A 57,671-nucleotide genomic window follows, 5' to 3' on the forward strand; every position below is an offset into this window, starting at 1 on the left:
TAGCACCATAAAGGCACATTTTCAAAACGCTTCAACGCTACTATCTCTAATAACGCTGGTCTTATAGCTACTAGGCTTCTTGGCAACTACCTAGACTGGACTTTCACCAGTAAGCAAATTACAGCTTTGCTGGGCACGCTCCTATATATAAAAAAAGGAAACCTTTTTAGGTTTCCTTTTTTTATATTATTTTGCATATTCTATAGCTCTAGTTTCTCTTATTACATTAACCTTAATCTGTCCTGGATATTCTAATTCACTTTCGATTTTTTTAGTAATTTCTCTGGCTAAGTAAACTATTCCTTCATCATTCATTTCATCTGGCTTAACCATAATTCTAATTTCTCTACCAGCTTGTATGGCAAATGATTTTTCAACACCACTACACTCATTAGCTATCTCTTCTAATCTTTGTAATCTCTTAATATAAGTTTCCAATGTTTCTCTTCTTGCTCCAGGTCTTGCTGCTGATATGGCGTCTGCTGCAGTTACTAAAACTGCTTCTATAGTTTGAGGTTCATAATCTCCATGATGTGTAGACATGGCGTGAATAACCTCTTTAGACTCTTTGTATTTTTTAAGTAAATCCATTCCTATTTCAACATGAGTTCCTTCCACTTCATGATCTATAGACTTTCCTATATCATGAAGTAGGCCAGCTCTTTTTGCTAGTTTCACATCAACACCTAACTCAGCAGCCATTACACCTGCCAAATGAGATACTTCTATAGAATGTTTTAATACATTTTGTCCATAACTAGTTCTGTATTTCAATCTACCTAATAATTTAACTAACTCTGGATGCAAGCTATGTATTCCAGTTTCGAAGGTAGCTTGCTCTCCTTCTTCTTTAATTATTTCATTTACTTCTCTCTTAGCTTTTTCAACCATTTCCTCAATTCTAGCTGGATGTATTCTACCATCTACAATTAATTTTTCAAGGGCTATTCTAGCTATTTCACGTCGTATTGGGTCAAATCCTGAAAGGATAACTGCTTCTGGAGTATCATCAATAATCAAATCAATACCAGTTAAAGTTTCAAGGGTTCTAATATTTCTACCCTCTCTACCAATTATTCTACCCTTCATTTCATCGTTAGGTAAATTTACTACTGATACTGTAGTTTCTGCCACATGATCAGCTGCACATTTTTGTATAGAATAAGCAATAATTTCCTTAGCCTTCTTTTGGGCCTCATCCTTTGCCTTTTGTTCTATATCCTTAATCATTATAGCAGCTTCATGCTTAACTTCTTTTTCTATTTCATTTAACAATAGATCTTTAGCTTCATTTGAAGTTAATCCTGAAACCCTTTCAAGTTCTTCCAATTGCTTTTGTAGGATTTTGCCAACTTCATCCCTCTTAGAATCTATATCCCTAATCTTTCTGTTTAAGATATCATCTTTCTTTTCTAAGTTGTCAGACTTTCTATCTAAGGCTTCTTCCTTTTGAATCAATCTTCTCTCTGATCTCTGAAGTTCGTTTCTGCGTTCTCTACTTTCTCTTTCCAGTTCATTTCTTAGTTTATGAACTTCCTCTTTTGCTTCAAGAAGCATTTCTTTTTTAGAAGTTTCTGCTTTCTTTCTTCCTTCTAATACTATTTCTTCAGATTTTTTCTCTGCATTATTAATTTTTCCCTCAGCAATATTTTTCCTTACTAAATACCCTATGCCTACGCCTATGCCAGCAGTTAATGCTGATATTGCTATAATGTAAAATTGACTAATATCTCACACCTCCCTTTTGATAAAGAGTCAGATAAAGAATAAAACCGAGAATCCTCGGTTTTTAAATCTTCCACTATTTTATTATTATAGTAAAAATTTAAAATACTAACTAGGTTTCTTCCTTAATTATAAACTCCACACACCAATATCTGTTATAATTGTATATCTTTTTTTATATACTGTCAAGCTGAACTTAAGGGCACATAACCTCTTGCCCCACTTAGAATTACTTATTTACCACGCTACCTATTGCCCATCTAGATATCCTTAATTTAACCTTATCAGAACCAACTTCTATAGTAATATCATCTTCCTTAATTTTAAATATTTTCCCTTGGATTCCACCAATTGTAACTACATAATCTCCCACTTTTAAATTAGACCTCATATCCTTTACTTGTTTTTCTCTCTTCTTTTGGGGTCTTATTATAAAGAAGTAAAATATGGTTATAAACACCACTGTCATTATAATAGGTTGCATAAATTGTTGTTGCATTTAATCCTTCCTCCTTTAGATATAGTCTTTAATTTATTTCTACATCCATGTGAAAAAAACCTCTATTAATTATAAAGTATATCCATATTTTTGAAAAAATTCTCTTCTATAATCTAATAGTCTATCTTCCCTAATAGCTTGCCTTATCTCTTTCATTAAGTTTAGTAAGAAATGTAAGTTGTGGTATGTAACTAACCTTGATGCTAGAATTTCACCTGCTTTAAATAAATGTCTTATATATGCCCTCGAATAGTTTTTACATGTATAACAATCACAATTTGGATCAAGGGGCATGAAATCTTCTGCATACTTGGCATTTTTAATTACTACTCTACCAATAGAAGTCATGGCTGTTCCATTTCTCCCTATTCTAGTAGGATGGACACAGTCAAACATATCTATACCTCTTATAACACCTTCAATTAAACAATCTGGACTTCCAACACCCATCAAATACCTTGGTTTGTCCTTTGGCATAAGTGGAGTAGTATATTCTAGTACTTCATACATTAAATCCTTTGGTTCTCCTACACTAAGTCCTCCCACTGCATATCCTGGTAGATCAAAAGAAAGAATCTCATTTAAACTTTGATGTCTTAAATCTTTATACATACCACCTTGGATTATTCCAAACAAAGCTTGACGGTCTGGATATTTATGAGCATCTATACATCTTTTTAACCATCTTGTAGTTCTTTCTAATGAATTTTTCACATACTGTCTATCTGCAGGATATGGAGCACATTCATCAAAGGCCATAATAATATCTGCTCCCAATGAATTTTCTATCTCAATGGCCTTCTCAGGGCTTAAAAAATGTTTTGAACCATCTATATGGGATCTGAATTCAACACCTTCTTCAGATATTTTTCTTAAATCTCCTAAACTAAATACTTGAAATCCACCACTATCTGTTAAAATTGGCCTATCCCAATTCATGAATTTATGAAGACCCCCAGCCTTTTCTACTAACTTATGTCCTGGTCTTAAATATAGATGATATGTATTACTTAATATTATCTGTGCTTCAATCTTTTTTAATTCCTCTGGCGTCATGGCCTTTACAGTAGCTTGTGTTCCTACTGGCATAAAAATAGGAGTTTCTATAACTCCATGGGGTGTATGTATTTTCCCAAGCCTTGCTCCACTTTGTTTACAAACCTTTATTAATTCATATTTAATTGCCATTAATCTTTCCTCCTAAATCTACTATGACTATATTATAAACATTGCATCTCCAAAACTAAAAAATCTATACTTATTTCTAATAGCTTCTTCATATGCATTTAATGTTCTTTCTCTTCCCATAAAAGCACTTACTAACATTATAAGTGTGGACTCTGGTAAATGAAAATTTGTTATTATACCATCTACTGCTTTAAATTCATATCCTGGATACATGAAAATGTTAGTCCATTTACTTTCAGCTTTTACTCTTCCAAATTCATCTGCTGCACTTTCTAAAGTTCTTGTGGATGTGGTTCCTACAGTTATGATTCTACCACCTTCTTCTTTAGTTTTATTAATTACATGGGCAGCTTCCCTTTCTATGATGTATAATTCTTCATGCATTTTATGATCATATATACTTTCTGCCTTTACGGGTCTAAAAGTCCCAAGTCCCACGTGAAGGGTTACATAAGCAATTTTGACCCCTTTATTTTTCACTTCTTCAATTAATTCTTTAGTAAAGTGAAGACCCGCAGTAGGTGCTGCTGCTGACCCCTGTTCCTTAGCGTATACAGTTTGATATCTTTCCTTTTCATTTAGAGTTTCTTTAATATATGGTGGTAAAGGCATAGTTCCTAACTCATCTAATATTTCTTCAAATATTCCTTTATACACAAACTCTACTATCCTAGCCCCTTCTTGCCCAACTTTTAATACATTTGCCTTTAATATTCCATCCCCAAAGACTATTACATCTCCTGGTTTAGCCTTTTTTCCAGGTTTTACTAAGGTTTCCCACTTATCTCCTTCTATTCTCTTTAGTAATAGAAATTCCACTTTTCCACCAGTATGTTCCTTAGCTCCAAATAATCTTGCAGGTAATACCTTTGTATTATTTAATACTAAGCAATCTCCTTCTTTTAAGTATTTCACAATATCCTTAAATTGTTTGTGGTCAATATCACCAGTTTCTCTGTCTACCACCATCAATTTTGATGTATCCCTTTCCTTTATGGGAGTTTGAGCTATTAATTCTTCTGGTAAATCAAAATAAAAATCACTTTTGTTCATTCTCATGCCCCTTATCTTTCTAATAGTATATTTTTATAATAAAACTTTAATATTTCCTCATAGGAGAATCCTTCTTCTGCCATCTTTTTAGCACCCCATTGACTCATACCTAATCCATGACCCCATCCTCTTCCTACGAATAAATAGTCATCTGAAACATTTTCAAAATTTATTTCACTTGTGGTCTCACCATTGTGTATGTATAATTGTTCCTCTACTTTCATAGTTTTTTTATCACTTATAACATATACATTCTCCATAGTCACACGTCTAGATTCTTCATAGGGTTCTTGTAGGACTATTTTATTCCTGTCCCCATCATGCTTTATATTAAACCAGGTACTCTTTATATTATTATAACCAAATACCTTTCGTATCTTATCCTTTTGTAGAATTATTTTATCTCTATCTCCAATAATCTCTAGTTCAGTAACTCTTCCACTATCTGCCCTATTCTTAATTTTAATGCTTTTTAGTTTTCCTATGTGATTTTCTCCATTATTTAGTATATTTTCAATTTCATATTTTGAATAGCTTTTTTCCCAAGAGTCATTAGGTGCACCAATAGAGTAAGGATCTTCCACACTCTTTATATATTCTACTGCTTTAGACCATACGTTTTCCATATTTTCAGTTTTGCCACCACTATTTGAGTGGTAATATGTAGAAATTGCTTGTCCATTGTAAGTCAATACTTGTCCACTTGTTTCATCTACAGCTCTATTTGATTGGCTATTTTCCACAGAAAACCCACCATATACTTGACAATGGGTACTATTGCATAAATCAAATCCTAAGTCCTTGTGTAAACCTAATTTTACTAAAGCAAAATTCCTAGCTGCTACAGCTTGAGCTTTTTGTGCTTCTAATGGCCAAGACTTGGATATTATTTCCTTTGGCAAGACCCCATATAGATATTCATCCATCTTAAGTTCATTTATTATGGTAAGATCACTATTATAATACCTATCTACCATTATGCTCCCTCTATAGGTTTTACCATTTACTTTTATTATCTTATCTCCCTTAAAATAAACTTTATCCTTTTTTACATCATACTGAAGTATGTCATCACCATTTTTACCTATTACTTTCAAAGTATTTCCATCATCTTTTTTCAATATGAAGGTGGAACCTTCATTAATTACATCTCCATCTTTTACAATAATTATTTTCGAATCTCCCTCTAGCCTAATATTATCAATTTCCTTATTGCCAAATATGATGCCCACTTTTATTGTTTCTGGAATATTTACTTGTCCACTTACACAAAAGGTATTCATCACAATTAAAATTACAATTACACATAGACCCATAAACTTTTTCATGTTATACACTCCTATTCCCACTTAATTCCTAAGTGTTCGTATCCAAGTTTAGTAACTTTTCTTCCTTTTGGAGTTCTTTCTATAAACCCTAATTGTAGTAAAAAGGGTTCATAAACATCTTCTATTGTAGTTCTTTCTTCTCCTGTGGATGCGGCAAGGGTATCTAAGCCTACAGGTCCACCACTAAATTTGCCTATTATGGTTTTTAATATGCTTCTATCCGTATTGTCTAATCCATACTCATCAACTTCTAATAACTTTAAACCATCATTAGATATTTCATGGGTTATCATTCCATTCCCTTTCACTTGGGCAAAGTCTCTTATTCTCTTTAAAATCCTATTTGCAATCCTCGGTGTCCCTCGAGATCTTTTGGCAATTTCAAGTGCTGCACTCTTTTCTATTAGTATACCTAGTATATTAGCTGATCTAATTATTATCTCACTTAGTTCTTCTGGCTTGTACAATTCTAATTTGCATATAACACCAAACCTATCCCTAAGGGGTGATGTTAAAAGGCCCGCCCTAGTAGTAGCTCCAATTAAAGTAAATTTACTTAAATCCAGCCTTATAGATCTGGCACTTGGACCTTTTCCTATAATAATATCTAGTGCATAATCCTCCATGGCAGGATATAATACTTCTTCTACACTTCTACTCAATCTATGTATTTCATCTATAAACAAAACATCATTCTCACTTAGATTAGTTAATATGGCTGCTAGATCTCCTGGCCTTTCTATGGCAGGACCCGATGTGATTTTTAAGTTTACACCCATTTCATGGGATATAATACTAGAAAGGGTTGTTTTTCCCAATCCTGGTGGTCCGTATAATAGGACATGGTCTAAGGCTTCATTTCTCATTTTTGCTGCTTGTATAAATATATTTAATTTCTCTTTTACCTTTTCTTGACCTACATACTCGCCTATACTCTTAGGTCTTAAATTATTTTCTATTTCACAGTCTTCATTCTTTAAAGAACTAGTTATAACTCTGTCATCTTCCATATTATACAATTATATACGCCTCCTTTCCTATAGTGAAAGAATTTTTAGGACCTCTTTTATTATATCTTCAACCCTTAAATTATCAACCTTTATTTTCCCTATAGCATTTTCCACTTCTGACTTTTTATATCCTAAGCTCATTAGGGCTTGGGTTGCCTCATCCACATGATTTTCACTTGGTGTTATGAAATCATGGAAACTTGGTTGAATTAAAGCTAAATTTTTATCCACCTTATCCTTTAATTCTAGTACTATTCTTTGAGCTGTTTTCTTTCCTACCCCTTGGGCCTTTGTAAGTTCCTTTGTATCATTTGCCACAATAGCTCCAACTAGCTGACCTAATGATATGGATGATAGTATCCCAAGTGCCATTTTACTTCCTACACCAGATACACTTACTAATTTATTAAACATATCCATCTCTTCATTTGATGAAAATCCATATATATTCATTTCATCGTCCCTATTTACAACTTTCGTATATACACATATATTTCCTTCCCTTTTAAGAAATTCACCTATGGAAAAACTTGTTGTAAATACCTTGTATCCAATTTCATTGTTCTCCACTATTATGTGGTCTCCACCATTATACTCTAAAGAGCCTTTTATATAAGCAAACATAAGTACGTCCTCCACTCTATTTTAAACTGAATAAATTTCCAAACTTTCCTGAATGGGCATGACAAATGGCCACAGCCAGTGCATCTGCCACATCATCCGGTTTAGGCACACTCTTTAAATTTAAAAGGGTCTTTGTCATAATTTGAACTTGCTTTTTCTCAGCCCTACCATATCCAACTATACCTTGTTTCACTTGTAACGGTGTATATTCAAATATGTCTAGGTTAAAGTTTTCTCCTGCCAATATACATACTCCCCTTGCGTGACCTACTATGAGAGCTGTTTTAACATTCTTATTAAAAAACAATTCCTCTATGGCAATAACATCTGGTTTATGTACTTTTATGAGTTCTTCTAGTGAATCATATATTACTTTTAACCTCTTTGATGTTTTCATTTTAGAATCTGTAGTTATGGCTCCATAGTCTACTGTTTTAAACTTATTTCCCACATAATCAATTATTCCATATCCTACTATAGCTATTCCTGGGTCTATCCCTAAGATTCTCATCATATTTCTCCCCTTTGTATATACAGTCATACACTTCATTGTAACATAATTACATATAAGATTAAATATGGGTAACTAGTTCTTAATTCCCTTCTCATGTAAAAAAGCGCCTATTGGCGCTTGAAATTTTATATGCATATTAAATTAACTACAATAAATCTGTATAACTATATATTCTAACTACTATAATCCTCTAATACACTATATATTTCTTCTAAGGTCTTCTTTTTTATACCTGCTTTAATATATCCTATATCTGTTTCTCCTAAAACATTTAGTGGAATATCTGTCTTTTCTACTAAGGTTAATTTTCCATTCTCATCAGTTTTATATACTGCTAAATACTCATCTAATTCCTTTATAAGATAATAATTAGGTGGAATTTCATCACTATTTTTATACAACTCTACCTCATTTTTATCTATCTTTCTTATTTTCCAATTTTCGTAGCTATTTTGTACATATTCCCTAAAGGTATCCATGTCAGATCCAATTACATCCTTAGGCACCTTTTTCTTTTCCACCTTTATATCATTATATTTTTCATAATGGGTTTTAAATACCATTTGAGTTTTTTCTGTAACTAACTCTTCATTTATTTTTTCTTCATCCCCATTAGTTTCCACATTTTTCTTAGTTTCTTCAATTTTTTTATTAGTATCCTTTTTTGATATTTCTACCTTTTCCTTTTTAGTTGGATTTTTTTCTTCTACTTTTTTCCCACCTAAAGTGATTTTCTCTTCCTCATTATTATCCTTTGTATAATATCCATATATAAAACTAGCTGCTAGTAAAAAGACACAAATAAAAATTATTCTACCCTTTGGTTTCCTTCTTCTCATAATATACCTCCCATCTAACAGTATATTATTACCACTTTTTCTTATTCTATTCCAACAAATAGAAAAAAGAGTCTGCTTTTGCAAACTCTTTAAAATAATTGGCGGGAATATGTGGGAATCGAACCCACCTAAGAAGCTACTAACCCCTCATACTGGTTTTGAAGACCAGAGGCAACACCAGCCACCATCTACTCCCATGTACTTGTACTTACTATTGCTATTTGATTATAGCACAATATATTTTTTATTGTCAATGGGTATTTTTACATTTTTCGACGTGTTGCGGGACATAAAGGTAAAATGACCATATTCATAACTTTCTCAATCCTCTTTATTATTTACATAATAAATTACTATTATACATAAAAGTTCATAGAACTTCATTATTTCATCTCTACCACAATAATCTTACCACATGGGGTAAACATAAAATAGAGTAGAGCAGAACTAAGGTCTACTCTATTTTACAAATAAAAGTCATGTTCTTCTATTGTTGTATAATATTTTCTATTTTTAACTACCCAAAAGTTAGTTATTTTTCTAGGATTTAAGAAATATAGACAATCACCTATATTATTATTACCCCCTAATGCCATGATGGCTGCTCTTATACTATCCTCAGAAGGATTGTTATATATAGTTCCATTCACAACGGGAGTATATTGATATCCCCATTTATTGTCAAATATAACATCCTTTATTGTACCTGGGAATTGAGGATGTTTTCTTCTATTTATTATCACATTGGCTACCCCTAGCTTTCCCTCAAAGGGTTCTCCCTTGGCTTCTGCTTCTACTATCCTAGATAACCAATACAAATCTTCTTCTCCATAGTTTTTCTGTACTTTTTCTATAAGTTCTTCCTCTTTTTTTATGTTTACTATATATTCCTTAGCATTCCACCCTACTTCACAATCAAGAGCTTGGGCTACAAACCTAATAGGAACAAAAGTTCTTCCATCATTAATATTAATGGGAGCATCTAATTTAACTTCTTTCCCATTTATAACTACTTTGTCTGATTTTATTGGCAAAATAATTTCTTTATTATTGTCCTTTATAATGGCACTTTCACTTTCTTTATCCCACTTAATTTCATTCACATTTAACGCCTTAGCTATAAAGCTCACGGGAACAAATACTCTAGATTTTTCCATATACGGTTCACTATCCACTTGTAATAGCTTACCATTAACATTTATTCCTATGCTCTTATTACCTTTAATAGGATTAATCTTTACTAAATTCCCTGTGTATATTTTTTTTGAATATCCATTTAATTTTCTTATTTCTTCTTCACTCTTATTATATTGTTTTCCTATTGTTGAGTATGTTTCACCCATTTTCACCGTATGCATTACATATGAATCGCCATGGACTGGCAATGTATTCATTAGAATTCCCAAAGCTACAATAAGTCCAGTTAATCTGAGTATCATTTTTTCCCTCCTCACACTAATACCAAAAATTATATCACTGTTTACATAATGTATAAATAATCACTTTATGGTTGACCATCCTCTTAATTCATCTAAATAAAAAACTAACCTTAATTCCCAAATTAAGGTTAGTTTTCATATTTCTATTCTCTTAATTAATTATACGTTTATCCCCATCTCTTTTAGTTATCTTATTATTATCTAAGTATTCTAACAGAGGCAGAGCAAATTTTCTTGTGGTACCAAGTACATCTCTACACTGACCTAGAGTAATACCATCATTATCCTTTATAAAATCTTTTATCATACTTACAGCTTCGTCATAAACACTATGATATAGTACAATATTTTCATCTAACTTTATTACTAGATTAAAATCAATCATAGATTGAATAACCTTATTAAACCCTTCTTCATCTTTAAAGGTTTCAGCCATTTCCTTTACAGTCTTAGGACTAAATCTACCTTTAATAAGATTATCTTCAATTCTTTTCTTCATTTCTTCTTGTTCTTTAGTATATATGACTTTGAAATCCTTTAATGAAACCTTATTATCTACTAAGTTTAATATATTTTCAAAATAAACTAACAAATCATCGTATAATTTATTTTTCACCTTTTTCATAACTTTATTCCTAAGTTCTTCCTTCTTCATTCCTAACTTTAAATTATTCTTATTATGGAAATCTTCTAGCTCTTTTATGATATTTTCTTTAATCTTTTCTAAATAGTCTTTATGTAATATAACATTATCTACAAACTTAACCACTTTATCCTCTTCAATGAATTTTTCAATGACATTTTTCATCTCATTTTCTTCAAATTCACCCTTATCTATATAAGACTTCATAGTTTCATAGTTTTCACTATTAACTTTGATCATCTCGTCAATGAGATCCTCTATATCTCCCTTTTCTTTTAATTGTAATTTTTCAATTATGTCATCTTTAAATCTTTTATGCTTATAAGGGTTAGAGTCTATTATGAACCCACCACCTATAGTTTCCATCGGTGAGTAAAATCTAAGGACTATTTTATCATCTCTCTTTGCTACGATTTCTTCTTCTAGCCTTAATTGAATGTAAGCAAATTCCCCTGGTAATATCTCCTCTTTATCCAAAATCACAACCCTACATAAGACCTCAGAACTACCATGATATAATCTAAGCCTTGACCTATTTTTAATAGACCAATTTGATTCTTTTAGTACACTAACCTTTGCATCTAGCATCATTGTTGGTTCTAGGACCTTATCTATGCTAAGTACATCTCCCCTTTTAATATCATCCTTTTTCATATTTGCAAGATTTATAGCAACTCTCTGTCCTGCATATGACCTGTCCACACTCTTTCCATGGACTTGTATTCCTCTTATCTTTGTACTTATTTTATTTGGATATATTACTACTTCATCTCCAACTTGAAAAGTTCCTTCTATTTGGGTTCCTGTTATAACAGTTCCAAACCCTGATATGGAAAAGACCCTATCTATAGGTATCCTTGGAGGTAAGTTTGTATTTCTATTTTTTAGTTCATCCGTTTGTCTATCTATTTCATAGGATAGCTCATCTAAACCTTTTCCTTCTAGAGCTGACACTTCCATCATAGTAGCATCCTCTAAAAAAGTACCCTTTAGCTTTTCTTTTATGTCTTCCTTTACTAAAGAAAGCCAATCCTCATCTACTAAATCTGCTTTAGTAAGTACAACAATTCCCTTTTCTATTTCTAGTATGGATAGAATATCTAAATGTTCTTGAGTCTGAGGCATTACCCCTTCATCAGCAGCTATTACTAATAATACAATATCTATACCACCTATACCTGCTAACATATTTTTTATGAATTTCTCATGACCTGGTACATCTACTACTCCTGCCCTCTTTCCACTTGGTAAAACAAATTCAGCAAATCCCAGATCTATGGTAATACCTCTTTTTTTCTCTTCTTTCAATCTATCTGGGTCCAAACCTGTTAACGCCTTAATTAAGGTACTTTTACCATGATCTATATGCCCTGCTGTTCCAATTACAACATTTTTCACCCTACTTGCCTCCCTGTGCCATTTTCTCTATTTCTAATAAGCATGTTTTGATTATATTAAATTCATCTTCCTTTACTGTACGTACATCTAATAATATATTTTCTTCACTTATTCTACCTATTACTGGAATATTATTTTCTCTCATTTTCTTTTCTATATAACTAGCATTTTTTTCTTTATGGCTTACTTTAATTAAAGTAGTTTTTAAATATTCAGTAGGCATAGACCCTCCTCCAACTTGAGAGTGGCCTTCTTCCTTTTCTATATTAAAATCAACTAGAGAATTTCTTAAAATATCATGTAATTTATAGGCCTTTTCACTTATTTCTTCCTTAGTATAAGTTAACATTCTTAAAGTAGGAATTTCCTTATCTGGATTTTTAGAAGTAAGATATGTTCTTAATGTACCTTCTAGGGCAGCTAAAGTTAATTTATCTATTCTAATAGCCCTAGTTAATGGATTCTTTTTCATTAAATCAATATATTCCTTTTTTCCTACTATTATGCCTGCCTGAGGCCCTCCTAATAGTTTGTCTCCACTAAAGGTAACCACATCTATACCCTTCTTTATACTCTCTTGTACTGTTGGTTCCTTTGTTATTCCGTATTTGGAGAAATCTACTAAAGTTCCACTTCCTATATCCTCAATTACAGGTAATTTATATTTATCTCCTATTTCTACTAATTCCTCAATGGATACTTCTTTTGTAAAACCTAAAACCTTATAGTTACTCGTATGAACTTTCAACAAAAGTCCTGTTTCCTCTCCTATGGCCTTTTCATAATCCCATACATGGGTCTTATTTGTAGTACCCACTTCTTTTAAAAGGGCTCCACCCTGTTCCATAACCTCAGGAACTCTAAAAGCACCACCTATCTCTACTAGTTGACCTCTAGATACGATCACTTCTTTATTTTTAGCCATAGTACTTAAAACCAATAATACGGCTGCCGCATTATTATTTACAACCATGGCACTTTCTGCCCCTGTAAGCTGACTTAGGACTTCTTCTACATGAGAGTATCTAGATCCTCTCTTTCCCGTTTCTATGTCATATTCTAAATTAGAATAATTACTAACAGCGTCCCATATGCTATTTTTTAAATTATCATTAATAAGAGCTCTTCCTAAGTTAGTATGAAGTACTACACCTGTAGCATTTACTACTCTCCTTAAATTCATTGCCTTTTCTTCGTCTACAGATTTTAATATATTTGAAATTACCATATCTTCCTCAATTTTAAAGGTTTCTATTTCATTGTCCTTCAATTTCACAATCTGTTTTCTAATATTTTCTATATTTTGTCTCACATGTTTGAGTACAAAATCCCTATCATAATCTTTTAGTATATCTATTATTTTTTTTTCATTTAATATATCATCTACTTTAGGAATCAAGCTAAATAATTGTCTTTTATCTGCCATATAAATCACTCCATTTAAATAAAATTTTATTATGGTTTATCCTAGCATTTGAAAAGGCATCTAATGATGCCTATTTCACATAAATGTATTTATCCTTCTTTTTTATAACTTCTCCAACAATCCTAAATTCTGTATCTAAATTATTTTCATAAAACTCCATCAAATTAGATACTCTTTCCTTTGGTATAGATACTAATAGACCTCCTGATGTTTGAGGATCATTCATTATGTCTATTAATTCTCTGTTTACTTCATCACTTATTTCTAAATGAGATTTTATATAATTCTCATTTTTATACGCACCTGCAGGAATTAAACCCATTTGAGCATACTCTAGTGCCTTACCCATAATAGGCATGTTGTCACTATTGATTATAATGGTAACCCCACTGGCCTTCGCCATTTCAAGACAATGTCCTAAAAGGCCAAATCCAGTTATGTCTGTACAAGCATTAGCTTCACACATATTCATTCCCTCGGCTGCCACCTTGTTTAAATTGGCCATTATTTTAATTACTTCTCTTTTTTCTTCATGGGACAAAAGATCTGCCTTTATGGCCGTATTTAAAATGCCACTTCCTACCGGTTTAGTTAAAACAAGTACATCCCCTTCTTTTGCCATATTATTACCCATAACCTTATCTGGATGAACTAGTCCAGTTACTGATAGTCCATATTTAGGTTCATTATCATCTACACTATGACCACCTACTAGGGTAGCTCCAGCTTCCTTTACTTTATCTGCTCCTCCCCTTAATATATCTCCTAAAATATCTAAGGATATACAAGTTGGAAAGCATACTATATTCATGGCTAAAAGGGGTTTTCCACCCATGGCATATACGTCACTTAATGAATTTGCTGCCGCAATTTGTCCAAATTCATAGGGATCATCCACTACAGGAGTGAAAAAATCCAGTGTCTGAATTATTGCCGTGTCTTCGGATAATTTATATACAGCTGCGTCATCAGCCGTATCTAGTCCTATTATTAAATTCTTATCTTCTATTTTAGGTAAGTTGCACAATACTTTAGCCAGGTCCTCTGGCCCTATTTTAGCAGCTCATCCTGATGTTCTAGCCATTTGGGTTAATTTTACTAACTCTTTTGTCATTTTATCACCTCTTCTAATAGCAACGTATAAAATCTTTTATACTATCGAATTTTTTACTGCCTATGCCTGTTACATTCATTATATCATTAATTTTTTCAAAATTTCCATAGTTACTTCTATATTCTATTATTCTCACGGCCAAACTTTCACCTATGCCATTTAAATTAATCAATTCTTCTTTAGTAGCTAAATTAATATTTACTTTTTTATCCTCTGTGGACTGATCTTTATCATTTATGGAAGGAATATATATTTGTTCTCCATCTATGAGCTTTTTTGCTAAATTAACCTTCAATCTATCCACATCTTGCCTAAATCCACCAGCCATTTGAATCGCATCTGCCACTCTAGAATTTTCTTTTAATTCTATTATACCTGGATTTTTAATGCTACCGCAAATATCTATTATAATTTTTCTATTTTCTTTTACATTGTCTTCTTCCTTTTCATTCATATTATCTTTTATTTCATTAATTGATATTTCATATGAATCCTTTTTCCCAATATAATTACTATTCCACAGGGATATTAAACTAATTACTATGATTAAACCTATTACAATCCTTTCTTTTTTCATGGGGCACCTCCTAATAGATAGTATCTCTAATATTATTTAACAATATATACGATTATTTAACTATTTTTAATTAAACCTATTAAAAATCCCCTTAGTTTTTGCTATACTAGTAAGGTAGTCAACTTATTGGGAGGTAATAACGTGAAAAAAAACATAATAACCTTTATCCTATTGTTCGTCCTATTATTTAATGTAGTATTTATTACTGATGCATTTGCAGTTTCTCAACCTACAATAAGTGCCCCTAGTGGTATATTAATAGATTTCCAAACTGGTGATGTACTATATGAAAAAAATGGTAATACTCCCATGTATCCCGCAAGCACTACTAAAATAATGACTGCTTTACTCACCCTTGAAAATTGTACATTAGATGAAGTTGTAACTATAGACGATAAAAGTCCCTTTACAGGTGGTAGTCGAATTTATTTAAATGAAGGTGAAAAAGTTACTGTAGAACAATTATTGTATGCCTTATTAGTAAAGTCAGCTAATGATGCTGCTGTAGCATTAGCCATCCACATTTCTGAAAATGTAGATTCCTTTGCAAATTTAATGAACAAAAGGGCAAAGGAATTGGGAGCAAAAAATACTAATTTCACAAATCCAAATGGATTACCAGACCCAAACCACATAACTACAGCCTATGACTTAGCTTTAATAGCTAAAAAAGCCATGGAGATTCCAAAATTTCGCGAAATTGTTAAAACATCAAGATATGAAATTCCACCTACAAATGAACAGGAAGAAACTAGATATTTAAAAAATTCCAATAGACTTTTGTGGGGAACTGGTGGCAGAAATAAAATGGAATATAAGGGTGAATTAATTGATATAAAATACGACATTGTAGATGGCATTAAAACTGGATATACAGTTGCTGCTCAGCAGTGCCTAGTAGCCACAGCTCAAAAGGATGGACATAGGGTTATAAGTGTAGTATTAAAGGCAACAGGAAAAAATATATACTCGGATACAAGAACCTTACTCGATTATGCCTTTGAAGGTTTTAAGACTATAAAACTTACAATTGGAAATAAAAAGGTGAAAAGTATATATGTGAACAATGATAAGAGTTTAAATATAAATCTTTTGACTAAAAATACTTTATACAAAACAGTTCCTAAGGATGGTAGTTATAATATACAAAAAAAAGTTGAAATAACAGATGGAATAAAACTACCTATAGAAAAGGGCCAAATTCTTGGCCAAATAATCTATACCAACAATGATTCGGAATTTGCAAAAGTAGATCTAATATCTGATAGGTCCTTAGAAGAGAAAAAGCTTTTTCCTACTTTTACTATAGGTAAAAGCATTCTCATAGGATTATCCTCTTTAATACTATTATTTTTAATCTATAGGACCATAGTAACCATGAGACGTATTAAACGTCGTAAAATAAAAAAACGTAGGTTAGGAAAATATAAACAAGTTAATAAGTATAAAAAATAAGAGTCTTTTAAAAGACTCTTATTTTTTATCTATTTAGCAACAATATTAACTAATTTTCTCGGAATTGCAATAACCTTGATTATGTTCTTTCCAGCTATTAATCCAGCTATTTTTTCATTACCCATGGCCTCTTTTTCCATATCTTCCTTGCTCATGTTAGCAGCTACAACTATTTTGTCTCTAACTTTTCCATTTACTTGAACTACAATTTCCACTTCATCTTTTATGATAGCTTTTTTATCATAAGTTGGCCAACTAGCTTCGTGTACACTCATTTCCTTTCCTAACATACTCCATAACTCTTCTGTCATGTGAGGGGCAAATGGAGCTAATAAAACCACGATAGCTTCAAGGGCCTCTTTTAATAATTTTTCATTCTTTTCACCATCTAAATCCTTATACTTATAAACTTCATTTATAAGTTCCATGATAGCACTTATTGCTGTATTAAAATTAAATCTCTCTTCTATATCTTCACTAACTCTTTTTATAGTGTTGTGTATCATGTAATTTAGTTGTTTATCTTCCCTAGTTAATTCTCTATCTTTATTAGAGTCCATGCCTTTTAGTTCATCTACTACTCTCCATACTCTATTTAAGAATCTAAAGCAGCCTTCAACACCTGCATCACTCCATTCTAAATCCCTCTCAGGAGGAGCAGCAAATAGTATGAATGTTCTAGCCGTATCTGCACCATATTTTTCAATGATTTCTTTAGGGCTAACTACATTTCCCTTAGATTTAGACATTTTAGCTCCATCCTTAAGAACCATTCCTTGAGTTAATAAGTTCTCAAATGGCTCAGAATCGGAACAATACCCAAGTTTACTTAATACCTTTGTAAAGAATCTAGCATACAATAAGTGAAGTATAGCATGTTCTACTCCTCCTATATATTGGTCAACTTGCATCCAGTAATCTGCTATTTCCTTATTAAATATTTCTGAGTGATTCTTAGGATCTGCATATCTTAAGAAGTACCAAGAAGAATCTACGAAAGTATCCATTGTATCTGTCTCTCTCTTAGCCTTTTTACCACACTTTGGACAAGGAGTATACATAAAACTTTCACTTGTAGTAAGTGGAGATTTTCCCTTACCTGAAAATACTACGTCCGTTGGAAGTTCTAATGGTAAGTCCTTTTCTTCTATGGCTACTGTACCACAATCATCACAATATACTATAGGAATAGGAGTTCCCCAGTATCTTTGTCTAGAGATTAACCAGTCTCTAAGTCTAAAGTTAATAGTTTTCTTTCCTAAACCCTTTTCTTCTAGGAAATTTACCATCTTTTCTATTCCCTCTTTACTATCTGTACCATTAAAGTGTCCAGAATTTATCATTACCCCTTCTCCAGTATAGGCACATTCCATGTTTTCATCTAATTTCATATCCTTAGGTTCTATTACAGGAATTATACTAAGATCATATTTCTTTGCAAATTCAAAGTCTCTCTCATCATGGGCAGGTACTGCCATTATAGCACCAGTACCATAATCCATAAGTACATAATTTGCTATATATATGGGAATTTTCTTACCATTAACAGGATTAATAGCATATCTACCTAGGAAAACTCCTTCTTTTTCTACAGTGGTTGATGTTCTTTCAATTTCAGACATATGCTGTAATTTTTCTTTAAACTTAGCTACAGACTCTTCATACTCAGTTCCCTTTACTAGATTTTCAACATATGGGTGTTCTGGAGCTAAAACCATATATGTTACTCCACAGATAGTATCTGGTCTAGTAGTAAATATATCTAGTTTTTCATCAAAGCCATCTATATTAAAGGTCATTTCAGCTCCAGTACTCTTACCAATCCAGTTCTTTTGCATTATCTTAACCTTATCTGGCCATCCCTTTAATTTTTCTATATCCTCTAATAATTCATCTGCATAATCTGTTATTTTAAAATACCATTGACTTAAGTCCTTTTTACCTACTGCCGTATCACATCTTTCACATAGGCCACCAACAACCTGTTCATTGGCAAGAACTGTTTCACAAGATGGACACCAGTTTACAGGATATTTTTTCTTATATGCTAGTCCATTTTTATACATTTGTAAGAAAATCCATTGGGTCCACTTATAGTAATCTGGATGACAAGTGGCAACTTCCCTATTCCAGTCATAACTTATTCCTAATTCCTTTAGTTGGTTTCTCATTTCTTCAATATTTTCCCATGTCCACTTATTAGGATGTATTCCATGCTTTATGGCAGCATTTTCAGCTGGAAGACCAAAGGAATCCCATCCCATAGGATGAAGAACATTATACCCCTTCATCTTCTTAAATCTAGCTACCACATCACCTATAGAATAATTTCTAACATGTCCCATATGTAACTTTCCTGATGGATAAGGAAACATTTCTAAAACATAGTATTTTTCTTTTTGTGTATCATTCTTTGTCTCAAAGGCATTATCCTTGTCCCATGATTCCTGCCATTTCTTTTCAATTGTACTATAATCGTATCTAGACATATTACTCCTCCTAATTCTCTTATTATTATTTTTTTATTTACAAAAAAAAGTACCCAAAATACTTCTCATCCACTTAGTAGGGACGAGAAATACCCGCGGTACCACCCTAATTGACATGTTCATGTCCTCTTTAGTAGTTTGATAAAGGTAACTAACCTATTTATTACCATGAGGCAAGTTCAAATCTTCCTTATACCGATTCACACCTTCCATCGACTCTCTGAAAAAAATTCCAATTCTACTACTCCTCTATTTTACTATATTTACTTTTAATTCCACAAAATTTACTTTATTATAATTTTTTTTTTAGAAGTTGTCAAGGCATATATCCTTAGCATCCTTCCATACCCTTTCTACTCCATAAAATCCTCTTTCTTCTTCTGTAAAAACATGGACAACCACATCTTTATAATCTAATAATATCCATTTACCATCCCTGTAGCCTTCCTTATGGCCTAATAAAACAGATTTTTCTTTTAATGTCTTTTCTACTTCGTCAGCAATTGCCTTTACTTGTCTCGTGGATTTTCCATGGGCTATAACAAAAAAATCTGCAATATTTGATACATTATTTATATCTAAAATCCTAATATCTAATCCTTTTTTTTCGTCTATTGCCTTTATTATGGTTTTTACTGTTTCCATAGTATTGTTTATCATAAAATCCTCCTAGATACAATATGTTTGTTAAAGCATAACTATATAAAATAAATGTTAAATAAAAGAACATCATCCTTTATTTATTATTAGTCTATCTTTTAAAAGAATAGAACAAGTTTATCTTATGCTTTTTATCATTTTATTCATTTTTACTTATAAATTCCATAACATTAACTATTATATAGTTAATTGTTATTAATATCAATCCTAGGGAAACTATTTTATTAGGCATATGAAAAAATGAAATATCACTTTAAAAGGATATTTCATTTTTTACTTTCTATCTATTGTACACAAGTCTATTTACTAGTTCTTTTACCCCATCTAAATCTGGTATAAAATAACTGATACTATTTATAGTTTTTACATCCCCTGGTATTGTAGTCATTTGGATGGAGCTTAAATCAAAATCCTTAGCCATTATGGCTAAATATGTCATAGTAGATAAGGGCATATCCGTATCCACATAAGAATTAAAGTTCTTTATGAGCCTTGGTAATTTAACTATTATACTAGGTGATTTAACCTTTTTAATAACTGCATTAATAAACATTTGTTGTGCTTGTATTCTTCCTAAATCTTGATTTTTGTATCCCTTTCTAAATCTAACAAATTGCATGGCCTTATCTCCATTAAGAACCTGCTTACCCTTTTTTATATTTATCCTCAAAGGAGGATCTGCATAAGGATCATAATACTTCATAGACTGGGGAACATCTACTTCTACCCCACCTAATGTATCTACTACCTTTCCTAATCCTTCATAGTTTATTTTTACATAGTAATCTATAGGAACTCCCAATAGATCTTTTACCGCTTTCTTAGTAAGATCTATTCCCCCATAGACATGGGCATGATTTATCTTATCTTTTTTGCTTCTTCCTCTTATTAAAACTCTTGAATCCCTAGGTATGGATATGACACTTATTTCTTTAGTATCCGTATCAATAGAAGCTAACATCATAGTATCCGTTCTTGCCGTTTTAGAATTTTTTAAATTCTTAGCATCTACTCCTACGGCTAAAATATTTATTTTTCTTTTTTCACTAACTTCCCTAGAGTCAACTTCTGTATTTTCTGTAGCAAATTCCTTTTGTTCTATACTATTTAAAAAAATGTAGGTTCCAGAGCCCATTACAAGTAAAAAACAAAAAAAAGCTATAATAAATACTTTGAAAAACTTTTTCATTTTTTCCTCCTGTGCTACTTTATATTTGCCAAAATATAATTCCTTGCATTTACACTAAGGGTATGTATTAATTCATTTTTATCAATAGTATGTTTTATAGTTCTATTCAATCCTTCTAATACTCCTAAATCTAAATCCATTTCCACTATTTCCCTTAGTTCATTTACCCCTTTAAACACTCTATTTGGTTCTATATAATCTGATATATAAATGATTTTTTCTAACAAACTCATATTTTCTCTTCCAGTAGTATGATATCTTATTCCATTGATTATATCATCATCTTTTATTCCAAAATTCACCTGAGCTATGATTGATCCTACAAAGCCATGTAATAATTGTGGTTGCTTATAATATATATCCTTTTCTTCTATTGAAACTTGTGACATATACTTTAGTAATTCTTCATTTGTAAAGTTCTTTGCACAGTCGTGTAAAAGTGCTGCTACCTGAACCTTCACAAGATCACAATTATGCTTATCAGCCAATTTTAAAGCTGCATGTTCCACTCCTAATGAGTGTTCATATCTCTTCTTCGAAAGATTTTTTTTAATATATTTTTTCATTCTTCTAATATCCATATATACCTCCAAAAACCTAATCCATATATAGAAAATTTTTATATATATAATATTCAACGGGTTCAGGAAGAAGATATTTTATAGAGTGTCCTTTATTAACCCTATCTCTTATATCTGTAGATGATATGGACAATGCAGGAATGTCAATTATTTCTATTTCAGCATGATATTTATTTTTAAGCTCATGAACCTTATCATTTACTTCTTGAGAAGAATGACCTGGTCTTGTGGCTGCAATAAACTTACATAGGTTTACAAGCTCGTCTACATTCTTCCATGTGTCTAATTGACATATGGCATCAGCTCCCGTTATGAAGTATAAGTCTGCATCCTCATTCTCTCTCTTTAGGCATTTTAATGTATTTATGGTATATGAAACTTCATCCCTATCTATTTCCATTTTAGACACTTCAAAATATGAATTAGTCACGGTGGCAAGTAGAGTCATAAAATATCTATGTTTACTAGATGTTACCCCCAAAGCTTCCTTATGTGGGGGATTTCCCGTAGGTATGAACATTACCTTATCCAAATTGTACTTTGAACGGACTTGTTCTGCTATTACTAAATGTCCATAATGAATTGGGTCGAAAGTACCTCCCATAATTCCTATCTTTTCTTTCGGTTTATTTTCATTATGTTTATTAAAAAACATATAACTTCCTCCAAAATAGTAAAAATTGACTTCATATTATATTATATTTGTATCTACATATTAAATCAAATATTATATTTAAAATGTTACCAATTAAAAGGGTGTGACAAAAGGTAATATTACCCAGTCACACCCCTTTGTTATCTAGGTAGTTCTATAGTCGGTTCTTCTTTAGCTTCCCTATATAATACAAACTTATTTCCTATAGCCTGTACAAATTCAGAGTTAGTTAATCTAGCCAGCTCATTAGCAGCTTCCTTTGCATCTAACAAACTAGTTTCTAATATATTTACTTTAATTAATTCCTTTGATTCTAACATGTCATCTAATTGACTTATAAAACTTTCTGTTATGCCATTTTTACCGATTTGAGCTATAGGCTTCATCTTATTAGCTAGGCCCTTTAAATAGCTTCTTTGTTTTCCTTTTAACATACTTATCCTCCAATTTCATCTATCCATAGAATTCAAACTCAAAATCAAATATTTTTACCATATCTCCATCTTCAATGCCAAGTTTCTTTAGTTCATCCACAATCCCCTTTTTGACTAGGAAATTTTGGAAATATCTTAAAGAATCCATATCATCGAAGTTTGTTGAATAAAATATTTTTTCCACTAGCTTTCCTTCTAATATGTAATAATCATTTTCTTTTCTAACTTTAATGTCATCTTTCTTTTCATCTTCATTAGTATAATATTTAAAATCTTCACTTTCATCATAAAGGGGTTCAACTTCTATATGATCTAATTCATTAGCCACATATCTCATTACTTCTGTAAGCCCCTGATTAGTAGCAGCTGATACAGGAAATACTTTATATCCTAGTTTATTCATTTCATCTTCAAATTTTTCATATTCTTCATTTGATGAAAGTACATCTGTCTTATTTGCTACTACTACTTGTTGTTTTTTTCCAAGAAGCTCTGTGTATTGTCTTAATTCCTCATTTATCTTGTGGAAATCATCAATAGGGTCTCTACCTTCCATACCAGATACATCTACCACATGGACAAGCATTTTAGTCCTTTCCACATGTCTTAAGAATTCAAGACCTAGACCTACACCTTCATGGGCTCCTTCTATTAGTCCTGGTATATCCGCTAGAACAAAACTTTTTTTATCTACTTCTACAACTCCTAAATTTGGAGTAATAGTAGTAAAATGATAGTTTGCAATCTTAGGTTTAGCCTTTGTTACTATGGACAAGATGGTGGATTTTCCAACATTAGGAAATCCAACTAATCCCACATCAGCTAAAAGCTTAAGTTCTAATATAATATTTCTTTCCTCAGATGGAGTTCCACTTTCAGCAAAGTTAGGGGCTTGTCTAGTAGAAGTAGTAAAATGGGTATTACCTTTTCCACCACGTCCGCCCTTTGCTACTACTGCCCTATCTCCATGATTAGTCAGGTCTGCCATTATTAAATTACTTTCTTCGTCTCTAATAATAGTTCCTGGTGGTACCCTTAGGATAAGATCCTTAGCATCCTTACCATACATCTTCTTCCCTTTTCCATTTTCTCCACTTTCAGCAACATACTTTTTTTGGTATCTAAAGTCCATTAAAGTCCTTAGACCCTCATCTACTTCTAATATTACGCTGCCTCCACGTCCACCATCTCCACCATCAGGTCCTCCTGCTGGTACATATTTTTCTCTTCTAAAGGACACACAACCATTACCGCCACGTCCACCTTTAACAAAAATTTTTGCCTTATCAACAAACATTTATATCACCCTTATATATGTAGTTAGGTTATTTTTATTCTTATTATTATAATTTTCATTATTACTTATACTAAATTGTTTAATAATTAAATTTCTTTAATTATGCAAAACCTAATACTTTAATTTTTCCGTAAAGATAGAAAACCCATGCTAAATGCATGGGTTTATATTACTTAGCTGCCGCAACAACTTCCTTTGGATATACGCTAACTTGTTTTTTATCTTTACCTTTTCTTTCAAACTTAACAATTCCATCTATCTTAGCAAAAAGTGTATCGTCTCCACCTTTACCAACATTAGTTCCTGGGTGAATCTTAGTACCTCTTTGACGTACTAAAATACTTCCTCCTGATACGAATTGTCCGTCAGCTCTTTTAACTCCAAGTCTTTTAGCTTGACTATCACGACCGTTTTTAGAGCTTCCTACTCCTTTTTTACTCGCAAATAGTTGTAAATTAATATTGAACAACATACTGTTACACCTCCTTATCATTAAGGTCAATAAATTCACTGTACATACCCTTAGTTCCTTTTATGCCAATTAACATAGTATTAAGTATTAAATTAGCCTTTTCACGAACTTCTTTTGATAAATCAGGTAATCTGCAAGAAAGATATCCATCCTCCATGGCATACTCTAAATCTATTGATAAAAGTTCATGTAATGCTAAAATAGTTGTTTGAGAAAGTATAGAAATACTTGCACAAACTATGTCTTCTCCATGGGGTGCTGCATCTGCATGTCCCTCTATGGAAAATTCTACTATATGACCTTGGTCATTCCTTAAAAAATCAATTTTAATCATTTTAATTAACCATTGATTTTTTCAATTTTAACTTGAGTATATGGTTGACGGTGACCTTGCTTCTTTCTGTAGTCTTTCTTAGCTTTGTACTTAAATACAATAACCTTTGGCGCTTTACCATTTTTAACTACAGTAGCAGAAACTTTAGCTCCATCAACTGATGGTGTTCCTACAGTTAGTTGTCCTTCTTTTGATAAAGCTAACACTTTATCGAATTCTACAACTTCTCCTTCATTTGCAGTTAATTTTTCTACAAATAAAGTGTCTCCTTCTTGAACTCTATATTGCTTTCCACCTGTTTCTATAATAGCGTACATAATTACACCTCCTCTAACCAGACTCGCCAAATACCAGGTACTTTCGTTTTAAACCCGATTTGTGCGGCTACCTACAGATATGAATTATATTACAAAAATACTATAAAGTCAATAGATTTTACAAGTTTTTATATTTTTTATACATATCTGGTCTTCTTTTCCTCGTTATTTCTAAAGATTTCTCCATTCTCCACTCTTCAATCCTTTTGTGATTTCCAGATAAAAGAACCTCTGGAACTGGCATGTCCCTATACTCACTAGGCCTAGTATAATGGGGATATTCTAAAAGGCCACTATATATGGACTCATCCATATATGATACCTTTTGTCCTAAAACCCCTGGTATCATCCTGGCTATGGAGTCTATCATGACCATGGCAGGCAATTCTCCTCCTGTTAAAACGTAATCTCCTATGGATACCTCATCTGTTACCCAATGATCTATTACCCTTTGATCTACACCTTCATAATGGCCACATAAGAATACTATATGTTCTTCCTTTGAAAGCTCTATGGCTAGATCTTGATTAAAAACTTTGCCTTTAGGTGTCATATATATGATCCTGCTATTTTTTGTGTCAATATTCTCAAGGGCATTGAATATGGGGTCTGCCTGCATTACCATGCCGGCACCACCACCATAGGGATAATCATCAACTTTTTTGTGTTTGTTCTTAGTATAATCCCTTATATTCATAATATTTAACTCTAGTAAATTATTGTCTACTGCACGACCTATAATGCTCTCTCCCATAGGACCTGCAAACATATGTGGAAATAAAGTCAATACACTTATTTTCATTCTATTAATCCCTCTATTAATTTTATAATCATCTTTTTCTCAGAAATGTTTACTTCTTTTACAAACTCTCCCACAGCCGGAATTAATGCGGGAGATTTTTTTCCTTCTATTTTTATTTCATATATATCATTTGCACTAGTTTGTATTACATTTTCTATTTTACCAATGTATTCATTTTCCGTAGTGAACACTTCAATACCTATTAAGTCCCTAATAAAGTATGTATCTTCTGGTAACTCTCTAGCATTTTCTCTATCTATATATAAGTATTTATCCCTATAAGTTTCTGCATCATTACACGTATTAATTTCCTTTATATTTAATATAACCATATTCTTCTTATATTTAACACCTTTAATGTGATATTTTTCATCACTTTCGCCATCCATATATACCCATTTTAATTCTTCAAATCTTTCCTTATAATCCGTAAGTGGATATACTCTAACTTCACCACGTATTCCATGAGTGCCTACTATTTGCCCTACCTTTAGGAGATTACTCATATTATATCCTCCTTTAAAATCTTTTATTTAAATATTATTCCACAGTTTAAACTTACTATATTTAAAAATTACACAAAAGGATTAGGTTTCCCTAATCCTTTTATTGAATAATTTCAACCACTATTCTTTTGTTTTCCTTTGTTGCAGCTGCTTTGGCTACAGTTCTAATCGCCTTAGCAATTCTTCCCTGCTTACCAATGATTTTACCCATATCATCAGGTGCAACCCTTAATTCAACAATTAGAGATTGCTTTCCTTCAACTTCGTTGACGAAAACTTCGTCTGGGTTATCTACTAAAGCCTTAGCTATAGTTTTTATTAACTCACCCATTTATTACACCTCCTAAAGTGTAACACTCAATTACTTAGACTGCTCGAACTTTTCCATTACTCCATACTTCTTGAATAAGTCCTTTACAGTATCAGTTGGTTGAGCACCATTGTTTAACCACTTAACAGCCTTTTCATCGTTAATCTTCACCTCAGCTGGCTCAGAAACTGGGTTATAGTAACCTATTTCTTCAATAAATCTACCATCTCTAGGTGAACGAGAATCTGCAACTACTACTCTATAGAAAGGCTTCTTCTTAGCTCCCATTCTTTTTAATCTGATCTTTACTGCCATTATATTCACCTCCTTTTAATGTTTATTTATCTTCCGAAAAATGGAAATTTCATCTTTCCACCTTTCTTCATACTTTTTTCCATATCTGAAAATTGTTTCATCATTTTTTTAGTTTGTGCAAATTGCTTTAACAAACTATTTATTTTTTGAACACTAGTACCACTACCCTTGGCAATTCTCTTTCTCCTACTACCATTTATTATAGAAGGGTTCTTTCTCTCAGCAGGAGTCATAGATTGAATAATTGCCTCAATATGAACTAGTTCCTTCTCATCAATATCTAAATTTTTCAATTGTTTAGAGTTAACTCCTGGAATCATTTCTAATATCTGATTCATAGGTCCCATACTCTTCATCTGCTGCAATTGATCTAAAAAGTCTTCAAATGAAAATTCTTGGCTTTTAATTTTTCTTTCTAGTTCAATAGCTTTCTTTTCATCAAAGTTAGCCTGTGCTTTTTCAATTAAACTCAGAACATCACCCATACCTAAAATTCTAGATGCCATCCTATCTGGGTGGAATGGTTCTAAATCACTTAGTTTTTCTCCCATTCCTGCAAACTTTATAGGCTTTTGAGTAACAGCTCTAACTGATAAGGCTGCTCCACCCCTTGTATCACCGTCTAGCTTAGTTAATATTATACCGTCAACTCCAAGTTTTGAATTAAAGCTTTCTGCCACATTAACTGCATCTTGACCTGTCATAGCATCCACTACTAGGATTATTTCCTGAGGTTTAACATTTTTCTTAATGCCCTCTAACTCATCCATTAAATTTTCATCTATATGAAGTCTTCCTGCTGTATCTAATATTACAATGTCATTACCATGCTTCTTTCCATGTTCTACACCTGCTTTTGCAATATTTACAGGATCTACCTTATCACCCATACTAAACACGGGAATATCCAATTGCTTTCCTACAACTTGTAATTGCTTAATAGCAGCTGGCCTATATACATCCCCTGCCACAAGTAAAGGCTTTTTACCATTTTTCTTTAAGTATCCACCTAGTTTACCTGCTGTAGTAGTTTTACCTACTCCTTGAAGACCTACTAACATATATACTGTAGGAGGATTAGATGAAAAAGTCAATTTACTTTGTGAAGTTCCCATTAATTCAGTCAATTCTTCATTTACTATTTTAATAATTTGTTGACCTGGTGTAAGACTTTCCATTACCTCACTACCAAGGGCTCTTTCCTTAATAGTTTTAACAAAATCTTTAACCACTTTAAAGTTTACATCAGCTTCAAGTAAAGCCAACTTAACTTCTCTCATTACTTCCTTCAAATCTTGTTCTGTAACTTTTCCTTTGCTCTTTAATTTACTAAGAGCATTTTGCAACTTATCTGCTAATCCTTCAAATACCATTGTCTCCACCTCCAGAATTAAACATCTAATACATTTGAGGCTATTTCCTTTATTAAATCTATTTTATCTAAAAGTTCCTTATCTTTATCATCTACCTTTGACTCAACAAATCTTATAGACTCTAAAATACACTCAATATTTCTCTTTGTAAATAGAAATTTCTCCACTAACTTTAATTTTTCTTCATAACCCTTAAGTAACTTTTCAGCTCTTTTTATATTATCATATACCGCCTGTCTACTTACACTTAGTTGTTCAGAAATTTCTCCTAGGGATAAATCATGATAATAATATAGCTGTAACACGTCTTGTTGTTTAGATGTTAGCAATTGACCATAAAAGTCATATAACAAACTCACTTCAAGTATCTTGTCTACCATTTAGAATTATCCTCCCTGCTGTAAAGGTCTTATGCTTTACAGATGTATTGTATCTTAGATTCAAGTATATGTCAACACATTTCTATAATTAAATTATATTTTTATTTTATAACTTTAAATTTCAAGTACTACTCTCCAAATAATGCATTTACAAAATCATTAGGATTAAATATTTGTAAGTCTTCCATACCTTCCCCTACACCTATTAATTTTACAGGAATATTAAGTTCATTAGCTATACTAAGAACAACTCCTCCCTTAGCAGTTCCATCTAATTTTGTAAGAACTACACCATTAATATTAGTCACTTCCTTAAATACCTTTGCCTGTTGGATTGCATTTTGACCCGTTGTAGCATCTAATACGAGTAAGGTCTCTTTATTAGCTTCATTAAATTCTCTTTCTAAGACCTTGCTAACTTTACCCAATTCATTCATTAAGTTCTTTTTGTTGTGTAATCTCCCAGCCGTATCACATATTAGAATATCTGTATTTTTAGACTTTGCAGATTGTATAGCATCAAATATTACAGCAGCTGTATCTGCCCCTTCTTGATGCTTAACAATATCTACCCCTACCCTATTTGACCAAATTTCCAATTGATCTATGGCTGCTGCTCTAAAGGTATCTCCAGCAGCTAATATTACCTTTTTCCCTTGACCTTTCATTCTATGGGCAATTTTTCCTATAGAAGTGGTTTTACCCACACCATTTACTCCTACAACTAATATTACAGATGGTGAGTTAGATACATTTAATTCATTACTTTCTTCTAATGTTAAAATATCTATTAGAATTTCTTTTATCAATTCTCTAAGTTCTGCTGATTCTGTTATTTTTCTTTTTTTAGATTCAGTTCTAAGCCTATCTATTATTTCCATAGTAGTATTAACTCCAGCATCAGAAGTTATTAAAACTTCTTCTAGTTCTTCAAATAACTCCTCATCCACTTTTTTATAAGCTTTAAGTACACTGTCAACCTTATCTACGATTCCGTTTCTAGTCTTAGAAAGACCCATCTTTAATTTTTCAAATAGTCCTAACTTAGATGTTGTAACTTCCTCTTTTGTGTCTGATACCATGTCCACAGCCTCTTGTTCCATATCTATTATTTCTTCTGATTTTTGCTCAACTGATTGTTCCTCTATTTCCTCTGTTTTTTCTTTTATATCCTGAAGTTCTTCAGAATTATTTATTTCTTTTTCTTCTTCATTTCTCTTGAATTTTGAAAAAAGTCCTTTAAGCATTTTCATTCCTCCATACTAGCTAATTTTTTCTTTCATTTCCAGGGAAACTAATTTTGATACACCTTGATCTTCCATGGTAACACCATATAAGGCATCTACAGACTCCATAGTTCCTTTTCTATGGGTAACTACAATAAATTGAGTATCCGTTGAAAACTCCTTTAAAAACTCTGCATATCTATATACATTAGCTTCATCTAATGCAGCCTCTATTTCATCTAGTATACAAAAGGGTGTAGGTTTAACTCTTAATATGGCAAATAACAAGGATATGGCCGTTAAGGCCTTTTCTCCCCCTGATAATAGGGACAAATTCTGTAATTTTTTTCCTGGTGGTTGAGCTATGATTTCTATTTTAGTAGATAATATATCTTCCTTATCTACTAAAATAATCTCTGCCTTTCCACCCCCAAATAAAGCCTTAAATATTTCATCAAAGTTTACTCTTATATCATTGAAAGTTTTAATAAATTGACTTTCCATTGTATTTTCCATATCTTTTATGACCTGCCTTAGAGATTTAATAGAATTAGTTAAATCATCCTTTTGGGTAGTCAAAAATTCATATCTTTCCATAACCCTATCGTATTCACCTATGGAATCCATGTTTATATTTCCTAATCCTTTAATTTTTCTTCTAAGGTTTTTCCCCTCTTTAGATGCCTCTCCCATGTTTATTTTATCGTTCTTATATTTTTTAGCTTCTTCATATTCTAGTTCATAATCTTCTAAAAGTTTATTTAAAATATTCTGTTGTTGAATATCTAGTCTAGCAAGTCTTAATTCTACCTTGTGATTACTATCTTGCAATTCACCTACTACTTGTCCATTTTTATGTAAGTCTTCACTTAATCTATTATATAAACTAGATATATTCTCTTTATTTTCCATTTCTTTCTTCAGATTTATTTCATATTGACTTTTTAATATGGTATTTTCTTTTATATCAGTTTGAATTTCAAGGAGCAACTCTTCTATAGAAACTTTTTCTAATTTCATTTCGTTAATATTTTTATTTTTTATTTCCATGGTATTTTGGGATTTTATTAATTCACCACTTAATTCTTTCCTTGATTTTGTATGATTCTTATCCTTTTCCACAAGGGATGCCATATTTACTTTTAAAGCCGTTATTTCGTAATTTAATTGATCCCTTTGTACTTTTATCTTGTCATGCTCATCTTTATTCTCATTAGCACCCTTATTTATACTTTCCTCTTTAAATTTCAAGCTTTGTATTTCTTCTTCTCTCAATTTTATTTCAATTTCTGTTTCCTTTAAATCCATTTCAATTTGCTTAATTTCATTGTTTACTTTTTCCATTTGAATATTGCTATTCTTAATTTCATACTGATTTTTTTCTATTTTGTTATTTATTTTTATAAGTTCTATCTCTTTTACTTTTATAAAATTTTCATTTGTATCTACCAAAATTTCTAATTCATGTACCTTCTCTTCAATTTCCTTTTTTTCTTTTCTTATTTCTTCTTTTATTTGATTTTCATTATTTAAAGATTCTTCTAGTTCATCTATTTCCCTTTGTCTACTCAAAATATTTAAGGTTTTAGATTTATAGCTCCCCCCTGTAATTGCACCTGTAGTATTAATCACATCCCCTTCTAAGGACACTATTTTGTATTTTTTACTTATTTTCTTTGATAGTTCTATGCCCGTTTCAATAGTATCTACAATAATAGTTCTTCCTAATAAAAATTTCATAACTCCATCGTATTCATGGGAAAAATCTACTAAGTCACTTGCATATCCTAGTATACTTTTAGATATACTTATATTGTCTCTTTTTCTTTCCCTATGAGAAGAAAAATTTTCTATTGGTAAAAAGGTCACTCTTCCAAGCCTATTTTTCTTTAAATAGTCAATTATATCTTTGGCATCTTTAGAAGTATCACATACTATGTTTTGCATGGTAGCCCCTAGTGTAACCTCAACGGCTATCTCTAATCCCTTTGGAACTTTTAACAATTCACCTACCACTCCATGAATATTTTTCCCAAGTGGACTGTTTTTACAGAACTTTAAAGTCTCCTTTACACTCTTACTAAACCCTTCATAGGCCCTTTGCATTTCTACTAGTAATTTCTTTTTAGTCTCATAATCCCTAATATTTTGAATAGATTTATTCTCTTTTATTACAGAAGCCGCATGGGATTTTTTAGTAATTACTAATTCATTACTAAAATTATTATAATCCTTTTTTAAATCACTAAGGTCCCTTTTAATTGTATTTCCTTCTTCTAGTATAATATTTCCCTCTTTTTTTAATTCCAACTGAATTTTATTTAGTTCTTTCTTTTCTCCATCTATGGTAATATTTCTTTTTTCCAGATTTCTTTTTAATGTATCTAAACTACTTATTTCACTTTTTTTACTAGCTATTAGATTTAATATTTCAATTAAATCATCCTTATAGGTTTCCATACTCTCCTCATAGGAAGTTATAGTATCTATAAGTTCCTTTAAAGATTTTTCTTTATTTGAAATTTTAGAACCTTCTTTTTCTAAAATTTGTCTATTATTTTTCTCTTCAATTTCTATTCTCTTTATTTCTTCTTCAATATTCCTTCTATTATTTTTAATATGTTGAATTTCTTCATGGATTCTTTCTAAATTATGAATTATATTTATTTTCTTTTCATTGTTAAGTTTTGTTTCCCCTTCTCTTTTTTCTATTAAGTTACTTATGTTGAATATATTGTTTTTCAAGTTGTTAATTGTATTTTCAGCAGTTTCCATTCCGCCTTTTAGTTTTTCAAATTCCGTATTTACTTCTCTTTTTTTGTCTAAGTAAAATTCCAATTGTTCTAAAACAATCCTTTGTTGTTCCTTTAAGGAATCTAAATCCCCCTTAACACTTTCAAACTCATTTAAGTATAAGTTAATTTCAATATTCCTTAATTGTTCCTTGTATTTCATATACTCTTTAGCCTTTTTAGATTGTCTTTCTAAGGATGGAATTCTATTTTCAAGTTCACTTACTATATCATCTACCCTGGTTAAGTTCTGCTCTGTATTTTCCAATTTTTTTTCTGATTCTTGCTTTCTTGTCCTATACTTAACAATTCCTGCTGCCTCTTCAAACAAAAGCCTTCTATCTCCTGTTTTGTTACTTAATATTTCATCTATTTTTCCTTGGCCAATAATGGAATATCCATCAATTCCAACACCTGTATCCATAAAAATTTCTTTAATATCCTTTAGTCTGCATAGAGACTTATTTATATAATACTCGCTATCTCCTGATCTATAGACTCTCCTAGTTATTGTAACCTCTGAATAATCCACATCTAGCTTATTACTCTCATTATCTAATGTTAATGAAACCTCTGCCATGCCAAGAGGTTTTCTTTCAGTGGTTCCTGCAAAAATAATATCTTCCATTTTACTTCCCCTAAGGGTTTTGGCACTTTGTTCTCCTAATACCCATCTAACTGCATCAGAAATATTACTTTTGCCACTTCCATTAGGTCCTACTATAGCTGTTATTCCATCTTTAAATTCTATATTTGTCTTATCTGCAAAGGATTTAAATCCTCTTAATTCTATTTTCCTTAGATGCAATTTCAAAACACCTCTTTAATATGCAAAAGTTACAAATTATAATGCAATTTAAAATTTATCTTTAAATAATTTAGATAGATTTTAAATTGCATCATTTATGTACTGTGTTATATTATAAACTATCCTACTTCTATTCGTAAATAATTTCACATTCCTATCTGTAAGTGAATTATTTCTCATTATCTTTATTTTTCCAATATTATATTTTTCTTTCAAAAACTTAATGTTAGATTTGTTGTGACCTGCCACGCTAGATATATTTTTATCATTTGTCTCTATGATTACTTCCTTTTCATTTTCTAATTTGGAATTATAAAATATATAATTTAAAAAGTCATTAAATAGCTTATCTTCCACTAGCTGCCTAATAGATGGGTGAAAAGGTCCTGCAATTATATCTTTTCCCTTAGCTATATTTTCTGTAGGCTGTAATCCTATTCGAATTACTTCTATATGGTTTTTTATAAACTTAATTAATAAATCTTTGCAAATATCTATGGTATTCTCTAAAGAAAAGGGAATATATTTAGAGTTAATATACATTTGTTCTAGTTCAGTATCCTTTACAACTAGAGTTGGATATATCCTAACAAAATCAGGTTTCAACTTTATTATTTCATCAGCAGTATAATTAACCGAATCTTCCCTGTCTCCAGGAAGGCCTACCATCATCTGTAGTCCCACTTTAACAGGATACTTTTTCATAATATTAACTGCTTTCTTCACATGTTCTGGTGTATGGCCCCTTCCACTCATATTAAGGATTCTTTCATCCATAGATTGAACCCCTAACTCAATTATTGAAACACCATATTTCACTAAAAAATCCATTATTTCCTCATTAATATAGTCAGGACGTGTGGATAACCTAATATGGTTGACTATTCCCTTAGATTTCCACTCATACGCTACTTTAAGTAAATTCTCTTGTAACTCCCTTTCTATGCCTGTGAAACTTCCTCCAAAGAAGGCTATTTCAATATTTTTATTCTCATAATCTTTAATAGTACTTATATAATCCCCTATTTGATTTCTTACTTTGTCTATTGATATATCTTCAAGATTTCCAGTAATTCTTTTTTGATTACAAAAAACACAATCAAAGGGACAGCCCTTATGTGGAACAAATACGGGAATTATGTAATTAGTCTTTGCCATACTATACCACCTTCTTGAGTGCCTCTTTTGCAGCCTTTTGTTCTGCTTCCTTTTTACTCTTTCCTAATCCTTTCCCTATTACTTGTCCAGCAATTTTAACTTGTACATAAAAGATTTTATTATGGTCTGGACCCTTTTCATCTATTACTTCATATTCAATTTTGTCATTTCCCTTACCTTGAATAATTTCTTGTAAATGGGTTTTATAATCTTGGAATATTCTTCCTTCTATCGCGTCCTTAATAGTATTCTTTAAGTTATACAGTATAAACTTCTTAGCATTTTCCAATCCACCATCTAAATATATGGCTCCTATAACAGCTTCAAAGGTATCTGCCAAAATTGATATCCTTTCTCTTCCACCGGTTACCTCTTCACCCTTTCCCAGCATTAAATATTTACCCATACTAAGTTCCATGGATGAATTAGCTAAAGAAGGTTCACATACAATGCTTGCCCTAATTTTAGTCAATTCCCCCTCTTGAGAAGTAGACAAATTTTTGTATAAATAATCACTTATAACAATTCCCAATACAGAATCTCCTAAAAACTCTAATCTTTCATTGTACTGTATATTTCTTTTTTTATTCTCATTAGCATATGAACTATGAGTTAAAGCTTCATTTAATAGACTTATATTATTGAATTCATAAGATATTTTTTTAGATATTTCATCCAATAAATCATGTCTATTAGGATCAATATTACTCATTAATGTCCTCCTTATATTCTTTTTTCTCTAATATATTTTACACTTTTTTCACATAATTTAAAAGTTATTATATTAAAATCCCTCTTAAATTTTAATCGGGAGTTTAGGCATATGCCTTAGTCACTCCCGATTATTTTATTAAAATAATTGATTATTTATATTTTTTTAATAATATGGTTGCATTATGTCCACCAAAACCTAGAGAATTAGATAATGCATAACTTACTTCCATCTCTCTTCCCACATTTGGAACGTAATCTAAATCACATTCTTCATCAGGAGTTGTATAGTTAATAGTTGGTGGTACAAAATTTTCATCAATGGCAAGGGCACATACAATGGCTTCTACTCCACCAGCTGCTCCTAATAAATGACCTGTCATAGATTTTGAAGAACTAATGGCTATATCTTTAGCATGATCTTTAAATACAGTCTTTATAGCTGCTGTCTCATTTTTGTCATTCATTGGGGTTGAAGTTCCATGGGCATTTATATAATTTAATTCATTAGGATCCACATTTCCATCCTTTAATGCATTCATCATTGATCTTGCAGCACCTTCTCCTCCTGGAGCTGGAGCTGTAATATGATATGCATCTGCACTCATTCCATATCCTACTATCTCTGCATATATATGGGCACCTCTTTTAATAGCATGTTCTAATTCTTCTATTACAAGCATTCCAGCCCCTTCACCCATTATAAATCCATTTCTATCTTTATCAAATGGTCTGCTAGCCTTTTGTGGTTCATCATTTCTAGTAGATAAAGCTTTCATATTAGTAAATCCTGCTATACTAAGGGGAGTTATTGAAGCCTCTGTTCCCCCTGTGATCATAATGTCTGCATCATTTCTTTGGATTGCTTTAAAGGCATCTCCAACGGCATTTGTAGATGATGCACACGCCGTTACAACTGTTGTATTTGGTCCCTTTGCCCCTAAGGCCATAGATATATGTCCAGAAGCAATATTAGTTATCATCATAGGTATGAAAAATGGACTTACCCTTGAAGGACCCTTCTTAGACATTTTTTCAAATTCTCTTTCGAAAGTTTGAATTCCACCTATACCTGATCCTATTATCACTCCAAATTTTTCCTTTTCCACTTTATCTAAATCTAATTTAGCATCTTTAACTGCAAGCTTTGAAGCAGCAATCCCAAATTGAGTAAATTTATCCATTCTCTTTGCTTCTTTTTTATCAATAAATTGTAGGGGATCAAAATCTTTAACTTCTCCAGCAATTTTTACTGAATGGTTTTCCGTATCAAAATTAGTAATTAGTCCAATTCCACTTTTACCTTCTTTAATATTTTTCCAGAATTCTTCTTTCCCAATTCCTACAGGTGTAACCGCACCTATTCCAGTAATTACAACTCTACGCATAAAAAATAACCTCCCATATGTCTTTTCATTACATTACCATTCCACCATCTACATTGATTACTTGACCTGTAATATAGTTAGCTCTTTCTGAAGCCAAGAAAGCTACTGTATCTGCCACTTCTTCTGGCATACCTGCTCTACCAACTGGAATTTTAGCTAACATTTGTTCCTTTATAGTATCACTTAGGCCGTCAGTCATGTCTGATTTTATAAGGCCTGGTGCCACTGCATTGACAGTTATCCCTCTAGTGGCTAATTCCTTTGCTATAGACTTGGTAAATCCAATTAATCCAGCCTTTGAAGCAGCATAATTTGCTTGACCAATATTTCCTGTAATACCTACTACTGATGCTATATTTATTATTTTTCCACTTCTTTTTCTCATCATTTTTCTACCAATTATTTTAGTACAATTAAAAGCTCCCTTTAAGTTTACTTCCATTACTTTATCCCAATCTTCTTCAGACATTTTAATTAGAAGTTTATCCTTTTCAATTCCGGCATTATTTACTAATATATCTATATTGCCAAACTCTTCCTCTGCCTTTTTAACAAGTTCTTCTATTTGACCAAGCTCTGCCACATTGGCTTGTAGGGCGATGGCATCTTTTCCCATTTCCTTTATTTCATTTACTGTTTCTTCTGCCTTTTGAGAATTACTTGTATAATTAACCACTATATTGGCCCCAAATTGGGCTAACTTTAAGGCAATAGCCTTTCCAATTCCCCTAGAACCGCCTGTGACCAAAGCCGTCTTTCCATTTAAATTCATAAACTTACCTCCTACCCTTTTAACACATGAATTGTATCATTTAATGTTTTCATGTCAGAAATATTGTATGTATTTACTTTTTTCCCAAGCTTCTTAGCTATTTTCTTTATAAATCCACTTAAAGATTTCCCTGGACCTATCTCTACAAAAGTATCTACTCCATCATTGATCATCTTTTCCACATTGTCAACCCATAAAACAGACTTGCTTACCTGCTGCACTAGGAAATCTCTAGTAGCATCTAATGTGTAATATTTGTTCTGTGCATTACTAAGAACTGGTATATTCCCTTCTCTTAATTGTACATTTTCTAATTCACCACTTAACTTTTCTCCTGCAGGAATTAACATAGAACAGTGAAAAGGTGCACTTACTGGTAATATAACTGCCTTCTTTGCTCCCTTTTCCTTGGCGATTTCACAAGCTTTTTCCACAGCTTTTACTTCACCTGATATTACAATTTGACCTGGTGAGTTAAAGTTTGCTGCTTCTACCACACCAAATTCTTTAGATAACTCTAGGACTTCTTCTAGTATGTCCTTATCCATACCTAATATAGCTGCCATAGTTCCTACTCCAAGGGCAACGGCCTCTTGCATATATTTACCTCTCTTTTTAACTAAAGCCACTGAATCTTTAAAATCCATCATATTAGCTATAACCAAAGATGCATATTCTCCTAAACTAAGACCTGCACTTACATGAGGTTTAATTCCTTCCTTCTCTAAAATCTTACTTATAGCAATACAAGTAGTTAATATTGCCGGTTGAGTATTTTCTGTCTTTCTTAACTCTTCCTCTGGTCCTTCAAAACAAAGCTTCTTCATATCATATCCAACAGCTTCACTAGCTTGTTCAAAAATTTCACTTGCCATTTCATAGTTTTCACATATTTCTTTTCCCATTCCCACGTATTGTGCTCCTTGTCCTGGGAATACAAATGCCATTTTACCCATATTTAAGTCCCCCTTACTTATTCCACTTAATTAAGCATGAACCCCACGTTAGGCCTGCTCCAAATCCTACAAGTACTACTAAATCATCTTTCTTTATCTTTCCAAGTTTAACAGCTTCATCTAGTGCCACAGGTACAGATGCAGCTGACATATTTCCATATTTATTTAAATTAACATAAACTTTATCATCACTTAATTTTAATTTCTTAGCAGCAGAATTAATAATTCTAGTATTAGCTTGATGTGGAACTAAGAAATCTATATCTTCCACTTTGTATCCAGCCTTTTCTATAACTTCAATAGAAGCCCTCCCCATAGTTCTAACGGCAAATTTAAACACTTCACTTCCATCCATTCGAATATAATGAAGTCTATCTGCAATTGTTTGTTCGCTAGCAGGCTGAGTCGCACCTCCAGCTGGAATTAATAGAAATTTACCACCATCTCCATTAGCTCCCATAGTCATAGAAAGAATTCCCTTTCCATCTTCCACAGGACCTACTACAGCAGCTCCAGCTCCATCACCAAATAGTATACAAGTATTTCTATCTTCCCAATCTACCATTCTTGATAAAATTTCAGCTCCAATTACTAATACTTTCTTATACATGCCAGTAGCTATAAACTGTCTAGCTACCGTAAGCCCATACACAAATCCTGAACAACCTGCTTCTAAGTCAAAGGCAGCAGCATTTTTTGCTCCTATTTTACTTTGAACTAAACACGCTGTAGATGGTATTAACATATCTGGTGTTAATGTGGCTAATATTATCAAATCTATATCCTCTGGATTTAAATTTGCATCCTCTAAAGCCCTTTTAGCTGCTATAGCCGATATATCCGATGTACTTTGATCCTCACTTGCCACTCTACGTTCTTCTATCCCTGTTCTTGAAACTATCCAATCATGGGAAGTATCTACCATCTTTGCTATGTGATCATTAGTAACTATCTTTTCTGGAACATAACTTCCTAATCCTAATATACCTGCTGATATTAATTTATTTTCCATCTCGTTCAACTCCTATTCTTTTGATTTCCTTTCCTATTGTATCTATTACACCACTTTGGGCAAAGACTTTAGCCTTTTTAACGGCATTCTTTATAGCCTTTGCATTAGAACTTCCATGTGCTTTGATAACAGGTTTTTTCACACCTAAAAATGGAGCCCCACCATATTCTGTATAATCTAATCTCTTTTTAAATGATTTTAATGCAGGTAGTAAAAATAGTGATCCTACTTTAGAAAATATACTACTACTAAGTTCATTTTTTAGAGTATCGGTTATGGTTTTAGCAACACCTTCTGTTAATTTTAATATGACATTGCCAACAAAACCATCACATACTATTATATCTACTACTCCTTCTGGCAATTCTCGTCCTTCCACGTTACCATAAAAATTTATATGACTATCTTTAAGGACTTCATAGGTTTCCTTAATCATACTAGTTCCTTTAGATGATTCTTCACCAATATTTACTAGCCCCACAGATGGATTATCATTACCTAATACGTACTTAGAATAAGCAGATGCCATAATACTAAATTCTAATAAATTTCTAGGCTTACATTCTGAATTAGCTCCTGCATCTACTAATAATGACACACCCTTTTTCGTGGGATATACAGTAGTAATAGCAGGCCTGTCTACACCTTCTATTCTGCCCACTTTCAATAAACTTCCTGCCAATATGGCACCTGTATTCCCTGCTGAAATGAAGGCGTCTACCTTATTATCATTTAGCATGTCAAACCCTACAACCATAGAAGCATTTTTTTTCCTCTTAATGGCCCTAACGGGTTTATCTGTATTTTCTATAACTTCATCTGCATTTATTACATTTATTCTATTTTCATCGAAAGTATATTTTTCTAATTCCTTTTTCAATATTTCTGATTTACCAATTAAATCTATTTTAAATCCACTGTCCTCTAAAGCTTCCACACAACCCTTTACAATTTCATGGGGTGCATTATCGCCGCCCATTGCGTCTATAGCTATACGCATATTTTCACCTCTTTTACTCTTCTATAGAAACTAATATAAACTTTCCCCTAAAGACTTGATTGTCTTTTACATTTATCTTTACATGGACAAAATATTTATTTCCTCTTACTTTTACTACTTCCCCTCTTGCTATTAACTTTTGTCCTGCTATGACGGGAACTATGTACTTCATATTAGCCACTCCAGTAAGAGCTACCTTTGCATCTATTATGGCCATAGCTAAAGACTCTGCCATGGAAAAAATATGATGACCTCTCACTACCTTGGTTTTTTCAAATCCTAATTCTTTATTTGTTTCTAATAGGGATATACCTCTTTCATTTGGTTTTATTTCTATTAGCTCTCCAATTATTTCTTTTTCTCCTAAACTTTTAACTTTAGAATGATTCTTCTGTGCCACATTCTTTATTCGTTCTCTAAGTTCTGGTATTCTCAATTCTAGTCTATCTAAACGTATAGTTTGTATGCTAACTCCAAAATATTCACTTAATTCTTCATCCGTAACAAAGGGTTGTTTTTTTATCATCTCTATTAATTCCTTTTGTCTTAGGGATTTTGGCTTTCTCCCTGCCATTTTCATTTCACCTCTTTAGTACCTCGAATTAGTACCTGCTACTAATATTTACTATACAATATTTTTATTCAGAAATCAACTTCTATTATTATGCCTTTTAAAAAAAATTAAAATCCATTATTAATATAACCATATATAAATAAATTGTAGCCTATTTTTTAATTTCATATAAAAAATAGGCTACAATTTATTTTTTGAATATGCCTTAATCTATATAACGAAAAAAGTAGTAATGATAAAATCATTACTACTTTAATTACTATTGTACTGCAACAACCTCTTTATTCTTGTAGTGTCCACACTTTTTGCATACTCTGTGTTGTAGCTTTGGCTCATGACATTGTGGACATTCAACAACATTTGTTGCTGTCATTTTTATGTTAGATGCTCTTCTTTTATCTCTTCTTGCTTTAGAAGTTTTACGCTTAGGTACTGCCATTATTTCCACCTCCTTAATCATTAAGTAACAAATCTTTTAATTTAGCTAATCTGGGGTCAATTTGATCTTCTTCACAATCACATTGTTCTTCGTTCAAATTCACACCACATGCTAAACATAATCCTTGACAATTTTCGTCACAAACAAGTTTCATAGGCATATTTAAAACCAATGCATTATCAACGATTTCAGCTATATCAAGACTATTTTTATCAATGTAATAGTAGTCTTGCATCTCTTCTTCATTGATAGTTAATTTTTCATGAATAGAATTTTCAATATCCACTTGAAACTTTTGTAGACATCTGTGGCAAATACATTCTGCCTTAGTTTTTATATGTGCCTCTAAGTATATAGAGTCATCTTCATAGAATATTTTTCCCTTTAAAGAAACAGGACTTAGAATCTCTATTTCCTTATTAATCATTCCTATATGGCTCATAGGAATAATTATATCCAAATCTACAGACTCTTTTCTTTTTTCTATCAACTCATTTAAGGTAATTTTCATATAATCTCACCTCGTCACATTAACAGATTTAATTATACAAACGTAGAAAAGATTTGTCAAGTAAAAATACTTGATAGTTCATAATACTTTTCTGTTACAAAAAGGTGGGCTATACCCACCTTTTAAATTATTTTAATGAACTAATGTTAGTATAATCCTAGTCACCTTATAAAAATCAAATTTTTAGTTGATTTTTATTTCAATAGTTCTTGAGTATCTTTAGCTATCATAAGTTCTTCATTAGTAGGTATAACTAATACTTTAACCTTTGACTCATCTGTACTTACTACAGCTTCTTTACCTCTCATATTGTTCTTATCAGAATCAACTTTGATTCCCATGAATTCTAATCCTTGGCAGATTTCTTCTCTGTTTGAAGCTGAATTTTCACCAAGACCTGCTGTAAATACGATAGCATCTACTCCACCCATTATAGCAGCATATGATGCTATATATTTCTTAACTCTTCTGTTGAAAATCTTAAGGGCAAGATCCGCTCTTTCATTTCCATCAGCAGCAGCTCCTTCTATATCTCTAAAGTCACTACTTACTCCAGATATACCAAGTACTCCAGACTTTTTGTTTAACACATTGTTTATTCCTTTAGTATCTAATCCTTCTTTATCCATTACAAAAGGTATTATAGCAGGATCTATATCTCCACAACGAGTTCCCATTACTAACCCTTCAAGTGGAGTTAATCCCATACTAGTATCTACACACTTACCTCCATCTATAGCAGCTAAACTAGCTCCATTTCCTAAGTGGCAAGTAATTACCTTTAATTCTTTTAAGTCTTTTTCTAACATGGCACTTACTCTCTCAGATACGTATCTATGACTAGTTCCATGGAATCCATATCTTCTTACTCCATATTTTTCATATAATTCATAAGGTAGTGCATATAAGTATGCATCCTTTGGCATTGTTTGATGGAATGCAGTATCAAATACACCCACATTAGGTACCTGTGGCATTAACTCTTTAATAGCGTTAATTCCCATTATATTGGCAGGGTTATGTAGTGGCGCTAATTCAACACATTCTTCCATAGCATCCATTACTTCATCAGTAATAACTACAGAACCATTGAATTTTTCTCCTCCATGAACTACTCTATGTCCTACAGCAGAGATCTCACTTAATTCTTTAACAGCTCCATGCTTTTCGTCTACTAAAGCATCTAATACTAATCCTAGAGCTACTTTGTGATCTTTCATTTCTTGCTCTATTACAACTTTTCCTTCAACACCTTTAGCTTCGTGCTTTAATACGGAACCTTCGATTCCAATTCTTTCCACCAAACCTTTTCCTAATACTTCTTCATTTTCCATGTTTATTAATTGATACTTTAAAGATGAACTTCCACAGTTAATAACTAATACTTTCATTGTTTCCTTCCTCCTCCTTATGTGAATTTTCCTAAAATCCTCACAAAAAATTCATTATACCATTTTTATTATAATCTACTGGTGAATTTTTTCAAGTATTTATAGAAATTTATTTACTTTCTTTGATAATATTAGACAATTTTAGTAATATTATATATGAGAACTTAAATAAATATTTCATTTAAACATTATGACTAATTATTATAATTTCTATTCATGGAGGTAATTTAATAATGAATGTAGTTGGAATTGTGGCCGAATATAATCCCTTTCATAATGGCCATAAATATCATTTAATAGAATCTTTAAAAAATACTAAAGCAACTCACTCTATAGTAGTTATGAGTGGTAATTTCCTTCAAAGGGGAGAACCTGCCATATTAGACAAATGGACTCGAGCTCAAATGGCCATCGATGAAGGTGTAGACCTTGTTATAGAACTGCCCTTTGCATATGCTTGTAATAGTGCTGAATACTTTGCCTTTGGTGCTGTTTCTCTCTTAAACAATATGAATATTGTAGATTACGTAAGTTTTGGAAGCGAACTAGGAAATATAGATGATTTAACAAAAATTAGTAAAGTATTAAATGAAGAACCTAGTGAATACACGGATGATTTGAAGAAATTTTTAAAGGAGGGTATCTCATATCCAGCAGCTAGAGAAAAGGCTTTATTTAAATACTTTAACCACGGAAATTTATCCCATATTATAGGTTCTCCTAATAATATATTAGGAATTGAATATATAAAATCTCTATTAAAATTAGGTAGCCCTATTAAACCCTCTACAGTAAAAAGATATAAGGCTCATTACCATTCTAAGGAATTATATGGCAATATATCTAGTGCTACTGCCATAAGAAAAGTCTTATTTCATAATCCATTAGACAAAACTTTAGAAAGTGTAATGCCCAGTGAAAGTTACAAAATATTACAAGAATCCTTAATAAAATATAATAAGCCAGTTTTTTATAATGATTTTAGCCAAATGATTATCCAAACTTTAAGAAAATCTTCCCCAGAGTATTTAAAAAGCCTTGTGGATGTGGGTGAGGGCTTAGAAAATAGACTTAAATCTAGTGCTACTAAAGCTATTCATATTGATTCATTATTAGATAATATAAAAACTAAAAGATATGCACTCACTAGAATCCAAAGGATTTTGATTCATTCTTTAATGGGATATACAAAGGATACCTTAAACCATTTTAGGGATACAGGCCCCCTTTATGCTCGTGTACTTGGTTTTTCTCCTAAAGGTACAGAATTACTTAAGGTTATGAAAGAAAGATCTTTGGTCCCAATACTTACTAATATAAATAGACAATCTGTTGATTCTAAGGCCCTATCCATGCTTTCTTTAGATATTTTAGCTACAGATCTGTACACCTTATCCATTACAAATGAAAATTTACGTCATGGAGGTTATGATTACTATAATAAACCTTATATTAAAAGATAATTTTTATAAAAAGTACTAATTCAATTTTTCCCACAATAAAATATTATAGGTATTTTAAATTTTACCTATATATCATAAAATATTGTGGGAGGAATTTATGTTCTTTTTTATAATTATTATTCTTATATTTTTCTTATTTATATACTATCCCCTTATAATTAGAAAAACCTTATTACTTTTACTCATACTATCCTTTGTAGGGTCTATTGCTCTAAATCCTAATGTATCATATGAAGGGGCAAAACTTGGCGTATCCACCTGGATTAATGTGGTGCTTCCCGCCTTACTTCCGTTTTTCATAGGAACAGAGATGCTCATAGAACTGGGCTTTGTTCGTTTTATAGGAACCTTATTAGAGCCTATAGTAAAGCCTGTATTTAATGTTCCTGGAGAAGGATCTTTTATATTTTTAATGAGTACAGCCTCTGGCTATCCTATGGGAGTAAAATTAACTTCTCAGTTACGAGAAGAGGGTCTTATCTCACAAGAAGATGGTCAAAGGTTACTCTCATTTTGCAGTACTTCTGGACCCCTTTTCATCCTTGGAGCAGTGGCTATAGGTATGTTTCAAAACAAATCCTTAGGCTTATTAATTTTAGTTTCCCATTACCTTGGAGCTTTAATTACAGGTTTTTCATTTAGATTTTATAAAAAATCTAAATCTAGTAATTTTTCATCAAACAAAGTCACCTATTCTAAAAAAATTAGAGCTTCCCTTTCACACATGAAAAATACCAATAATTCATTTGGCCAAATATTTTCTGAGTCTGTGAAAAGGGGAATGGAAGTTTTATTTATTATAGGTGGTTATATCATTTTATTTTCAGTTCTAATCCAAATAATAAAGCATGGCAATATAATAGAACCACTTACTGTAAAAATACGTACTATTCCCCTTCTAAGCTCTTTAGACAAAAAAATATATACAGCCCTATTAAGCGGCCTTATTGAAATAACTGTAGGATGTAGAGAATTATCCTCAATAGAATCTTTAACCTTTAAAAGCCAAGCTATCTTTACATCTTTTATAATTTCATGGAGTGGTTTATCTATACATGCTCAATCACTCAGTATTATATCTAAAACTGATTTAAATTGTGGTATATATATTTTTAGTAAAATCATACATAGTTTTTATTCTGCTTTTTTAGCTTTTATCTTATGCTCATTTTATCCAAATGGTCTATTTACTTCAAAGGGCGTATTTAAAAGCTTATACGAACCTATTTTTAGTTTAAATCTTATGGAAAAATTCAAATATTCATTTTTATTATTTTTACATTTTAATTTAATTTTATTATTTCTAGGCTTATTCTTTTTGATTATCTCTAAAAGAATAAAAAGGGTATGAGATCATCTCATACCCTTTAATTCATTTCTATTTTCTTTAATAACTCCTAGCATACTCTCTAATTGACTCTCCATATTGTGTAAAAGTTCGTCTGTATATTGTCTAGCACCAATTCTCATTTCTTTGGCACTTTCTTGAGCCTGTGCAATTATTTCTTCAGCTCTTTTTTGAGCTTCCTTTGTGACCTCATCCTTTTCCACCATTTGCTCTATATGATCCTTTGCATCATCAATTATATTGTCAGCTTCATGCTGTGCCTCTATAAGAATTTTTTGTCTTTCTTCTTTAATCCACACGGCCTGTTTTACTTCATCTGGCAATTGTAGCCTTATTTCCTTAATTATTTCTAATATTTCATCCTTATCCACAAAGGTCTTTCCTGCAAAAGGAATAGATGAACTACTGTCTATTATGTCCTCTAACTCATCTAATAGCTTTAAAACATTCATAAATTGCACCCCCTTTAACTATAATACCTCTTTAAACTTTTTCCTCATGGCATCAATCACATGATCTGGTACTAAACCTTCAATACATCCATTTAATTTAAAAGTTTCTTTTACTATACTAGAACTTAGGTAGGAATATTCACTGCTAGTCATCATAAACATAGTTTCAACATTTTTGTTTAACTTCTTATTCATTAAAGCCATTTGAAACTCATATTCAAAATCAGATACAGCCCTTAATCCTTTTATAATTACGTCTGCATTTTTCATATTAACATAATCTACTAGCAAACCACTAAATGAATCTATTTCCACATTAGGAATTTCCTTTGTGGCTTCTTTTAAAATGTTAATTCTCTCTTCTATAGTAAACAGCGGATTTTTAAAAGGGTTATTTAGTACTGCCACCACAACTTTATCTACCACATGGGAAGCTCTTTTAATAATATCTAAATGTCCATTAGTAACTGGATCAAAGCTACCTGGGCATATGCCTATTTTCACCGTTACTCCTCCTTCTTATATATGGATATTAAAGTATTTCCATACTTCTTCTCTTTATATTTATAAAATCCTGCTATATTTTCACTCAAAATATCTTTTAAATCATGTTCTATTAAAACAATCCCGTCATCACTTAAAATATTACTATCATATATTTTTTCTAGGGATGGTTCAATAAACCCCTTTAGATATGGTGGGTCCATAAATATAATATGAAACACCTCACCTTTAGAGCTTAAATTGCTTATAGCAGCATCTACATCACAGTATAACACACTACTTTCCCTTTGAAACCCTAGGTTTTCTAAATTTTCTTTTATAACTTCAATACTATTTTTATCATTATCTACAAAAACTCCATATTCTGCCCCTCTACTGATGGCCTCAATGCCCAGGGCTCCCGTTCCTGCAAATAAATCTAATACTTTACTATCTCGTATGTAAAAATTTATAATACTAAATACAGATTCCTTTACCCTATCTGTTGTAGGTCTCGTATTTGTTCCTTTAGGAGAATTTAATCTTCTTCCTTTAGCTCTTCCTGAAATGACTCTCAACTCTCTCTCTCCTCTCATTATTATATTTTAGCATATATGTAAAAGATAGACAAAATTTAATTATTATAAACTAGAATATTTAATCCCAGTTTTACACATAAATAATATTGAAAAGCTTTTAAATCAAATTCCCCTTGAAGCTTTTTTCTTCATTTCTCCTCTCCCAATACTGGTGATTTTCACCAGTATTTTTTTTAGGCATATGACTTAGGCATATGAAAGAAATAAACTAGTCAGTTCTCTGAGGAATTTGGATTATTTTCAAGACATGGTAAGCGAGCATATTAAACATATGTGAGCGATTCCATAACGAAGAAAATAATTCGAATAACCAGTGAAATGACTAATTTATTTTTTGAATATGCCTTGTGCCCTTAATCTAAATAAGGGAAGAGGCTTAGCCTCTTCCCTTATTATTTAATCCTTATTTCCTATTTTCCTGATAATTGGTGCTCAGCCATTTCAACTAAACGCTTAGTCATATATCCACCAACATAACCGTTTTGTCTTGCTGTTAAATTACCCTTATCCATTCCTTGATAATCGCTTAATCCTAATTCATTAGCGATTTCATACTTCATTTGATTTAATGCTGCCTTAGCTTCTGGTACAGCTTTTGGATTACTATTATTCATTAAATTTCACCTCCTATTGCCTTGTACTATTAATTTAACCATTGTTAGACAAATTATATCTAGTAGTTTTTTACTTTTCTACCAGCCCTAGGAGGAGGTTTTATAGTTTAATCTCTCATATGAAAATTCTATGAAAATTAATATCCATATACAGTTTTCATTAATTCAAGAGTTTCTATACATTATAAACTAATATTTTCTATAAACTTTCCAAATTCATTTGTTATTTTCTTTTTCAATCCTTCATATTTTTTAGATTCTAAAAATGAATCTTCCTTAACTATCATCTCAGCTTTCTTTTGAACTAACTTTAATATCTTCATATGTCTAAACAAATTTGCCATTTTAAGTTGAGGAATACCATGCTGTATAGTTCCAAAAAACTCTCCTGGACCTCTAATTTTCAAATCTTCCTCTGCTATTATAAATCCATCGTTAGTTTTAGTCATTATTTCCACCCGTTCCCTGGCCACAGGACTTTTTCCATTATTAATAAGAATACAATAGGATTGATATTCACCTCTCCCAACTCTACCTCTTAATTGATGCAATTGAGCTAGTCCAAACCGTTCACTATTTTCTATAACCATTATGGACGCATTAGGTACATTAACCCCAACCTCAATAACCGTAGTGGCTACTAAAACATGAGTTTCTCCATTTTTAAATTTATTCATCACTTCTTCTTTATCTTTATTTTTCATCTTACCATGTACTAGGCCTACATTATAATCTTTAAAATAATCTTCCTTTATGCTATCATAAATTTCAGTGGCAGAATTCATATCTAAAGTTTCTGATTCCTCCACTAAGGGAGCCACCACATATGCTTGTCTACCCTTTTGTATCTCTTTTTTAATAAATTCATATACTTTTGCCTTATCTTTTTCTACACTTCCATAAGTCTTTATTTCTTTTCTTCCCGGTGGAAGTTCATCTATAATAGATACATCTAAATCCCCATATAAAATAAGAGCTAAGGTTCTTGGAATAGGTGTGGCAGTCATGACTAAAATATTTGGATTAATTCCCTTTTTTGCAAATACATTTCTTTGATTTACTCCAAATCTATGTTGCTCGTCAGTTATTACTAGTGCCAAGTTTTTAAATTCCACCTTATCTTGTATTAATGAGTGAGTTCCGATTACAATATCCACATTGCCCTTTTTCAAATCATCTAATATTCGTTCTTTATTTTTAGGCCTGGTACTTCCCGTTAACAACTCAACCTTAACATTTAACCCTTCATATAATTTTATACAGCCTTCATAATGCTGCTGAGCTAATATTTCAGTAGGAGCCATAAGAGCTCCCTGATATCCATTAAAGACAGCTTCTAACAAAGAGATTAATGCCACAACAGTTTTACCAGACCCCACATCTCCCTGTACAAGCCTATTCATTGGTTTATCCGATTCCAAATCTTTTTTTATTTCTTCCACCACATTCTTTTGGGCCTTTGTTAATGAAAAAGGAAGGGAGTCTATAAAATTATCCACTTGTTTTTCATGTTTAAATACTACACCCTTTCCCTGTGAAATTTGATTTTTCACCATAAAAAGGGCTAATTGAAGTAATAATAATTCTTCAAATACCAAACGATACTTAGATATTTTCATCTTTTCAATGGACTCTGGAAAATGTATGTTTTTCAAAGCGTATTTAATATCACATATTCTATATTCTTTTCTGATACATTCAGGAATATATTCATCTACACAGTTTATATGCTCTTGTATGACCTTATATGTTAATTTAGTCAAATCATTTTGATTAAGACCCCTAGTTAAATTATATATAGGCATTATATGATTTGTATATTCTGCTTCGTTAAACTTATATTCAGGATGGGTAATTTCCAATCCAGAAAAGCTTTTTTTAACTTCACCATACAGATAGACTTCTCTATCCTTATGAAATATGTTCTTAAGAAATGGAGAATTAAAAAATGAAATACGAATTTTACCTGTAGGATCTTCTCCTATACACTTATATACCTTTAATCCCTTTCTTACTTTGTTCTCTTCCATGTTAGATTTTATTATGACCTTTATCAAATATTTTCCTGATTTATTAATTTTATTTAAAGATACTAAATTTTTTCTCATTTCATAATCCCTTGGAAAATAATAAAGAAGATCTTTAACAGTATGTATCTGAATATTATTTAAAAGATTTGCCCTCTTGGGTCCAACCCCTTTTATATATTGTATAGACTCTTTTAATATATCCATTCCTTATTCCCTCCAATCTATAACAACCTTATAAAATATAAAAGGAAATAATGCTTAAAGCATACGAAAAAAATAAACTAGTCAGGGACTTGACTAATTTATTTTTCCAATATGCCTAAGCTCATTTCCTATTCTACAGAAAATATATAATAATACAGAGGTTGTCCACCATAATACACTTCCACATCACAGTCCTCAAATTCCTGTTCTATTTCTTCTGCTAACCTCTGTGCTCTTTCTTTTTCTATATCAGAACCATAAAATAATGTTATTATTTCACTATCTTCATCAACTATATTTTTTAATAAATTATAACATTCATTTTCAATTTCAGTACCTACTGTTATAATTTCTCCATCAGATATGCCTAATATATCTCCTTTTTTAATATCTCTATCTTTAAATGTGGTCTCCCTCACAGAAAAAGTTACTTGTCCCGTTTTAATATCTTTCATGGCCAAATTCATATTTTTCTCATTTACATCCACTTCATTTTCTGGATTATATGCCACTACAGCTCCTATTCCTTGGGGAATTGTTTTTGTAGGTATAACTATTACATTTTTTTCACTTAAAGTTTTAGCCTGGTTTGCAGCTAAAATGATGTTGCTATTATTAGGTAATATAAATATATTCTCTGCATTGATACTGTCTATAGCTTCTTTTATGTCTTGAGTACTAGGATTCATGGTCTGTCCACCAGCAATAATTTTATCCACATTTATGTCTTTAAATATATTTTCTATTCCCTCTCCCATGGCAACTGCAATTATACCATATTTTTTTAATTGTTCATTTTCCAATCGATTTTCATGTTGATACCTCATGTTGTCTATTTTTATATCCACAAGTTGACCTAATTTTAGCCCTTCTTCTATTACAACCCCTGGATTATTTGTGTGTATATGAACCTTTACAAGGTTTTCATCTCCAACTACTAGCATGGAGTCTCCTAGGTTCATTATTCTCTTCTTTAAATTTTCCACACTAGGATTAACTCCTTTTATTATAAACTCTGTACAATACCCAAATTGAATAGATTCACCTTCATGGACTTTAATGTTATGTTTCTTTTCTTTTTTAACAGTCTCTTCTACTATAACCTTTCCAGTTAATGCCTCGTAAAAACCGTTTAAAATACACATTAATCCCTTTCCACCTGCATCTACCACACCAGCTTCTTTTAAAACCTTTAACATATCAGGTGTTTTTAATAAAACCCCTTCTCCATGTTCTATGACCTTCTCTAGGATTCTACATAAATCCGTTTCTATCTCCTGAATTTCCGTTGCCTTTTCGCTGACACTTCTTATTATAGTAAGTATAGTCCCTTCTATAGGTTTCATAACAGCACCATAAGCTGTATCTGACGCCAATTTAAGTGCTTTAGCAAAATCTTGTGCACTTAAGGTTTCTTTGCCCTTACAAGCCTTTGAAAACCCTCTAAAGATTTGTGATAGTATAACACCAGAATTACCTCTAGCTCCCATTAATGATCCATTAGCAAGAGCCTTTGCTATATCCTCTACGTTTCCATCAATTATCCTTTCCACTTCTTCCTTTGCAGAATTCATGGTTAAGGACATATTAATTCCTGTATCACCATCAGGCACAGGAAACACATTCAAATCATCTATAACCTGTTTGTTTTCCTCTAGACATTGGCATCCCCTAACAACCATATTCTTTAGCTGCAATCCATCTATGTAATTAACTTTCAAAATTAGTACCTCCCTAAATTACTTTTGTACTCTCACATCTTTTACGTTTATATTTACTTTTTCTACCTTTAATCCTGTTATAGTTTCTACATTATATTTTACCTTGTCTATTACATTTTGTGCAACAATAGATATCCTAGTACCAAATTGAATAACTATATATAAATCTATAGCTAACTTATCACCATCTGATTCTATTCTTACTCCTTTACTCATATTTCCTTTTCTTAAAAGTTCTGTTAATCCACTGGTGGCTGATTTAGAAGCCATGCCAACTAAACCATAGCATTCCATGGCAGACATTCCTATTATTTCTGAAATAACATGTTCATCTATGTGGATATTACCTAAATCATTTCTTAACTTAGCACCCATAAAAATCCTCCTTTTACAATATATATATATAAATAGTATATGTTTAAATCATATATATATAGTTTATTTTATCTTAAACAAAAAACCTATTCAACAATTAAAAATATTTTTATAAAAATATTTTCATCTTATACCTTGCATACACCCGGCATAGTGTGGTAAAATTATGATGTTTGCTATTAAGCTACGATCACTTTAAGGAGGTGTTATATAGATGTCAAAAGCATGTGAAGTATGTGGAAAGGGAAGAATTTCCGGGAACGCTGTAAGTCACTCAAACCGTCATTCTAGGAGAGTTTGGGGTGCTAACATAAAGAAGGTAAAAGCTATCGTTAATGGATCACCAAAAAGAGTTAGCGTGTGTACTAGATGCCTTCGTTCTAACAAAGTAGAAAGAGCTATATAGTTCGTAAAGTCTGCCATATGGTAGGCTTTTTTTACTACCTAATAATTACAAAACAGTTTGTATCCTAAGAAAATTAAAACTATTCCTATTAAAGCTATCCATCCAGTGACTGGTAAAAACATATAGGCTAATGTGGCTATTCCTACAGCAATTAATACACTACCTAAAAATCTCTTATCTAGTCGTCTCCACAAAGAGGTATATGGTTTTCTTTTCATTATTACTTCCCCCTTATATGATTTTCAAAACCAAAAGCATCAATACTATAAATAAAACTCCTAAAATTCCATACCAAATTCCTAAAGGTATGAATTTGATCAACAATATACTTCCAGACATTGCCAACACTATTCCCAGAAGCCTTTTCAATAGAATCCTATTCCCAATTTATCACCCCATTTTGTGCATATATTCATTATATTATTCAATACCTTTCGTGAATGTGAAGAATTTTAAAATTATTAAAAAAGTGTAACTAAAGCTTTTATCCTTAGTTACACTTTCATTTTAATCTTCTGATATTGTAAGTAGCAAATGGCCCTTTTCTATGGTTATGATTCCACTAGAGTCTTTTAACTTATTGCTCACCCCTCTAGATGATCCCATTAATATATCCTCTTTGTATAAAGGGTATTCAAAGCCCTTTAATGTTATTCCTTCAACTTTTTTAGTAAGGGGAATTAAAGATATATTCTTATTTTTGTCACAATTAATAACTTCCCTATTTAAAACAACCATAATTTCATTTTTTTCATTAACTATTTTAGCTTTTATACCTTTTTTAGCCAAGGGCAATAGTAAGGTCACATTAGCAATAGTATGATCCATTCTAGTACCAATACCACCTGTTATAATCATTTCCTTTGCCCCCTTATTGAGGGCATAACTTATTGCTAGTTCCATATCTGTGAAATCTTTTTTAGGAGGAAATTTGAAAAACTTAACACCCTTTTTTTCAAACTCAATTCTGCTTTTTTCATCAATAGAATCTAAATCTCCCACAATTACGTTTGGGATCTTAAAGATTTTACTAAGATATCTTGCTCCCCCATCAGCACATATTACAAAATCACTTTCATCCATAAGATCTTTCAAAAAGTTTAAATCATCAATAGTTCCATTTGCAATTATTAAAAATCTCATTTTTTCACCTATATATTTTTTCTAAAGTCCATTACGGCCTCTTCTATATTATGTGCTCCAAATATGGCAGAACCTGCCACAATCACATTTGCTCCTGCCTCTACAACTTCCTTCACATTATCTACTTTTATTCCTCCATCAACTTCTATATCTATATTAAGACCTTTATCCCCTATCATTTTCTTTAGTTTTATTATTTTATCTTTAACTATTGGGATAAATTTTTGTCCTCCAAAACCTGGATTAACAGACATTAAAAGAACCATATCCACATGATCTAATATATATTCAAGTTCATTTAGAGGAGTTCCTGGATTTAGGGATACCCCCGCTTTTACACCATAGGATTTTATCAATTGAATAGTTCTATGTATATGTGTACATGCCTCCATATGCACTGTAATAATATGAGCCCCAGCATCTACAAATTCCTTTATATATCTATCTGGTTCTTCTATCATAAGATGTACATCTAAGACAAGATTTGTAATCTTACTTACACTTTTAAGAACTACTGGCCCTATACTTATATTAGGTACAAATTGTCCATCCATTACATCTATATGTAACATGTCTACTCCTGCTTTTTCTACCTTCTCTATATCCTCTTTAAGATTTGCAAAGTTTGCTGATAAAATTGATGGTGAAAGTTTTACCATTTTTAATACCTCCTATTTTTCTCTATTTCATCTAAAAGATTTACATAATTATTATACCTAGATTCACTTATTTTCCCATTTTTAATTGCTTCTTTTATTGCACACTCAGGTTCATTTATATGCTTACATCCTGTGTATTTGCAAGAACCTATTAAGGGCTCGAATTCCTTAAAATAGTATTGTAGATCTAATTCTTCAACAAAATCTAAGTCTAGAGAACTAAATCCTGGTGTATCTAAAACCCATCCTCCAAAGTCAAGTTTCAATAACTCAACGTGCCTAGTAGTATGTTTCCCCCTTTTATTCTTCAAGCTAATTTCCCCTGTTTTTAGTTGCAAATTAGGTTGTGTTGCGTTTAAAAGAGAGGATTTTCCTACTCCTGATGGGCCTGCAAAAACAGTAATTTTATCCTTTAATATATGTTTAAACTCCTCTACACCAGAATTAAGCTTAGTACTGGTTTCCAACAGTTTATATCCTGTTTTATCATAGATTTCCTTTAAGTTATTTAATTCCTCTTCACTTAAATCTACTTTATTAAAACATATTACTATATCTAGGTTTTCTCGCTCTGCCATTACTAAAAATCTATCTAATAGCAAAATATTAGGGTTAGGTCGTTTTACTGCAAATACTATAACTGCTTGGTCAACATTTGCAACAGGAGGTCTTATTAATTTAGTTTCTCTATTTTCTATTTTTTCAATCATGCCCTTATCATCATAGGATATGGATATGCTTACCCTATCTCCTACTAAAGGGGTTATTTTTTCCTTTCTAAACTTGCCCCTAGCCCTACATTCATACATTTTACCATCTTCATCCTGTATATAGTAAAATCCTCCGATCCCCTTTGTAATAATACCTTTAATCATCTATATTCCCCGTTTCAAAATCTATTTGTTTATCTGCTATTAGAACATCGTCAAAGTATATATCTATAGAGGCTTTTCCTCTTCCTTCAATGGTAATTTTCTCTTTACCGCTCATGGATTTGTTGTGGATTTTATCATGAACCACATTTTGTATGCCATTTTGAGTTTTAACTATTTTCAATCTAAAATCTTCATTGTTAGCTTGGTCATAAAATAATCTAAATGAAATTGACTTCATCTTAAACTCATCCTCTTCTGATGGTTGGGTTACAGGACTACCTTCACTAACACTCAAATTAACAACTTGATTTTCTTCTACTTCCGTACCGCCCTTAAGATTTTGCCATATGACCATATCCTTTTCTTCTTCACTTTCCTTATATTCAACCTTACCTAATACAAGACCAGATGCTTCTATAGTCTTTTTAGCCTCTTTAAGAAACTTTCCTGTCAATGTAGGCATTAATATGGTCTTTGTCTGAACGCCCTGGCTTACTACTAGGTTAACAGGAGAATCAATTTCAACCATTTGTCCTCCTCTAGGATCTTGATCCATTATTATACCTACGGGCATAGAGCTATACTTATACTTTACTTTACCCTCTTGTAATTTTGCATTTTCCAGAGTTATATCAATATTTTCAAGTTTTTTATTAATCAAGTTAGGGGTCTGTACTAATTCCTTTCCCTTACTAACTATTAAAGATACAGGATATCCTTCTTTTCTCTTAATGCCTTCTTTTGGGTCTTGTTCTATTACATAGCCCTTTTCATATTCATTACTAAATCTTTCATTAGTTATCTCTGCTTTTAAACCCAGTTTTAATAATTCCTTCTTAGCACTATCTTCACTTGTTCCTACTACCTTGGGTACATTCACTTCTTTTACAAATAATATATCCTTTAAATATAGGCCTCCTACCGTTACCATAAGTGCACTTATAAAGGCTAATAATAGGGCTGACCATATTATTAATCTATTATTTTCTTTTTTACTTTTTTTATCTTTACTTTTAATTTGTTTTTCATCTATGGCAGGAATAACCATGGTAGGAGAATCTCCCTTGTCCATGAAATCTACAAAATTTCCCATTGGCTTTTCTTGAGCTTTATCCAAATCCTTATATAATTCCATGGCATTTTCATATCTTTTACTTTGTTCCCTTTGGGTTGCCTTCAATATTATATCTGCTAAAGCTTTTGGAATATTTTTATTAATTTTTCTTGGATCTTGTACCTCTTCATTTATGTGTTTTAAAGCTATACTAAGAGGTTTCTCCCCTTCAAAGGGTAATTTACCCGTTGCCATTTCATAAAGAACTATTCCCAAGGAATAAATATCTGATTTTTCTGAAACATACCCTCCTCTAGCCTGCTCTGGAGAAAAATAATGAACTGATCCAATAACATTCGCTGCATTTGTTATTGTAGATGAAGTTACAGCCCTAGCTATTCCAAAATCCGTCACCTTTGCTGTATCCTGTGAAGTTACTAAAATATTATGGGGTTTAATATCCCTATGAATAATATGATTACCATGGGCATGTTCAAGGGCTAAGGCTATTTGTTTTCCTATTTTAATTACTCTGTTAGAATTTAATGGACCTTCACTTTT

Annotated in this window: 59 protein-coding genes, 1 tRNA gene and 1 other annotated feature (1 of these 61 running past the window's edge); of the genes, 4 read left to right on the plus strand and 56 right to left on the minus strand. The window is 31.7% G+C overall.

Annotated features, from left to right (window positions below; genetic code table 11):
- Positions 1 to 186: 186 nt before the first annotated feature.
- The 15 genes from rny to N4A57_RS11360 all read right to left on the minus strand — a co-directional run bounded on the left by rny (position 187) and on the right by N4A57_RS11360 (position 15,377).
- Positions 187 to 1,728: a ribonuclease Y gene (gene rny / locus N4A57_RS11290; RefSeq protein ID WP_293658177.1), complete on the minus strand. Its 1,542-nt coding sequence runs from the start codon at positions 1,726 to 1,728 to the stop codon at positions 187 to 189.
- Positions 1,729 to 1,954: 226 nt separating this feature from the next.
- A complete protein-coding gene (yajC, locus tag N4A57_RS11295; protein WP_293658104.1) occupies positions 1,955 to 2,224 on the minus strand; it encodes a preprotein translocase subunit YajC in 270 nt (89 codons plus the stop codon).
- Positions 2,225 to 2,293: 69 nt separating this feature from the next.
- Positions 2,294 to 3,412, minus strand: coding sequence for a tRNA guanosine(34) transglycosylase Tgt (tgt, locus tag N4A57_RS11300; RefSeq protein WP_293658105.1), 1,119 nt, complete (start codon positions 3,410 to 3,412; stop codon positions 2,294 to 2,296).
- A gap of 27 nt (positions 3,413 to 3,439) precedes the next feature.
- Complete coding sequence (queA, locus tag N4A57_RS11305; RefSeq protein WP_293658106.1) at positions 3,440 to 4,465, minus strand: tRNA preQ1(34) S-adenosylmethionine ribosyltransferase-isomerase QueA; 1,026 nt, start codon at positions 4,463 to 4,465, stop codon at positions 3,440 to 3,442.
- Between the two features lie 11 nt (positions 4,466 to 4,476).
- Entirely contained in the window at positions 4,477 to 5,793 is a 1,317-nt protein-coding gene (locus N4A57_RS11310) for a SpoIID/LytB domain-containing protein (protein ID WP_293658107.1), read from the minus strand.
- A gap of 11 nt (positions 5,794 to 5,804) precedes the next feature.
- Positions 5,805 to 6,803 (minus strand): Holliday junction branch migration DNA helicase RuvB, encoded by a 999-nt coding sequence (ruvB, locus tag N4A57_RS11315; protein WP_293658178.1) that lies wholly within the window; start codon positions 6,801 to 6,803, stop codon positions 5,805 to 5,807.
- A gap of 27 nt (positions 6,804 to 6,830) precedes the next feature.
- Entirely contained in the window at positions 6,831 to 7,427 is a 597-nt protein-coding gene (gene ruvA / locus N4A57_RS11320; RefSeq protein ID WP_293658108.1) for a Holliday junction branch migration protein RuvA, read from the minus strand.
- A 16-nt stretch (positions 7,428 to 7,443) separates the two neighbouring features.
- Positions 7,444 to 7,938 carry a crossover junction endodeoxyribonuclease RuvC gene (gene ruvC / locus N4A57_RS11325; RefSeq protein ID WP_293658179.1) on the minus strand — a complete coding sequence of 165 codons (495 nt, stop codon included), beginning with the start codon at positions 7,936 to 7,938 and terminating at the stop codon, positions 7,444 to 7,446.
- Between the two features lie 176 nt (positions 7,939 to 8,114).
- The gene (locus tag N4A57_RS11330) at positions 8,115 to 8,780 is read right to left on the minus strand and encodes a hypothetical protein (RefSeq protein ID WP_293658109.1); all 666 of its coding nucleotides are present in this window, start codon (positions 8,778 to 8,780) and stop codon (positions 8,115 to 8,117) included.
- Between the two features lie 99 nt (positions 8,781 to 8,879).
- Positions 8,880 to 8,976 (minus strand) — tRNA-Sec (locus N4A57_RS11335).
- Between the two features lie 268 nt (positions 8,977 to 9,244).
- Positions 9,245 to 10,219, minus strand: coding sequence for a stalk domain-containing protein (locus N4A57_RS11340; RefSeq protein ID WP_293658110.1), 975 nt, complete (start codon positions 10,217 to 10,219; stop codon positions 9,245 to 9,247).
- A 151-nt stretch (positions 10,220 to 10,370) separates the two neighbouring features.
- Positions 10,371 to 12,260 carry a selenocysteine-specific translation elongation factor gene (selB, locus tag N4A57_RS11345; RefSeq protein WP_293658111.1) on the minus strand — a complete coding sequence of 630 codons (1,890 nt, stop codon included), beginning with the start codon at positions 12,258 to 12,260 and terminating at the stop codon, positions 10,371 to 10,373.
- A 1-nt stretch (position 12,261) separates the two neighbouring features.
- Positions 12,262 to 13,686: an L-seryl-tRNA(Sec) selenium transferase gene (gene selA / locus N4A57_RS11350; protein ID WP_293658112.1), complete on the minus strand. Its 1,425-nt coding sequence runs from the start codon at positions 13,684 to 13,686 to the stop codon at positions 12,262 to 12,264.
- 70 nt (positions 13,687 to 13,756) lie between these two features.
- Entirely contained in the window at positions 13,757 to 14,800 is a 1,044-nt protein-coding gene (gene selD / locus N4A57_RS11355) for a selenide, water dikinase SelD (RefSeq protein WP_293658113.1), read from the minus strand.
- Positions 14,801 to 14,813: 13 nt separating this feature from the next.
- Complete coding sequence (locus tag N4A57_RS11360; protein ID WP_293658114.1) at positions 14,814 to 15,377, minus strand: ComEA family DNA-binding protein; 564 nt, start codon at positions 15,375 to 15,377, stop codon at positions 14,814 to 14,816.
- A gap of 141 nt (positions 15,378 to 15,518) precedes the next feature.
- Here N4A57_RS11360 and N4A57_RS11365 point away from each other — a divergent pair, with 141 nt between their 5' ends.
- Complete coding sequence (locus N4A57_RS11365) at positions 15,519 to 16,832, plus strand: D-alanyl-D-alanine carboxypeptidase family protein (protein ID WP_293658115.1); 1,314 nt, start codon at positions 15,519 to 15,521, stop codon at positions 16,830 to 16,832.
- 29 nt (positions 16,833 to 16,861) lie between these two features.
- Here N4A57_RS11365 and leuS read toward each other — a convergent pair whose 3' ends face one another.
- From leuS to N4A57_RS11510, 29 genes are all read right to left on the minus strand, one after another.
- Entirely contained in the window at positions 16,862 to 19,321 is a 2,460-nt protein-coding gene (gene leuS, locus N4A57_RS11370) for a leucine--tRNA ligase (RefSeq protein ID WP_293658116.1), read from the minus strand.
- A 75-nt stretch (positions 19,322 to 19,396) separates the two neighbouring features.
- Positions 19,397 to 19,580 (minus strand) — a binding site (T-box leader).
- Between the two features lie 47 nt (positions 19,581 to 19,627).
- Positions 19,628 to 19,981 (minus strand): ribosome silencing factor, encoded by a 354-nt coding sequence (rsfS, locus tag N4A57_RS11375; protein ID WP_293658117.1) that lies wholly within the window; start codon positions 19,979 to 19,981, stop codon positions 19,628 to 19,630.
- Positions 19,982 to 20,261: 280 nt separating this feature from the next.
- Entirely contained in the window at positions 20,262 to 21,170 is a 909-nt protein-coding gene (locus N4A57_RS11380) for an LCP family protein (protein WP_293658118.1), read from the minus strand.
- Between the two features lie 14 nt (positions 21,171 to 21,184).
- Positions 21,185 to 21,751 (minus strand): bis(5'-nucleosyl)-tetraphosphatase (symmetrical) YqeK, encoded by a 567-nt coding sequence (yqeK, locus tag N4A57_RS11385; protein ID WP_293658119.1) that lies wholly within the window; start codon positions 21,749 to 21,751, stop codon positions 21,185 to 21,187.
- Between the two features lie 16 nt (positions 21,752 to 21,767).
- On the minus strand, positions 21,768 to 22,406 hold the full coding sequence (gene nadD, locus N4A57_RS11390) for a nicotinate-nucleotide adenylyltransferase (protein WP_293658120.1): 639 nt from the start codon (positions 22,404 to 22,406) through the stop codon (positions 21,768 to 21,770).
- Between the two features lie 140 nt (positions 22,407 to 22,546).
- Positions 22,547 to 22,840 (minus strand): ribosome assembly RNA-binding protein YhbY, encoded by a 294-nt coding sequence (yhbY, locus tag N4A57_RS11395; RefSeq protein ID WP_293658121.1) that lies wholly within the window; start codon positions 22,838 to 22,840, stop codon positions 22,547 to 22,549.
- A gap of 19 nt (positions 22,841 to 22,859) precedes the next feature.
- A complete protein-coding gene (gene obgE, locus N4A57_RS11400; RefSeq protein ID WP_293658122.1) occupies positions 22,860 to 24,137 on the minus strand; it encodes a GTPase ObgE in 1,278 nt (425 codons plus the stop codon).
- Positions 24,138 to 24,306: 169 nt separating this feature from the next.
- Positions 24,307 to 24,606, minus strand: coding sequence for a 50S ribosomal protein L27 (rpmA, locus tag N4A57_RS11405; protein WP_095130790.1), 300 nt, complete (start codon positions 24,604 to 24,606; stop codon positions 24,307 to 24,309).
- Between the two features lie 7 nt (positions 24,607 to 24,613).
- Positions 24,614 to 24,943: a ribosomal-processing cysteine protease Prp gene (locus tag N4A57_RS11410; RefSeq protein WP_293658123.1), complete on the minus strand. Its 330-nt coding sequence runs from the start codon at positions 24,941 to 24,943 to the stop codon at positions 24,614 to 24,616.
- A gap of 5 nt (positions 24,944 to 24,948) precedes the next feature.
- Positions 24,949 to 25,260 (minus strand): 50S ribosomal protein L21, encoded by a 312-nt coding sequence (gene rplU, locus N4A57_RS11415; RefSeq protein WP_095129706.1) that lies wholly within the window; start codon positions 25,258 to 25,260, stop codon positions 24,949 to 24,951.
- A gap of 118 nt (positions 25,261 to 25,378) precedes the next feature.
- On the minus strand, positions 25,379 to 26,062 hold the full coding sequence (trmD, locus tag N4A57_RS11420; protein WP_293658124.1) for a tRNA (guanosine(37)-N1)-methyltransferase TrmD: 684 nt from the start codon (positions 26,060 to 26,062) through the stop codon (positions 25,379 to 25,381).
- A complete protein-coding gene (gene rimM, locus N4A57_RS11425) occupies positions 26,059 to 26,568 on the minus strand; it encodes a ribosome maturation factor RimM (protein ID WP_293658125.1) in 510 nt (169 codons plus the stop codon). Before rimM ends, trmD begins: the two co-directional genes overlap by 4 nt.
- Before the next feature lie 100 nt (positions 26,569 to 26,668).
- The gene (locus N4A57_RS11430) at positions 26,669 to 26,899 is read right to left on the minus strand and encodes a KH domain-containing protein (protein WP_293658126.1); all 231 of its coding nucleotides are present in this window, start codon (positions 26,897 to 26,899) and stop codon (positions 26,669 to 26,671) included.
- A gap of 30 nt (positions 26,900 to 26,929) precedes the next feature.
- Positions 26,930 to 27,193: a 30S ribosomal protein S16 gene (rpsP, locus tag N4A57_RS11435; RefSeq protein WP_293658127.1), complete on the minus strand. Its 264-nt coding sequence runs from the start codon at positions 27,191 to 27,193 to the stop codon at positions 26,930 to 26,932.
- A gap of 26 nt (positions 27,194 to 27,219) precedes the next feature.
- Complete coding sequence (ffh, locus tag N4A57_RS11440; protein ID WP_293658128.1) at positions 27,220 to 28,566, minus strand: signal recognition particle protein; 1,347 nt, start codon at positions 28,564 to 28,566, stop codon at positions 27,220 to 27,222.
- 17 nt (positions 28,567 to 28,583) lie between these two features.
- Positions 28,584 to 28,946: a YlxM family DNA-binding protein gene (ylxM, locus tag N4A57_RS11445; protein WP_293658129.1), complete on the minus strand. Its 363-nt coding sequence runs from the start codon at positions 28,944 to 28,946 to the stop codon at positions 28,584 to 28,586.
- Positions 28,947 to 29,074: 128 nt separating this feature from the next.
- Entirely contained in the window at positions 29,075 to 30,193 is a 1,119-nt protein-coding gene (gene ftsY / locus N4A57_RS11450; RefSeq protein WP_293658130.1) for a signal recognition particle-docking protein FtsY, read from the minus strand.
- A gap of 15 nt (positions 30,194 to 30,208) precedes the next feature.
- Positions 30,209 to 33,772, minus strand: a complete 3,564-nt coding sequence (smc, locus tag N4A57_RS11455; protein ID WP_293658131.1) for a chromosome segregation protein SMC — start codon at positions 33,770 to 33,772, stop codon at positions 30,209 to 30,211.
- Positions 33,773 to 33,853: 81 nt separating this feature from the next.
- Complete coding sequence (locus tag N4A57_RS11460; RefSeq protein WP_293658132.1) at positions 33,854 to 34,930, minus strand: elongator complex protein 3; 1,077 nt, start codon at positions 34,928 to 34,930, stop codon at positions 33,854 to 33,856.
- A 1-nt stretch (position 34,931) separates the two neighbouring features.
- Entirely contained in the window at positions 34,932 to 35,642 is a 711-nt protein-coding gene (gene rnc, locus N4A57_RS11465) for a ribonuclease III (protein ID WP_293658133.1), read from the minus strand.
- A 151-nt stretch (positions 35,643 to 35,793) separates the two neighbouring features.
- On the minus strand, positions 35,794 to 37,029 hold the full coding sequence (gene fabF, locus N4A57_RS11470; protein WP_293658134.1) for a beta-ketoacyl-ACP synthase II: 1,236 nt from the start codon (positions 37,027 to 37,029) through the stop codon (positions 35,794 to 35,796).
- 28 nt (positions 37,030 to 37,057) lie between these two features.
- On the minus strand, positions 37,058 to 37,801 hold the full coding sequence (gene fabG / locus N4A57_RS11475) for a 3-oxoacyl-[acyl-carrier-protein] reductase (RefSeq protein ID WP_293658135.1): 744 nt from the start codon (positions 37,799 to 37,801) through the stop codon (positions 37,058 to 37,060).
- An 11-nt stretch (positions 37,802 to 37,812) separates the two neighbouring features.
- Positions 37,813 to 38,757, minus strand: a complete 945-nt coding sequence (fabD, locus tag N4A57_RS11480) for an ACP S-malonyltransferase (protein WP_293658136.1) — start codon at positions 38,755 to 38,757, stop codon at positions 37,813 to 37,815.
- A 13-nt stretch (positions 38,758 to 38,770) separates the two neighbouring features.
- Positions 38,771 to 39,769 (minus strand): beta-ketoacyl-ACP synthase III, encoded by a 999-nt coding sequence (locus N4A57_RS11485; protein ID WP_293658137.1) that lies wholly within the window; start codon positions 39,767 to 39,769, stop codon positions 38,771 to 38,773.
- Positions 39,759 to 40,769: a phosphate acyltransferase PlsX gene (plsX, locus tag N4A57_RS11490; protein ID WP_293658138.1), complete on the minus strand. Its 1,011-nt coding sequence runs from the start codon at positions 40,767 to 40,769 to the stop codon at positions 39,759 to 39,761. Before plsX ends, N4A57_RS11485 begins: the two co-directional genes overlap by 11 nt.
- A gap of 13 nt (positions 40,770 to 40,782) precedes the next feature.
- Positions 40,783 to 41,343, minus strand: coding sequence for a transcription factor FapR (gene fapR, locus N4A57_RS11495; RefSeq protein WP_293658139.1), 561 nt, complete (start codon positions 41,341 to 41,343; stop codon positions 40,783 to 40,785).
- A gap of 259 nt (positions 41,344 to 41,602) precedes the next feature.
- Complete coding sequence (gene rpmF / locus N4A57_RS11500) at positions 41,603 to 41,782, minus strand: 50S ribosomal protein L32 (protein ID WP_095134241.1); 180 nt, start codon at positions 41,780 to 41,782, stop codon at positions 41,603 to 41,605.
- 13 nt (positions 41,783 to 41,795) lie between these two features.
- Positions 41,796 to 42,293, minus strand: a complete 498-nt coding sequence (locus tag N4A57_RS11505) for a YceD family protein (protein ID WP_293658140.1) — start codon at positions 42,291 to 42,293, stop codon at positions 41,796 to 41,798.
- 194 nt (positions 42,294 to 42,487) lie between these two features.
- Positions 42,488 to 43,684 (minus strand): acetate/propionate family kinase, encoded by a 1,197-nt coding sequence (locus N4A57_RS11510; protein ID WP_293658141.1) that lies wholly within the window; start codon positions 43,682 to 43,684, stop codon positions 42,488 to 42,490.
- Between the two features lie 233 nt (positions 43,685 to 43,917).
- Between N4A57_RS11510 and N4A57_RS11515 the strand changes: the two genes are divergently transcribed.
- Positions 43,918 to 45,147 (plus strand): nucleotidyltransferase, encoded by a 1,230-nt coding sequence (locus N4A57_RS11515; protein ID WP_293658142.1) that lies wholly within the window; start codon positions 43,918 to 43,920, stop codon positions 45,145 to 45,147.
- 97 nt (positions 45,148 to 45,244) lie between these two features.
- Positions 45,245 to 46,498, plus strand: a complete 1,254-nt coding sequence (ylbJ, locus tag N4A57_RS11520) for a sporulation integral membrane protein YlbJ (RefSeq protein ID WP_293658143.1) — start codon at positions 45,245 to 45,247, stop codon at positions 46,496 to 46,498.
- Positions 46,499 to 46,500: 2 nt separating this feature from the next.
- Here ylbJ and N4A57_RS11525 read toward each other — a convergent pair whose 3' ends face one another.
- The 7 genes from N4A57_RS11525 to N4A57_RS11555 all read right to left on the minus strand — a co-directional run bounded on the left by N4A57_RS11525 (position 46,501) and on the right by N4A57_RS11555 (position 52,973).
- Positions 46,501 to 46,947 carry an ATPase gene (locus tag N4A57_RS11525; protein ID WP_293658144.1) on the minus strand — a complete coding sequence of 149 codons (447 nt, stop codon included), beginning with the start codon at positions 46,945 to 46,947 and terminating at the stop codon, positions 46,501 to 46,503.
- An 18-nt stretch (positions 46,948 to 46,965) separates the two neighbouring features.
- Positions 46,966 to 47,451, minus strand: a complete 486-nt coding sequence (coaD, locus tag N4A57_RS11530; RefSeq protein WP_293658145.1) for a pantetheine-phosphate adenylyltransferase — start codon at positions 47,449 to 47,451, stop codon at positions 46,966 to 46,968.
- Between the two features lie 2 nt (positions 47,452 to 47,453).
- Positions 47,454 to 48,026, minus strand: coding sequence for a 16S rRNA (guanine(966)-N(2))-methyltransferase RsmD (gene rsmD / locus N4A57_RS11535; RefSeq protein ID WP_293658146.1), 573 nt, complete (start codon positions 48,024 to 48,026; stop codon positions 47,454 to 47,456).
- Positions 48,027 to 48,439: 413 nt separating this feature from the next.
- On the minus strand, positions 48,440 to 48,643 hold the full coding sequence (locus N4A57_RS11540; RefSeq protein WP_293658147.1) for an alpha/beta-type small acid-soluble spore protein: 204 nt from the start codon (positions 48,641 to 48,643) through the stop codon (positions 48,440 to 48,442).
- A 182-nt stretch (positions 48,644 to 48,825) separates the two neighbouring features.
- The gene (gene recG, locus N4A57_RS11545) at positions 48,826 to 50,877 is read right to left on the minus strand and encodes an ATP-dependent DNA helicase RecG (RefSeq protein ID WP_293658148.1); all 2,052 of its coding nucleotides are present in this window, start codon (positions 50,875 to 50,877) and stop codon (positions 48,826 to 48,828) included.
- Positions 50,878 to 51,005: 128 nt separating this feature from the next.
- Positions 51,006 to 52,598 (minus strand): DAK2 domain-containing protein, encoded by a 1,593-nt coding sequence (locus tag N4A57_RS11550; protein WP_330671508.1) that lies wholly within the window; start codon positions 52,596 to 52,598, stop codon positions 51,006 to 51,008.
- A gap of 18 nt (positions 52,599 to 52,616) precedes the next feature.
- Positions 52,617 to 52,973: an Asp23/Gls24 family envelope stress response protein gene (locus N4A57_RS11555; RefSeq protein ID WP_293658149.1), complete on the minus strand. Its 357-nt coding sequence runs from the start codon at positions 52,971 to 52,973 to the stop codon at positions 52,617 to 52,619.
- 214 nt (positions 52,974 to 53,187) lie between these two features.
- Here N4A57_RS11555 and rpmB point away from each other — a divergent pair, with 214 nt between their 5' ends.
- Positions 53,188 to 53,379 (plus strand): 50S ribosomal protein L28, encoded by a 192-nt coding sequence (rpmB, locus tag N4A57_RS11560; protein ID WP_293658150.1) that lies wholly within the window; start codon positions 53,188 to 53,190, stop codon positions 53,377 to 53,379.
- Between the two features lie 38 nt (positions 53,380 to 53,417).
- Here rpmB and N4A57_RS11565 read toward each other — a convergent pair whose 3' ends face one another.
- From N4A57_RS11565 to pknB, 5 genes are all read right to left on the minus strand, one after another.
- Positions 53,418 to 53,597, minus strand: coding sequence for a hypothetical protein (locus N4A57_RS11565; RefSeq protein ID WP_293658151.1), 180 nt, complete (start codon positions 53,595 to 53,597; stop codon positions 53,418 to 53,420).
- A 289-nt stretch (positions 53,598 to 53,886) separates the two neighbouring features.
- Positions 53,887 to 54,522 carry a thiamine diphosphokinase gene (locus tag N4A57_RS11570; RefSeq protein WP_293658152.1) on the minus strand — a complete coding sequence of 212 codons (636 nt, stop codon included), beginning with the start codon at positions 54,520 to 54,522 and terminating at the stop codon, positions 53,887 to 53,889.
- A gap of 8 nt (positions 54,523 to 54,530) precedes the next feature.
- The gene (gene rpe, locus N4A57_RS11575; RefSeq protein ID WP_293658153.1) at positions 54,531 to 55,181 is read right to left on the minus strand and encodes a ribulose-phosphate 3-epimerase; all 651 of its coding nucleotides are present in this window, start codon (positions 55,179 to 55,181) and stop codon (positions 54,531 to 54,533) included.
- Between the two features lie 2 nt (positions 55,182 to 55,183).
- On the minus strand, positions 55,184 to 56,056 hold the full coding sequence (gene rsgA, locus N4A57_RS11580; protein ID WP_293658154.1) for a ribosome small subunit-dependent GTPase A: 873 nt from the start codon (positions 56,054 to 56,056) through the stop codon (positions 55,184 to 55,186).
- A protein-coding gene (gene pknB / locus N4A57_RS11585) for a Stk1 family PASTA domain-containing Ser/Thr kinase (protein ID WP_293658155.1) crosses the window boundary here: on the minus strand, positions 56,049 to 57,671 show its 3' portion. It continues 297 nt past the right edge of the window; only the last 1,623 of its 1,920 coding nucleotides appear in the window; the start codon falls outside the window, past its right edge; the stop codon is at positions 56,049 to 56,051. The genes rsgA and pknB overlap by 8 nt, the downstream gene beginning before the upstream one ends.

It is taken from the genome of Anaeromicrobium sp. (genome assembly GCF_025210435.1).
Classification (GTDB): Bacteria; Bacillota; Clostridia; order Peptostreptococcales; family Thermotaleaceae; genus Anaeromicrobium.

Coding starts and splice junctions, on each gene's coding strand:
- yajC (WP_293658104.1), bottom strand. CDS start 2,224: ATGCAACAACAATTTATGCAACCTATTATAATGACAGTGGTGTTTATA.
- tgt (WP_293658105.1), bottom strand. CDS start 3,412: ATGGCAATTAAATATGAATTAATAAAGGTTTGTAAACAAAGTGGAGCA.
- queA (WP_293658106.1), bottom strand. CDS start 4,465: ATGAACAAAAGTGATTTTTATTTTGATTTACCAGAAGAATTAATAGCT.
- N4A57_RS11310 (WP_293658107.1), bottom strand. CDS start 5,793: ATGAAAAAGTTTATGGGTCTATGTGTAATTGTAATTTTAATTGTGATG.
- ruvB (WP_293658178.1), bottom strand. CDS start 6,803: ATGGAAGATGACAGAGTTATAACTAGTTCTTTAAAGAATGAAGACTGT.
- ruvA (WP_293658108.1), bottom strand. CDS start 7,427: ATGTTTGCTTATATAAAAGGCTCTTTAGAGTATAATGGTGGAGACCAC.
- ruvC (WP_293658179.1), bottom strand. CDS start 7,938: ATGAGAATCTTAGGGATAGACCCAGGAATAGCTATAGTAGGATATGGA.
- N4A57_RS11330 (WP_293658109.1), bottom strand. CDS start 8,780: ATGAGAAGAAGGAAACCAAAGGGTAGAATAATTTTTATTTGTGTCTTT.
- N4A57_RS11340 (WP_293658110.1), bottom strand. CDS start 10,219: ATGATACTCAGATTAACTGGACTTATTGTAGCTTTGGGAATTCTAATG.
- selA (WP_293658112.1), bottom strand. CDS start 13,686: ATGGCAGATAAAAGACAATTATTTAGCTTGATTCCTAAAGTAGATGAT.
- N4A57_RS11360 (WP_293658114.1), bottom strand. CDS start 15,377: ATGAAAAAAGAAAGGATTGTAATAGGTTTAATCATAGTAATTAGTTTA.
- leuS (WP_293658116.1), bottom strand. CDS start 19,321: ATGTCTAGATACGATTATAGTACAATTGAAAAGAAATGGCAGGAATCA.
- rsfS (WP_293658117.1), bottom strand. CDS start 19,981: ATGATAAACAATACTATGGAAACAGTAAAAACCATAATAAAGGCAATA.
- N4A57_RS11380 (WP_293658118.1), bottom strand. CDS start 21,170: ATGAAAAAGTTTTTCAAAGTATTTATTATAGCTTTTTTTTGTTTTTTA.
- yqeK (WP_293658119.1), bottom strand. CDS start 21,751: ATGGATATTAGAAGAATGAAAAAATATATTAAAAAAAATCTTTCGAAG.
- nadD (WP_293658120.1), bottom strand. CDS start 22,406: ATGTTTTTTAATAAACATAATGAAAATAAACCGAAAGAAAAGATAGGA.
- yhbY (WP_293658121.1), bottom strand. CDS start 22,840: ATGTTAAAAGGAAAACAAAGAAGCTATTTAAAGGGCCTAGCTAATAAG.
- obgE (WP_293658122.1), bottom strand. CDS start 24,137: ATGTTTGTTGATAAGGCAAAAATTTTTGTTAAAGGTGGACGTGGCGGT.
- N4A57_RS11410 (WP_293658123.1), bottom strand. CDS start 24,943: ATGATTAAAATTGATTTTTTAAGGAATGACCAAGGTCATATAGTAGAA.
- rplU (WP_095129706.1), bottom strand. CDS start 25,260: ATGTACGCTATTATAGAAACAGGTGGAAAGCAATATAGAGTTCAAGAA.
- trmD (WP_293658124.1), bottom strand. CDS start 26,062: ATGAAAATAAGTGTATTGACTTTATTTCCACATATGTTTGCAGGTCCT.
- rimM (WP_293658125.1), bottom strand. CDS start 26,568: ATGAGTAATCTCCTAAAGGTAGGGCAAATAGTAGGCACTCATGGAATA.
- N4A57_RS11430 (WP_293658126.1), bottom strand. CDS start 26,899: ATGGGTGAGTTAATAAAAACTATAGCTAAGGCTTTAGTAGATAACCCA.
- rpsP (WP_293658127.1), bottom strand. CDS start 27,193: ATGGCAGTAAAGATCAGATTAAAAAGAATGGGAGCTAAGAAGAAGCCT.
- ffh (WP_293658128.1), bottom strand. CDS start 28,566: ATGGTATTTGAAGGATTAGCAGATAAGTTGCAAAATGCTCTTAGTAAA.
- ylxM (WP_293658129.1), bottom strand. CDS start 28,946: ATGGTAGACAAGATACTTGAAGTGAGTTTGTTATATGACTTTTATGGT.
- ftsY (WP_293658130.1), bottom strand. CDS start 30,193: ATGCTTAAAGGACTTTTTTCAAAATTCAAGAGAAATGAAGAAGAAAAA.
- N4A57_RS11460 (WP_293658132.1), bottom strand. CDS start 34,930: ATGGCAAAGACTAATTACATAATTCCCGTATTTGTTCCACATAAGGGC.
- rnc (WP_293658133.1), bottom strand. CDS start 35,642: ATGAGTAATATTGATCCTAATAGACATGATTTATTGGATGAAATATCT.
- fabF (WP_293658134.1), bottom strand. CDS start 37,029: ATGCGTAGAGTTGTAATTACTGGAATAGGTGCGGTTACACCTGTAGGA.
- fabG (WP_293658135.1), bottom strand. CDS start 37,801: ATGAATTTAAATGGAAAGACGGCTTTGGTCACAGGCGGTTCTAGGGGA.
- fabD (WP_293658136.1), bottom strand. CDS start 38,757: ATGGGTAAAATGGCATTTGTATTCCCAGGACAAGGAGCACAATACGTG.
- N4A57_RS11485 (WP_293658137.1), bottom strand. CDS start 39,769: ATGGAAAATAAATTAATATCAGCAGGTATATTAGGATTAGGAAGTTAT.
- plsX (WP_293658138.1), bottom strand. CDS start 40,769: ATGCGTATAGCTATAGACGCAATGGGCGGCGATAATGCACCCCATGAA.
- fapR (WP_293658139.1), bottom strand. CDS start 41,343: ATGGCAGGGAGAAAGCCAAAATCCCTAAGACAAAAGGAATTAATAGAG.
- rpmF (WP_095134241.1), bottom strand. CDS start 41,782: ATGGCAGTACCTAAGCGTAAAACTTCTAAAGCAAGAAGAGATAAAAGA.
- N4A57_RS11505 (WP_293658140.1), bottom strand. CDS start 42,293: ATGAAAATTACCTTAAATGAGTTGATAGAAAAAAGAAAAGAGTCTGTA.
- N4A57_RS11510 (WP_293658141.1), bottom strand. CDS start 43,684: ATGAAAGTATTAGTTATTAACTGTGGAAGTTCATCTTTAAAGTATCAA.
- N4A57_RS11515 (WP_293658142.1), top strand. CDS start 43,918: ATGAATGTAGTTGGAATTGTGGCCGAATATAATCCCTTTCATAATGGC.
- ylbJ (WP_293658143.1), top strand. CDS start 45,245: ATGTTCTTTTTTATAATTATTATTCTTATATTTTTCTTATTTATATAC.
- N4A57_RS11525 (WP_293658144.1), bottom strand. CDS start 46,947: ATGAATGTTTTAAAGCTATTAGATGAGTTAGAGGACATAATAGACAGT.
- rsmD (WP_293658146.1), bottom strand. CDS start 48,026: ATGAGAGGAGAGAGAGAGTTGAGAGTCATTTCAGGAAGAGCTAAAGGA.
- N4A57_RS11540 (WP_293658147.1), bottom strand. CDS start 48,643: ATGAATAATAGTAATCCAAAAGCTGTACCAGAAGCTAAGGCAGCATTA.
- recG (WP_293658148.1), bottom strand. CDS start 50,877: ATGGATATATTAAAAGAGTCTATACAATATATAAAAGGGGTTGGACCC.
- N4A57_RS11555 (WP_293658149.1), bottom strand. CDS start 52,973: ATGGGTGCTAAGTTAAGAAATGATTTAGGTAATATCCACATAGATGAA.
- rpmB (WP_293658150.1), top strand. CDS start 53,188: ATGTCAAAAGCATGTGAAGTATGTGGAAAGGGAAGAATTTCCGGGAAC.
- N4A57_RS11565 (WP_293658151.1), bottom strand. CDS start 53,597: ATGAAAAGAAAACCATATACCTCTTTGTGGAGACGACTAGATAAGAGA.
- N4A57_RS11570 (WP_293658152.1), bottom strand. CDS start 54,522: ATGAGATTTTTAATAATTGCAAATGGAACTATTGATGATTTAAACTTT.
- rpe (WP_293658153.1), bottom strand. CDS start 55,181: ATGGTAAAACTTTCACCATCAATTTTATCAGCAAACTTTGCAAATCTT.
- rsgA (WP_293658154.1), bottom strand. CDS start 56,056: ATGATTAAAGGTATTATTACAAAGGGGATCGGAGGATTTTACTATATA.